Annotated in this window: 55 protein-coding genes and 1 tRNA gene (1 of these 56 cut by a window edge); 36 read left to right on the top strand and 20 right to left on the bottom strand. The window is 68.1% G+C overall.

The window, feature by feature from the left end; all coding sequences use genetic code 11:
• Positions 1-61 precede the first annotated feature (61 nt).
• From RQG77_RS09145 to RQG77_RS09105, 9 genes are all read left to right on the top strand, one after another.
• Positions 62-895: a ParA family protein gene (locus RQG77_RS09145; RefSeq protein WP_056311554.1), complete on the top strand. Its 834-nt coding sequence runs from the start codon at positions 62-64 to the stop codon at positions 893-895.
• On the top strand, positions 879-1,766 hold the full coding sequence (locus RQG77_RS09140) for a ScpA family protein (protein WP_311244438.1): 888 nt from the start codon (positions 879-881) through the stop codon (positions 1,764-1,766). The genes RQG77_RS09145 and RQG77_RS09140 overlap by 17 nt, the downstream gene beginning before the upstream one ends.
• On the top strand, positions 1,756-2,358 hold the full coding sequence (gene scpB / locus RQG77_RS09135) for an SMC-Scp complex subunit ScpB (RefSeq protein ID WP_311244437.1): 603 nt from the start codon (positions 1,756-1,758) through the stop codon (positions 2,356-2,358). The genes RQG77_RS09140 and scpB overlap by 11 nt, the downstream gene beginning before the upstream one ends.
• A gap of 147 nt (positions 2,359-2,505) precedes the next feature.
• A complete protein-coding gene (locus RQG77_RS09130) occupies positions 2,506-3,294 on the top strand; it encodes a pseudouridine synthase (RefSeq protein WP_311244436.1) in 789 nt (262 codons plus the stop codon).
• A complete protein-coding gene (locus tag RQG77_RS09125; RefSeq protein ID WP_311244435.1) occupies positions 3,291-4,436 on the top strand; it encodes a prephenate dehydrogenase in 1,146 nt (381 codons plus the stop codon). The genes RQG77_RS09130 and RQG77_RS09125 overlap by 4 nt, the downstream gene beginning before the upstream one ends.
• The gene (cmk, locus tag RQG77_RS09120) at positions 4,429-5,103 is read left to right on the top strand and encodes a (d)CMP kinase (RefSeq protein WP_311244434.1); all 675 of its coding nucleotides are present in this window, start codon (positions 4,429-4,431) and stop codon (positions 5,101-5,103) included. The genes RQG77_RS09125 and cmk overlap by 8 nt, the downstream gene beginning before the upstream one ends.
• Positions 5,096-6,616 carry a ribosome biogenesis GTPase Der gene (der, locus tag RQG77_RS09115; RefSeq protein ID WP_056306901.1) on the top strand — a complete coding sequence of 507 codons (1,521 nt, stop codon included), beginning with the start codon at positions 5,096-5,098 and terminating at the stop codon, positions 6,614-6,616. Before cmk ends, der begins: the two co-directional genes overlap by 8 nt.
• A gap of 140 nt (positions 6,617-6,756) precedes the next feature.
• Positions 6,757-6,924, top strand: coding sequence for a hypothetical protein (locus RQG77_RS09110; RefSeq protein WP_311244433.1), 168 nt, complete (start codon positions 6,757-6,759; stop codon positions 6,922-6,924).
• A 12-nt stretch (positions 6,925-6,936) separates the two neighbouring features.
• Positions 6,937-7,875, top strand: coding sequence for an NUDIX hydrolase (locus RQG77_RS09105; protein ID WP_311244432.1), 939 nt, complete (start codon positions 6,937-6,939; stop codon positions 7,873-7,875).
• 258 nt (positions 7,876-8,133) lie between these two features.
• On the opposite strand, the gene RQG77_RS09100 is transcribed toward RQG77_RS09105, so the two are convergent.
• The 6 genes from RQG77_RS09100 to RQG77_RS09075 are packed head-to-tail and all read right to left on the bottom strand — an operon-like array spanning position 8,134 to position 11,970.
• A complete protein-coding gene (locus RQG77_RS09100) occupies positions 8,134-9,588 on the bottom strand; it encodes a DUF222 domain-containing protein (protein WP_311244431.1) in 1,455 nt (484 codons plus the stop codon).
• A gap of 38 nt (positions 9,589-9,626) precedes the next feature.
• On the bottom strand, positions 9,627-10,013 hold the full coding sequence (locus tag RQG77_RS09095; RefSeq protein ID WP_311244430.1) for an RNA-binding S4 domain-containing protein: 387 nt from the start codon (positions 10,011-10,013) through the stop codon (positions 9,627-9,629).
• Positions 10,013-10,678 carry a lysoplasmalogenase gene (locus RQG77_RS09090; RefSeq protein ID WP_311244429.1) on the bottom strand — a complete coding sequence of 222 codons (666 nt, stop codon included), beginning with the start codon at positions 10,676-10,678 and terminating at the stop codon, positions 10,013-10,015. Before RQG77_RS09090 ends, RQG77_RS09095 begins: the two co-directional genes overlap by 1 nt.
• A 37-nt stretch (positions 10,679-10,715) precedes the next feature.
• On the bottom strand, positions 10,716-11,171 hold the full coding sequence (locus tag RQG77_RS09085) for a hypothetical protein (protein WP_311244428.1): 456 nt from the start codon (positions 11,169-11,171) through the stop codon (positions 10,716-10,718).
• Between the two features lie 20 nt (positions 11,172-11,191).
• Positions 11,192-11,389: a hypothetical protein gene (locus tag RQG77_RS09080; RefSeq protein WP_311244427.1), complete on the bottom strand. Its 198-nt coding sequence runs from the start codon at positions 11,387-11,389 to the stop codon at positions 11,192-11,194.
• Positions 11,386-11,970 (bottom strand): GNAT family N-acetyltransferase, encoded by a 585-nt coding sequence (locus RQG77_RS09075; protein WP_311244426.1) that lies wholly within the window; start codon positions 11,968-11,970, stop codon positions 11,386-11,388. The genes RQG77_RS09080 and RQG77_RS09075 overlap by 4 nt, the downstream gene beginning before the upstream one ends.
• 118 nt (positions 11,971-12,088) lie before the next feature.
• Here RQG77_RS09075 and RQG77_RS09070 point away from each other — a divergent pair.
• Positions 12,089-12,165: transfer RNA gene (locus RQG77_RS09070), tRNA-Pro, on the top strand.
• Positions 12,166-12,328: 163 nt separating this feature from the next.
• Positions 12,329-12,496, top strand: coding sequence for a hypothetical protein (locus RQG77_RS09065; protein WP_311244425.1), 168 nt, complete (start codon positions 12,329-12,331; stop codon positions 12,494-12,496).
• An 83-nt stretch (positions 12,497-12,579) separates the two neighbouring features.
• On the opposite strand, the gene RQG77_RS09060 is transcribed toward RQG77_RS09065, so the two are convergent.
• A complete protein-coding gene (locus RQG77_RS09060) occupies positions 12,580-12,855 on the bottom strand; it encodes a hypothetical protein (RefSeq protein ID WP_311244424.1) in 276 nt (91 codons plus the stop codon).
• Between the two features lie 65 nt (positions 12,856-12,920).
• Positions 12,921-13,406, bottom strand: coding sequence for a MarR family transcriptional regulator (locus RQG77_RS09055; protein WP_311244423.1), 486 nt, complete (start codon positions 13,404-13,406; stop codon positions 12,921-12,923).
• Between the two features lie 74 nt (positions 13,407-13,480).
• Here RQG77_RS09055 and RQG77_RS09050 point away from each other — a divergent pair, with 74 nt between their 5' ends.
• Positions 13,481-14,380: a VOC family protein gene (locus tag RQG77_RS09050; RefSeq protein ID WP_311244422.1), complete on the top strand. Its 900-nt coding sequence runs from the start codon at positions 13,481-13,483 to the stop codon at positions 14,378-14,380.
• Positions 14,381-14,440: 60 nt separating this feature from the next.
• On the opposite strand, the gene RQG77_RS09045 is transcribed toward RQG77_RS09050, so the two are convergent.
• Together RQG77_RS09045 and RQG77_RS09040 are read right to left on the bottom strand one after the other, a co-directional pair.
• Positions 14,441-16,030, bottom strand: coding sequence for an amidohydrolase family protein (locus RQG77_RS09045; protein WP_311244421.1), 1,590 nt, complete (start codon positions 16,028-16,030; stop codon positions 14,441-14,443).
• Positions 16,030-17,268, bottom strand: coding sequence for an MFS transporter (locus RQG77_RS09040; protein ID WP_311244420.1), 1,239 nt, complete (start codon positions 17,266-17,268; stop codon positions 16,030-16,032). The genes RQG77_RS09045 and RQG77_RS09040 overlap by 1 nt, the downstream gene beginning before the upstream one ends.
• 184 nt (positions 17,269-17,452) lie before the next feature.
• Here RQG77_RS09040 and RQG77_RS09035 point away from each other — a divergent pair, with 184 nt between their 5' ends.
• Positions 17,453-18,055, top strand: coding sequence for a TetR/AcrR family transcriptional regulator C-terminal domain-containing protein (locus tag RQG77_RS09035; RefSeq protein ID WP_311244419.1), 603 nt, complete (start codon positions 17,453-17,455; stop codon positions 18,053-18,055).
• A gap of 332 nt (positions 18,056-18,387) precedes the next feature.
• Positions 18,388-18,780, top strand: coding sequence for a hypothetical protein (locus RQG77_RS09030; RefSeq protein WP_311244418.1), 393 nt, complete (start codon positions 18,388-18,390; stop codon positions 18,778-18,780).
• A 55-nt stretch (positions 18,781-18,835) separates the two neighbouring features.
• Here RQG77_RS09030 and RQG77_RS09025 read toward each other — a convergent pair whose 3' ends face one another.
• Genes RQG77_RS09025 through RQG77_RS09015 form a run of 3 tightly spaced genes read right to left on the bottom strand, consistent with a single transcriptional unit; the run spans position 18,836 to position 24,641 of the window.
• Positions 18,836-22,309, bottom strand: coding sequence for an error-prone DNA polymerase (locus tag RQG77_RS09025; protein ID WP_311244417.1), 3,474 nt, complete (start codon positions 22,307-22,309; stop codon positions 18,836-18,838).
• On the bottom strand, positions 22,309-23,847 hold the full coding sequence (locus RQG77_RS09020; protein WP_311244416.1) for a DNA polymerase Y family protein: 1,539 nt from the start codon (positions 23,845-23,847) through the stop codon (positions 22,309-22,311). Before RQG77_RS09020 ends, RQG77_RS09025 begins: the two co-directional genes overlap by 1 nt.
• A complete protein-coding gene (locus RQG77_RS09015) occupies positions 23,844-24,641 on the bottom strand; it encodes a hypothetical protein (RefSeq protein WP_311244415.1) in 798 nt (265 codons plus the stop codon). Before RQG77_RS09015 ends, RQG77_RS09020 begins: the two co-directional genes overlap by 4 nt.
• A gap of 132 nt (positions 24,642-24,773) precedes the next feature.
• Between RQG77_RS09015 and RQG77_RS09010 the strand changes: the two genes are divergently transcribed.
• The 5 genes from RQG77_RS09010 to RQG77_RS08990 are packed head-to-tail and all read left to right on the top strand — an operon-like array spanning position 24,774 to position 28,054.
• The gene (locus RQG77_RS09010) at positions 24,774-25,244 is read left to right on the top strand and encodes an A24 family peptidase (RefSeq protein WP_311244414.1); all 471 of its coding nucleotides are present in this window, start codon (positions 24,774-24,776) and stop codon (positions 25,242-25,244) included.
• Positions 25,245-25,279: 35 nt separating this feature from the next.
• Positions 25,280-25,492, top strand: coding sequence for a response regulator (locus RQG77_RS09005; RefSeq protein ID WP_311244413.1), 213 nt, complete (start codon positions 25,280-25,282; stop codon positions 25,490-25,492).
• Complete coding sequence (locus RQG77_RS09000; RefSeq protein ID WP_311244412.1) at positions 25,485-26,129, top strand: CYTH domain-containing protein; 645 nt, start codon at positions 25,485-25,487, stop codon at positions 26,127-26,129. The genes RQG77_RS09005 and RQG77_RS09000 overlap by 8 nt, the downstream gene beginning before the upstream one ends.
• 54 nt (positions 26,130-26,183) lie before the next feature.
• Entirely contained in the window at positions 26,184-27,338 is a 1,155-nt protein-coding gene (locus tag RQG77_RS08995; protein WP_311244411.1) for a type III polyketide synthase, read from the top strand.
• On the top strand, positions 27,335-28,054 hold the full coding sequence (locus tag RQG77_RS08990; protein ID WP_311244410.1) for a methyltransferase domain-containing protein: 720 nt from the start codon (positions 27,335-27,337) through the stop codon (positions 28,052-28,054). Before RQG77_RS08995 ends, RQG77_RS08990 begins: the two co-directional genes overlap by 4 nt.
• A gap of 57 nt (positions 28,055-28,111) precedes the next feature.
• On the opposite strand, the gene lpdA is transcribed toward RQG77_RS08990, so the two are convergent.
• The gene (gene lpdA / locus RQG77_RS08985) at positions 28,112-29,509 is read right to left on the bottom strand and encodes a dihydrolipoyl dehydrogenase (RefSeq protein WP_042538477.1); all 1,398 of its coding nucleotides are present in this window, start codon (positions 29,507-29,509) and stop codon (positions 28,112-28,114) included.
• Between the two features lie 9 nt (positions 29,510-29,518).
• Positions 29,519-30,169, bottom strand: a complete 651-nt coding sequence (locus RQG77_RS08980; RefSeq protein ID WP_311244409.1) for a copper resistance protein CopC — start codon at positions 30,167-30,169, stop codon at positions 29,519-29,521.
• Positions 30,170-30,268: 99 nt separating this feature from the next.
• Between RQG77_RS08980 and RQG77_RS08975 the strand changes: the two genes are divergently transcribed.
• The 3 genes from RQG77_RS08975 (at position 30,269) to RQG77_RS08965 (ending at position 32,085) form a co-directional block, all read left to right on the top strand.
• Positions 30,269-30,754, top strand: coding sequence for an FHA domain-containing protein (locus RQG77_RS08975; RefSeq protein WP_311244408.1), 486 nt, complete (start codon positions 30,269-30,271; stop codon positions 30,752-30,754).
• On the top strand, positions 30,754-31,440 hold the full coding sequence (locus RQG77_RS08970; RefSeq protein ID WP_311244407.1) for a MerR family transcriptional regulator: 687 nt from the start codon (positions 30,754-30,756) through the stop codon (positions 31,438-31,440). Before RQG77_RS08975 ends, RQG77_RS08970 begins: the two co-directional genes overlap by 1 nt.
• A 99-nt stretch (positions 31,441-31,539) precedes the next feature.
• Complete coding sequence (locus RQG77_RS08965) at positions 31,540-32,085, top strand: MerR family transcriptional regulator (protein ID WP_056306955.1); 546 nt, start codon at positions 31,540-31,542, stop codon at positions 32,083-32,085.
• Between the two features lie 80 nt (positions 32,086-32,165).
• Here the strand turns inward: RQG77_RS08965 and RQG77_RS08960 are convergent, their stop codons facing one another.
• The gene (locus RQG77_RS08960; protein ID WP_311244406.1) at positions 32,166-32,978 is read right to left on the bottom strand and encodes a ParA family protein; all 813 of its coding nucleotides are present in this window, start codon (positions 32,976-32,978) and stop codon (positions 32,166-32,168) included.
• A 93-nt stretch (positions 32,979-33,071) separates the two neighbouring features.
• Here RQG77_RS08960 and RQG77_RS08955 point away from each other — a divergent pair, with 93 nt between their 5' ends.
• The 3 genes from RQG77_RS08955 to def all read left to right on the top strand — a co-directional run bounded on the left by RQG77_RS08955 (position 33,072) and on the right by def (position 39,220).
• Positions 33,072-36,479, top strand: coding sequence for a pyruvate carboxylase (locus RQG77_RS08955; RefSeq protein ID WP_311244405.1), 3,408 nt, complete (start codon positions 33,072-33,074; stop codon positions 36,477-36,479).
• 66 nt (positions 36,480-36,545) lie between these two features.
• Entirely contained in the window at positions 36,546-38,729 is a 2,184-nt protein-coding gene (locus tag RQG77_RS08950; RefSeq protein WP_311244404.1) for an AAA family ATPase, read from the top strand.
• Positions 38,729-39,220 (top strand): peptide deformylase, encoded by a 492-nt coding sequence (def, locus tag RQG77_RS08945; RefSeq protein WP_311244403.1) that lies wholly within the window; start codon positions 38,729-38,731, stop codon positions 39,218-39,220. The genes RQG77_RS08950 and def overlap by 1 nt, the downstream gene beginning before the upstream one ends.
• A gap of 62 nt (positions 39,221-39,282) precedes the next feature.
• On the opposite strand, the gene RQG77_RS08940 is transcribed toward def, so the two are convergent.
• Positions 39,283-41,115, bottom strand: coding sequence for a long-chain fatty acid--CoA ligase (locus tag RQG77_RS08940; protein ID WP_311244402.1), 1,833 nt, complete (start codon positions 41,113-41,115; stop codon positions 39,283-39,285).
• A 151-nt stretch (positions 41,116-41,266) separates the two neighbouring features.
• Here RQG77_RS08940 and RQG77_RS08935 point away from each other — a divergent pair, with 151 nt between their 5' ends.
• Positions 41,267-41,965: a lysophospholipid acyltransferase family protein gene (locus RQG77_RS08935; RefSeq protein WP_311244401.1), complete on the top strand. Its 699-nt coding sequence runs from the start codon at positions 41,267-41,269 to the stop codon at positions 41,963-41,965.
• Positions 41,966-42,002: 37 nt separating this feature from the next.
• Positions 42,003-43,343: a class II 3-deoxy-7-phosphoheptulonate synthase gene (locus RQG77_RS08930; RefSeq protein ID WP_311244400.1), complete on the top strand. Its 1,341-nt coding sequence runs from the start codon at positions 42,003-42,005 to the stop codon at positions 43,341-43,343.
• A gap of 85 nt (positions 43,344-43,428) precedes the next feature.
• Here RQG77_RS08930 and pknB read toward each other — a convergent pair whose 3' ends face one another.
• Both pknB and RQG77_RS08920 read right to left on the bottom strand, forming a co-directional pair.
• On the bottom strand, positions 43,429-45,375 hold the full coding sequence (pknB, locus tag RQG77_RS08925) for a Stk1 family PASTA domain-containing Ser/Thr kinase (protein ID WP_311244399.1): 1,947 nt from the start codon (positions 45,373-45,375) through the stop codon (positions 43,429-43,431).
• Between the two features lie 79 nt (positions 45,376-45,454).
• Positions 45,455-46,648 carry a LysM peptidoglycan-binding domain-containing protein gene (locus tag RQG77_RS08920; protein ID WP_311244398.1) on the bottom strand — a complete coding sequence of 398 codons (1,194 nt, stop codon included), beginning with the start codon at positions 46,646-46,648 and terminating at the stop codon, positions 45,455-45,457.
• 221 nt (positions 46,649-46,869) lie between these two features.
• Here RQG77_RS08920 and RQG77_RS08915 point away from each other — a divergent pair, with 221 nt between their 5' ends.
• Entirely contained in the window at positions 46,870-47,214 is a 345-nt protein-coding gene (locus RQG77_RS08915) for an Rv2175c family DNA-binding protein (protein WP_396653405.1), read from the top strand.
• A 45-nt stretch (positions 47,215-47,259) separates the two neighbouring features.
• On the opposite strand, the gene RQG77_RS08910 is transcribed toward RQG77_RS08915, so the two are convergent.
• Complete coding sequence (locus RQG77_RS08910) at positions 47,260-48,360, bottom strand: polyprenyl synthetase family protein (RefSeq protein WP_396653401.1); 1,101 nt, start codon at positions 48,358-48,360, stop codon at positions 47,260-47,262.
• An 85-nt stretch (positions 48,361-48,445) separates the two neighbouring features.
• Between RQG77_RS08910 and RQG77_RS08905 the strand changes: the two genes are divergently transcribed.
• The 8 genes from RQG77_RS08905 to murD form a co-directional block, all read left to right on the top strand.
• Positions 48,446-48,817 (top strand): DUF3040 domain-containing protein, encoded by a 372-nt coding sequence (locus RQG77_RS08905; protein ID WP_056306969.1) that lies wholly within the window; start codon positions 48,446-48,448, stop codon positions 48,815-48,817.
• Between the two features lie 297 nt (positions 48,818-49,114).
• Entirely contained in the window at positions 49,115-49,546 is a 432-nt protein-coding gene (gene mraZ / locus RQG77_RS08900) for a division/cell wall cluster transcriptional repressor MraZ (protein WP_056306971.1), read from the top strand.
• A 117-nt stretch (positions 49,547-49,663) separates the two neighbouring features.
• On the top strand, positions 49,664-50,602 hold the full coding sequence (rsmH, locus tag RQG77_RS08895) for a 16S rRNA (cytosine(1402)-N(4))-methyltransferase RsmH (RefSeq protein WP_311244396.1): 939 nt from the start codon (positions 49,664-49,666) through the stop codon (positions 50,600-50,602).
• Positions 50,599-51,186 (top strand): hypothetical protein, encoded by a 588-nt coding sequence (locus RQG77_RS08890; protein WP_311244395.1) that lies wholly within the window; start codon positions 50,599-50,601, stop codon positions 51,184-51,186. The genes rsmH and RQG77_RS08890 overlap by 4 nt, the downstream gene beginning before the upstream one ends.
• Before the next feature lie 39 nt (positions 51,187-51,225).
• Positions 51,226-53,007: a penicillin-binding protein 2 gene (locus RQG77_RS08885; RefSeq protein ID WP_311244394.1), complete on the top strand. Its 1,782-nt coding sequence runs from the start codon at positions 51,226-51,228 to the stop codon at positions 53,005-53,007.
• 28 nt (positions 53,008-53,035) lie between these two features.
• Complete coding sequence (gene murF / locus RQG77_RS08880) at positions 53,036-54,448, top strand: UDP-N-acetylmuramoyl-tripeptide--D-alanyl-D-alanine ligase (RefSeq protein WP_311244393.1); 1,413 nt, start codon at positions 53,036-53,038, stop codon at positions 54,446-54,448.
• The gene (gene mraY, locus RQG77_RS08875; RefSeq protein ID WP_056516474.1) at positions 54,445-55,557 is read left to right on the top strand and encodes a phospho-N-acetylmuramoyl-pentapeptide-transferase; all 1,113 of its coding nucleotides are present in this window, start codon (positions 54,445-54,447) and stop codon (positions 55,555-55,557) included. Before murF ends, mraY begins: the two co-directional genes overlap by 4 nt.
• A protein-coding gene (gene murD / locus RQG77_RS08870; RefSeq protein ID WP_311244392.1) for a UDP-N-acetylmuramoyl-L-alanine--D-glutamate ligase crosses the window boundary here: on the top strand, positions 55,547-55,799 show its 5' end (the start). The gene runs 1,286 nt beyond the window's last position; the window shows 253 of its 1,539 coding nt (coding positions 1-253); the start codon lies at positions 55,547-55,549; its stop codon lies beyond the right edge, outside the window. Before mraY ends, murD begins: the two co-directional genes overlap by 11 nt.

Here is a 55,799-nt window from a genome sequence, read left to right as displayed (position 1 = left end):
ATCGGTGGCTGAGAACGCGGCGAAGTCCAGGGCGAAGACGTCGAAGACCGACGACACACCCATGGGACCCACCGGGCGTCCCTATCACGGCTTCGCGACCCCGGAACCGCTCGCCTCGCACGGTCCCGCTCGCATCATCGCCCTGTGCAACCAGAAGGGCGGCGTCGGCAAGACGACGACGTCGATCAACCTCGCCGCGGCACTCGCCGAATACGGTCGCAAGGTGCTCGCCGTCGACTTCGACCCCCAGGGCGCGCTGTCGGCCGGCCTCGGCATCCAGACGCACGACGTGCCGACCATCTACGATCTGCTGCTCGACACGAAGCGCGATGCGCACGACGCGATCGTGCAGTCGGGCGTCGAGGGGCTCGACGTGATGCCCGCCAACATCGACCTGTCCGCCGCCGAGGTGCACCTCGTCAACGAGGTCGCGCGTGAGACGATCCTCGCCCGCGTGCTGCGTCAGGTGGCGGGGGAGTACGACGTCATCCTCATCGACTGCCAGCCGTCGCTGGGTCTGCTGACCGTCAACGCGCTGACTGCCGCGCACGGCGTGATCATCCCGCTCGAGTGCGAGTTCTTCGCGTTGCGCGGTGTGGCGCTGCTGATCGAGACCATCGACAAGGTGCGCGACCGGCTGAACCCGTCGATCACGATGGACGGCCTCCTCGCCACGATGTACGACCCGCGCACGCTGCATTCGCGCGAGGTGCTCGAGCGCGTGGTCGAGGCGTTCGGAGACGACGTGCTCGAGACCGTGATCGGGCGCACGGTGAAGTTCCCCGACGCATCGGTCTCCGGTGTGCCCATCACCGAGTTCGCACCGGAGCACGCCGCCGCCCAGGCGTACCTGCGGCTGGCGCGGGAGCTGGTCGCCCGTGGCGCTGTCGCCTGAGGTCGAGCCGTCCGACACCGCGGCTGAGGCCGCAGCCACGGCTGCCGAGGGACCGGCACCTGCCGATCTCAGCGAGCCACCTGTCGCCGATCCCGGATTCCGGGTGTCGCTGGCGAACTTCGACGGACCGTTCGACCTGCTGCTCACTCTCATCTCGAAGCATGAGATGGACATCACCGAGGTGTCGCTGAGCGCCGTCACGAACGAGTTCATCGCGTACCTCAAGGAGCTCGACGACGACGAGGAGCTCGACCAGGCCTCCGAGTTCCTGGTGGTCGCGGCGACCCTGCTCGACATGAAGGTCGCCGGTCTCCTGCCGCAGGGCGAACTGGTGGATGCCGAGGCCGTGGCGCTGCTCGAAGCCCGCGATCTGCTCTTCGCACGCCTCCTGCAGTACCGTGCGTTCAAAGAGGTCGCGACGTGGTTCGCCCGCTGCCTGCAACGCGAGGATCGCCGCCATGTGCGGGCCGTGCGTCTGGACGAGAAGCATCGCAAGAAGACACCCGAGCTCGTCTGGTCGCTCAGCGCCGACGACTTCGCCGCGCTGGCTCTGCTGGCGTTCGCGCCGAAGGAGATCCCTCACGTCGGGCTCGATCACCTGCACGCCCCGCTCGTGAGCATCCGGGAGCAGGCCGCGATCGTCGTGACCCTGTTGCGCGCCACCGAATCCGTGAGCTTCCGCGAGCTGGTCGCGGGGGTGACCGAGCCCGGGATCGTCGTCGCGCGTTTCATCTCCGTTCTGGAGCTGTACCGTCACGCCGCGCTGTCCTTCGAACAACTGGAACCGCTCGGCGAGCTGACGCTGCGCTGGGCCGCCGACTCCTGGTCGGACGAGACTCTGGCATCTCTGGGAGCCGACTATGACCGATGACGTGACAGAAGCCCCGACCGACCAGGTCGTCCGCGAATCGCCTCTCTCCGAACGGATCGAGGCGATCCTGCTGATCATCGACGAGCCGATCGGTCTCGTCGCTCTCGCGGCCGCGGTGGGCTCGCCCGTCGCTGCGGTGCGGCAGACGATCGAGACGCTCGTCGACGACTACGACGGCAAGGGGCAGGGACCACGGCGAGGGTTCGAGCTGCGCGAGGTCGGCGGCGGGTGGCGTCTCTACGTCCGCGAGGATCACGACGACGTGGTCGCCGAGTTCGTCGGTGGGCAGGCGCCCGCGCGTCTGTCGCAGGCCGCGCTCGAGACTCTCGCGGTGATCGCCTACAAGCAGCCGGTCACACGCAGCCAGGTCGCGTCGATTCGTGCGGTGAACGTCGATTCCGTGGTGCGCACGTTGCTCGCGCGCGGCCTCATCACGGAGCTGTTCGCGGACTCCGAGACCGGCGCGATCAACTACGGCACCAGCGACGCACTCCTGCAGCACCTGGGCATCAACTCGCTCGACGAGCTGCCCCCCATCTCTCCTCTGCTCGATGACGGCGCAGACGGCTTCGACGAAGGGACCATCCGATGACTTCATCCGATCCGATCGGATCGAACGCGGTCGGTACGTCACAGCGTCGCGGGTTCGACGAAGGGACCATCCGATGATCGGGGTTCCGACGACGGCCGTTCGCGTGGTCTCGACGCAGAGTTTCCGTTTCAACGAAGGGACCATCCGATGAGCGGCTTCGAGACACCCGAGGGCGTGCGCCTGCAGAAGGTTCTGTCAGCGGCGGGCGTGGCCTCGCGGCGCGTGATCGAGCAGTACATCGTCGAAGGACGCATCCGTGTGAACGGCGTGACCGTGACCGAGCTCGGCCGGCGCGTCGACCCCGAGAACGATCTCATCGACGTCGACGGCACCGCTGTGCAGCTCGATGTGTCGAAGCGCTATGTGATGCTCAACAAGCCCACCGGCGTCGTGAGCAGCCTGCGTGACGAGAACGGCCGCCCCGACCTCCGCCGGTTCACCGACGACTATGAGGAGCGCCTCTACAACGTCGGACGTCTGGATGCCGAGACCAGCGGCCTGCTGGTCCTGACGAACGACGGCGACCTCGCACACGTGCTCGCGCACCCGTCGTTCGGCGTCACCAAGGTCTACATCGCCAAGGTCGAGGGCGAGGTAACGGCGCAGACGATCTCGAAGCTCACCAAGGGGCTCGAGCTCGAGGACGGGCCGATCGCCGCAGACAAGGCCCGCCTGCTCGACACCTCCCGTGGATCGAGCCTCGTGGAGCTGACCCTGCACTCCGGGCGCAACCGGATCGTGCGCAGGATGCTGGCCGCGGTCGGCCACCCCGTCACCGAGCTCGTGCGTCGGCAGTTCGGCCCGCTGCACCTGGGAACCCTCCCGGTTGGGAAGACGCGCGAACTGACTAAAATCGAACTGGGCGCGCTCTTGACTCTGTCGCGCCGTGATTCCGGTGTCGCCGCGGCGCCAGGCGAGCAGCAGGAGAACGAGTGACCGATACGACGAGTGCGCCCACGGGGGCCCGGAGTTCTGTCGCGCCGCGAATCGCGGCCAGGCTCTCCGGAACCGTGCGGGTCGTCGGCGCCGGTCTGCTCGGTGCGAGCATCGGCCACGCGCTCCGCGCCAAGGGCATCGACGTCGTCCTCGCTGACACCTCACCCGCACAGCTGCGCCTCGCGATCGACTACGGCGCAGGTCGTGCCGTCGCAGACGACGACGCACCGGCGCTCATCGTCGTCGCCGTGCCGCCTGATGTCACGGCCGACGTGATCGAGGCGGAGCTCGCCCGATTCCCCGATGCGGTCGTCACCGACGTCGCGAGCGTGAAGCTCGAACCCTTCCGCAGCCTGCGCGACCGCGGCGTCGACATCACCCGCTACATCGGCTCTCACCCGCTCGCCGGACGCGAGCGCGGCGGAGCGATCTCCGCGCGCGCCGACCTCTTCATCGGTCGCCCCTGGGTCGTCTGCCGCGATGCCGACACCAGGGCGGCAGACCTCGCTCTCGTCGAGGCCCTCGCGCTCGATGTCGGCGCGATGCCGCTCGAGATGACCCCGGAGGAGCACGACCGCTCCGTCGCGCTCACGTCGCACGTCCCGCAGGTCGTCGCCAGCCTCCTCGCCGGACGACTCGCGGTGGCCGATGAGGGTGCGCTGCGCCTGTCAGGCCAGGGAGTGCGTGACACGACGCGCATCGCGGCATCCGCTCCCGAGCTCTGGGTGCAGATCCTCGGTGCGAATGCCGAGCCCGTCGTGGAGATCCTCGACGCTTTGGCAGCCGATCTCCGTGAGGTGTCGGATGCGCTGCGCGCGCCCGAGGCACCCGGTGCCCGGCGCGTGGTCGCCGAGACGATCCGGCAGGGCAACGACGGCGTCGAGCGTCTGCCGGGCAAGCACGGTCAGAACCAGAGGTTCGAGTCCCTCGTCGTCATGATCGACGACACCGCAGGTCAGCTCGGTCGACTGTTCGGAGAGCTCGGCGAGCTCGGCGTGAACGTCGAGGACCTCCGCCTCGAGCACTCGCCGGGCGCTCAGTTCGGTCTCGCCGAGATCAGCGTCGAGCCCGCTGCACTGCACGGGGCGATCACCGGACTCCAGGAACGCGGCTGGCGGATTGCAGGTACCACCAATGACTGACTTCATCGCCATCGACGGACCCGCCGGCTCCGGCAAATCCAGCGTCTCCAAGGCCGTCGCCCGCAAGCTCGGATTCGGCTACCTCGACACCGGCTCCGCCTACCGTGCACTCGCCTGGCATGTTCTCGACCGGGGTGCGGACACGGCGGATGCCGAAGCGGTCCTCGCCGCCGTCGCCGAGTTCCCGGTGCGACTGGGCCTCGATCCTGACGACCGCACAGTGCAGGTAGGAGACGCGGATGTCACCGACGCGATCCGTGAGCCGTCGGTCTCCGGAGCCGTGAGCGGTGTGGCGCGCGTGCCCGAGGTGCGCGAGCAGGTCAATCGTCTGTTCCGTTCTCTCGTCGCCGATGCGCCGTACCCTGCCGTCGTCGTCGAGGGGCGGGACATCACGACCGTCGTCGCCCCGGATGCGCCCGTGCGCATCCTTCTCACGGCCGCTCCCGAGGTGCGCGCCGCACGACGTGTCGGCGAGCTCGCCGGCGAGAACGCCGAGGCCGTCGCCGCCGCATTGCACAAGCGCGACGCATCCGACAGCGCCGTCGTCGACTTCCTGAACGCCGCAGAGGGCGTCGAGGTCGTCGATTCGACGGAGCTCGATTTCCCACAGACCATCGACGCCGTCCTCACGGTGATCGAACGAATCCGAGGAGTACAGCATGGCTGACGACGAATACGAAGGCGGCCCCGACCAGCTCGCCGAGAAGATGGAGCAGCTCGACGAGCAGCTCGCCGAGGCGCGCGCCGAGACGCTGCGCGCCGGTCTCGCCGACTATGACCTGGACGACGAGGATGCTGCGCTCCTCGCCGGGATCACGATGGGCGAGGACGGGATCCAGTTCTTCCCCGCACTGCCGGTCGTGGCGATCGTCGGTCGACCGAACGTCGGCAAGTCCGCTCTCGTGAACCGCATCCTCGGCCGCCGTGAGGCCGTCGTCGAGGACACCCCCGGTGTGACCCGCGACCGCGTGACGTACAAGGCCGAATGGGCCGACCGTCGCTTCTCGCTCGTCGACACCGGCGGCTGGGAGCCCGACGCTCGCGGTATCGACCGCTCCGTCGCCGCTCAGGCCGAGGTCGCGATCGATCTCGCCGACGTCGTGCTGTTCGTCGTCGACGCGATGGTCGGCGCCACGTCGACCGACGAGCACGTCGTGAAGCTGCTCCGCAAGAGCGGCAAGCCCGTCTTCCTCGTCGCGAACAAGATCGACGATGCCCGCCAGGAGCCCGAGGCGGCGGCTCTCTGGAACCTCGGACTCGGCGAACCGCACCCGGTCTCGGCCATCCACGGTCGTGGAGTCGCCGACCTGCTCGACGCTCTGCTGAAGACGCTTCCGGATGTCTCCGCGGTCGCGAAGGCGGAGATCGGCGGACCTCGTCGCGTCGCGATCCTCGGTCGCCCGAACGTCGGCAAGTCCTCGCTGCTCAACAAGGCAGCAGGCGAGGAGCGCGTGGTCGTCAACGACCTCGCGGGTACGACCCGCGACCCGGTCGACGAGATCGTCGAGCTCGGCGGCAAGCTGTGGCGCCTCGTCGACACCGCCGGCATCCGTCGTCGCGTGCACATGGCGCAGGGCGCTGACTTCTACGCCTCGCTGCGCACCTCGGCCGCTCTCGAGAAGGCCGAGGTTGCAGTCGTCGTCCTCGACGTCTCCGAGACGATCAGCGAGCAGGATGTGCGGATCATCGATCTCGTGCTCGAGTCCGGTCGCTCGCTCGTGCTCGCGTTCAACAAGTGGGACCGTCTGAACGACGACGACCTCGAGAACGCCGACCGCCGCCGTTATCTCGAGCGTGAGATCGAGCAGGACCTGGCGCACGTCGCCTGGGCTCCGCGCGTGAACATCTCGGCCAAGACGGGTCGTCACCTCGACAAGCTGGTGCCTGCGCTCGAGACGGCGCTCGAGAACTGGGACCGTCGCATCCCGACGGGCAAGTTCAACGCCTTCCTCGCCGAGCTCGTCGCCGAGCACCCGCACCCGCTGCGTGGAGGAAAGCAGCCGCGCATCCTGTTCGGCACCCAGGCGTCGACGCGTCCGCCGACGTTCGTGCTGTTCACCACCGGCTTCCTCGACCCGGGATACCGCCGATTCATCCAGCGTCGCCTCCGCGAGCTGTACGAGTTCGATGGAACCCCGATCGTCATCAACATGCGTGTCCGCGAGAAGCGGCAGCGCTGAGTCGCAGCCGAGTCGTCAGTTGTGCCCGCGCGTACTCGCGCGGGCACAGTTGTTTCTGCGGATGTCTACGCGAAGGTCCAGGACGTGCAATGCATTCTGGGGGTGACTGCTCGGTGAGGCTCCATTCCAGCCATCAGGGCATGCACTCTGCGGGCGCGGCTGCGGGCGTCGACGCGAGCGCCCAGTACATGCACTCTGCGGGCGCAGCCGTTCTGCGGGCATCGACGCCTGCGCCCAGGACGTGCAGCCTGTGCGCAGAGCTGTTCCCGCATATGACCCGCGCGGATGCCGATATCCGGATGCTGTGACAGGCTGAAGGGGTGACTGTCGTACCTCCCGCTGCCGGTGAACCTCGTCGCCCGGACGGGCCGCGGAACCCTGGTGATGCCTGGGTGATCGCGCCGTCAGGGGAGAAGTACTGGGGGCGCTTCGGCGCAGCCGGTCTGCTGGCGGTCGATCCGGACCGCGGGATCCTGCTGCAGCATCGGGTCTCCTGGAGTCACTTCGGCGGCACCTGGGGTCTGCCCGGTGGTGCTCTGCACGCGGGCGAGAGCGCGATCGTGGGTGCCGTGCGCGAGGCGCAGGAGGAAGCGGGTGTTCCTGACGGCTCCGTGCGACCCCGTTTCACGAGCGTCCTCGATCTGGATGTCTGGTCGTACACGACCGTGATCGCCGACGTGGTGCGGCCGTTCGAGCCGGTGATCAGCGACCCGGAGAGCGTGGCTCTCGAATGGGTGCCGGTGGACGAGGTCGACTCGCGTCCGCTGCATCCGGGGTTCGGCAGCGCCTGGCCCGTTCTGCGGGAACTGCTCGGCGTACGCCCGGCGCTGGTCGTCGACAGCGCGAACGTCGTCGGTTCCGTGCCGGACGGATGGTGGAAGGATCGGGCCGGTGCGGCAACGCGTCTCGCCTCGCGCCTGGACGGACTTCCCGTACCGGCGTCTGATCTCGGCCTCGGCGGAACGACCTGGTTCCCGCAGATCGCTCTCGTGGTCGAAGGGCAGGCGCGAGGGATAGCGACTCCCTCATCCGATGCTGCTGCGGAGGCACCCGAGCTGCTCCCTGCGGGCGGCGTCTCGATCGTGCGCGCTGAGGCGGCAGGAGACGATGCGATCGTCGCCGAGGTCGAGCACCGAGTGCACGCGGGACAGCATGTCGTCGCCGTCACGAGCGACCGTGAACTGCGGGTTCGCGTCGAGGCGGCAGGCGTCGCGCAGATCCACTCGGCCGGCTGGCTGCTGGATGTGCTGCCGCAGTAGTCGGCGCCGGGGCAGCACGCAGACAGATGGCGCGTGCAGACGGATGGCGCGCGCGGACTGATGGCGCGTGGAGCCGGATGGCGCGTGGAGCCGGATGGCGCGTGGAGACGGATGGCGCGTGGAGACGGATGCGGCGTGGAGTCCGGCTGTCTTTGTGGACGCGGGCACGGGCGCGGGTACTGCGCGGTGGCAGAGCGTGGGATGCTGCTTCTGCGCGCGAGGCAGTGCATGCGCGGGCACGAGCACGAGGCACAGTTCTCAGACGAACATGACCCGTCGACGCGGTGGGTCGGCGTAGCTCCGGCCCAGCGGACTCGTCCAGGTCACCGTCCCATCAGGAGTCTGCCGGGCGGTCCATCGATAGCGTTCATCAATGTCGGGGTGTTTGAGCGAGTGGTGTGTGGTGCAGAAATGGCTGAGGTTGTCGATGCGTGTCCGCCCACCGCGCGCATGGTCGTGGTTGTGGTCGATCTCGCATCGGTGCACCGGCATCCTGCACCCGGGGAACCTGCAGTGCTCATCCCGCGCTCGAAGGAACCGCTTCATCTGTTCTGTGGGGGAGTAGGCGTCGGTTTCGGTGACCAGCCCTGTCGCGTCGAGGAACAGGCGCGCCCATCCCGCGCAACGCCCTGCGAGCGCGCGGGCGACGTCGGGATCCAGCGGTCCGTGGCCGTCGAGTTCGGCCGGTCGGTCGTCGTCTCCGGCGAGAGTGCTCGCGGCGACGGTGACCTGGATGCGGGCCGAGATGTTCTCGAGCCCGGTGCCGTTCGCTTCGCTCGGGTCGGCGGTGAGCAGCAGGTCGGCGAGCACATCGGCGCGGATCTGGTCGAACGTGCGGATGTCGCCCGAGAGATGCTCGATATCAGGGCTGGTCGGATCGGTCATCGGGTCGATCAGCCCAGCGAGCGGGTCGATGACGAAGGTGCCGTCGGCGGCGACGACTCCGGCTTCGAAGTAGGCGTCGTATCGCGGGTCATCGGGGGAGAGGTCGGAGAGGCGGAGCGGATTCTCGCTGTCGTCGAGCGGCTCGAGGATCGGCTCGCGCTCGTCGCGAGTGCGAGCGATGTGTCGCGCCATCTGCGTGAGCCGATCGGAGATCGCCACGGCGACCCATTCGGGCAGAATCGCCGTGAGCGCCGCCAGACCGTCGCCGACGGACCTGACGCTGACGCAGCGTTCGGTCGCTGCGCGCCGCTGAGTCTCGACGACGGTCTCGCCCACGAGGCCCGCCGCGACCTTGCGCGCGTGCGGCTTCGTGCGCGAAGCAGTGTCGCGTTCGGCGACCACGAGCACTGCGGCCTCGTAGAGCCCCATCGTCGCGGCTTCCACACGACCGTCTCGGATCGCGTCGTCGACGATCTCACTGGCGCGCACGATCTCACGGACATGGTGCGCGCTGATCGAGCCCGCGGCGAACGAAGCCTGCACGGCAGGCAGCGCTCGCGACACGGTGCGCGCGTCGGTGAAGGCGTATTCGATCGACCCCTTAGGGATGTGCCCGGCCGCGGAGTACTCCGCGATCATCGAGCGGTAGATCGCATCGCGGTGGTGAGGGCTCTCAGAGACGTCGCTGTCGTGCACGCCGATGCGCTCGACGAGGAGCGCATAGGACTCAGCCTCGAGGGCAGCGATCCGACGTCGCTTGTCGACCCACTCATCGAGCAGGCGGCAGCGCTCCTCGAGATCGAGGTCGAGGTCGGTGCGCTCAGCCATGCCTCCAGTTTAGAAGATATGTTCGAACTATCCCAGCGTCAGTCGTGGAATATGCCGTCATCCTCCGCGCTGCGCCCCCGCAGCCGGTCGATGTCCCGGCGTTCGCGTTTCGTGGGCCTGCCGGCCCCTCGATCGCGCAGTCCTAGCGCCGCCTGCGGCTCGCGCTCCGGAGTGCGGTCCTCATATGCCAGCGCGGCGAGCGGAGCACCGACGCGCTTGACGAGCAGCTGGCGGACGAACAGGATCCGGTCGAAACCCGCGATTCGCACGCGCAGTTCATCGCCGATGCGGATGTGCTGCGCGGCCTTGACCCTGTCGCCGTTGACGCGTACATGCCCTGCACGGCATGCAGTCGTCGCGGCGGAACGCGTCTTGTAGACGCGGATCGCCCAAAGCCAGCTGTCGACCCGTGCGGCATCAGCCATCAGGCATCTCGCTTTCTCAGTGCGATCAGCGCGCCTGCGATGATCAGTCCTTGCCCGATCGTATAGGTCGCCATGACCGCGGGGTTGCTCCAGGCGGGGAGCGATTCGGGAAGGAAGAGGCGGAGCGCCAGCAGCGTATCGCTGGCGAGGAAGAACGCGCCGCCGACGGCGACGAGCGGGTGGCACCGGGTCGAGAACGCGGCGGTCGCGCCCAGGACGAGCCCGTAGACGGCGACGGCGACCAACAGTCCTCCCGTCTGCGGGCCGAGGAAGAACAGCATCGCGATCCACCAGACGGCGTAGATGAGTGCCCACCAGGGCATCCGTCGCACGCGAAGATGGCGGATGAAGAGGGCGATGTATGCCAGATGCGCGATGCCGAAGAAGAGGAGCATGAGCGGCACCTCGGGAGCGTCGGGGAAGAGCGCGCCCACGCTGTCGCCGAGCCAGGAGAAAACGATCGCCGCGAAGAGCAGCGCCAAGGCGGCACGTGAGCGGATCGCGCGCATCGACACGAGCACAGGGATCGCGACCAGCGGCATCAGCAGGAGCTTGCTCGGGCCTGCAGCAGGGCTCTCGAGAGCGAGCAGCACCACATGGATCGCCGACACCATGATGTAGGGGATGAAGGCCCACAGAGGCGGGGCGGGCGAGCGGCGTTGCATCCACCCATCGTATGGCGGGTGGCGCAGACGCCTGCTGTCAGGACTCGACGGTCACCTGGGTGATCTGGCCGTCGGCGCCGAGATGAACTGCAGGCCAGTACCCCTCGGGGAAGTGCTCGCCGCAGGAGTCGATGAAGTGGAGAACGACCGTTCCATCGGCGGATGCCTCGAGTGTCTCGAGGGTGAGATCGGATGCGGCATCGTCGAGCTCGTGCTGCTCCGGCGTTCCCGTGCTGAACGCCGTGACGATGGCGTCGGATGCGAGGCGTCGGAGAACCGCGAGAGCGGCGATGGTCTCGTGGACGTGGGGGAGCAGGGCGCTCGCCTCATCTGCGTTCGTGCCTTCGACCATGAGATCGAGGGGTGCGCCCTGGGTGACCGTTCCGCCGGCGTACCAGTCGTGGGTGAGGACCGTGCCGTCGGTGAGCTCGGTCGTCGCGCGGGTGAGGGTGCCGAGCTCGGGGTCGTCGATGGTCGGATGCTCTTCGCTCATGCCCCCACGCTAGCGGTCGGTCAGCGGGCGAGCGAGCGGCTCTGGAGCTCGAGATGTTCGCGAAGGATGCGGATCGCCTTCGGCCCGACGCCGTGAATGGCAAGGAGCTGCCGCTCGGAGGCGTCGTCGAACTGGTCGAGGCGCGTGAAGCCGTGCAGAGCCAGCTCACGTCGCGCGACCTTGCCCATCGAAGCGGGCAGGTCGGAGCCGTCGCTCATGAGGTCAGCTCCAGCGCGACGAGCGTTCGACCGGGCTTCATCTCGGTCTGCTCCGCGAATCCCGCGGCCAGGAACGTGCCCAGCGTGCCGTGGAACAGATCGTTGGTGCGCTTCTTCTCGCCGCGGGTGTCGACCGGATAGCCCTCGATGAGCCGCGCTCCGGATGCTCGCGCGAAACCGACCGCAGCACGCAGCAGCTCGTGGTTGAGCCCCGACCCTCGATGCTCGCGGCGGACGACGAAGCACGTCACCGCCCAGACCGAATCGTCGTCGAACGACTCGTCGGTGGCAGCTGCGATCGTGCGGGTGCGCGGAATCCGCGCCTGCAACGAGCGCGGGCCGATGCGGATCCACCCTGCGGCCTCGCCATCGACGTAGGCGATCAGGCCCGGAGGGGGACCCTCGGCGATCTCGTCGCGGAGCATCTCCGTTCGCTGCGGAGCGGTCGTCTCGTTCCAGTCCTTATTGCTGAGCATCGGCCAGATGCACTGACAGCTGGCGCCGTCGCCGCCACCGGTGAGCGCATGCTGAACGTCATCCCACCGGGCGGTCGTCGCCACCTCTGTCGTGATCATCACCATGCATGCGACCGTACGCCGGGCCTCCGACACCCCGCAACGCCCGGCGGGCGCTCGGTTCGCGGAGCGCCCGCGAGTGGGGCTAAGATAGGGGAGTTGCCTGCGCGAGAGTGCAGAACAACGGGCTGTGGCGCAGCTTGGTAGCGCACTTGACTGGGGGTCAAGGGGTCGCAGGTTCAAATCCTGTCAGCCCGACCACGAAGCCCCGGAGAACCGCAAGAATCAGGCGGATCTCCGGGGCTTTTTCCATACCCGAGACGCGCCGATCTCCAGCGCATTCGGATTCCGCCGCCCGTCAACCCCCTCCGCCGATCGGACGCCCACGCGTAGCGTCGGATCTTCACCGAACAGAGGAGATGCGATGAGCGATCTGCAGAACACGCACGGAACGCCCGGTGGCGACGAAGAGGCTGACACCGCCTCCGGAGGCGCTCCTGAAGAGTCGTCGTCGAAGAGCACCGACGAGATCCTCGAGGACGAGACCACAGACGACGACGGCAAGCCGGTCGAGAATCCGTCCGGCGGCTGAGTCGATCCCGGACTCAGACGAAGACCCCTATCCAGCCTCCGGGCCGGGTGGGGGTCTCGTGTGTACGGGAAGAGCCCGTCGAGCTACGCCGTCCGCACCGTCAGCATCCGCCAGCCCTCGGGGACCTTCGCCCTGAGAGACACCATGTCGTCGGCCTCGATCTGTTCGATGCCGTCGACCCGTTTGAACGTGCCGGTGGCCTCCATCTTCGCCTCGCCCTTGAGCATCCGCACCGGCGCCGACGTCAGGTCGAACCCGGGCTTGCGGTGCTGCTCGAGCTCCACGAGCACCTCTGCGAGAGTCGTCCCGATCACGTCGGCGGTGCTGGACTCGACGGGGCGGATCAGAGCGATGAGCATCGTCCCAGCCTATGGCGCGATCTCACCGCAGGCGGATGCCGCACCGAAGCCCTGCAGTCGAGTGGTCACCGAGGCGCAGGGGAGCGATGCTCTCCATCCGTGAGGCGTTCGGTGATCGCGCCCGTGATCTCGGCGAGCGATTCCAGCTGCGCGGGCGTCAGCGCATCGATCACGAGCCGCCGGGCCGTCTCGATGTGCCCGGGCATCGCATGGATCAGCTCTCGTCGCCCCTGAGCGGTGAGTCGGACGTTCGTCGCGCGCCTGTCCTCGGGGCACGGGAAGCGGTCGACGATGCCGCGAGTCGCGAGCCGGGTGCACACGTGCGAGAGCCGGGGGAGCGTCGCGTTCGTCGATGCGGCGAGCTCGGTCATCCGCAGAGTGTTCTCAGGCGTGAAGCGCAGGGCGGTCAGCACCGTGAACTCGAAATGCGTCAGGTGCGCGTCCCTCTGCAGCTGTGAGTCCAGCGCGGCGGGAAGCAGCTGCGATACGGCGATCAGCCCGAGCCAGGCTTCGGACTCGCGCTCGTCCATTCGAGGAACCCGGAATACCATGGGCTCATCGTACGTTACTTGTAGCGACAATTAATTGCGACCAGGGCCCGATCTCGGGTGGAACGGAGCCGATCATGGCAGGAACGTTCGACGCCTGGCGTGCCCCGGCCGTAGCCACGGCAGGTTCCGCGCCCGACGGCGCACGCATGAACGCGGTCGAGCTGCTGGTCGGAGACCTCGACGCGATGACGGCCTACTACCAGCAGGCCGTGACCCTCGACGTCCTCGACCAGTCCGGGGCGACCACGACACTCGGCCGTGCCGGCGAACCGATCATGCGGCTGCGCCAGGAGAAGGACCTTCCGGCGGCCGATCCCCGCGCCGCCGGGCTCTATCACACGGCGATCCTGTTCCAGGATGAGTCACAGCTGGCAGCCGCCCTCCTGTCGGTGGCGCAGCGCGCCCCGCAGACCTTCACGGGGTCGGCCGATCACCTCGTCAGCGAGGCGTTCTACTTCACCGACCCCGAGGGGAACGGGCTCGAGCTCTATCACGACCGTCCGCGCGAGCAGTGGCAGGTCGCGCCAGACGGCTCGGTCCATATGGACTCGCTCGCACTCGACCCGAATCAGTTCCTCAGGCAGTGGCTGACGCCGGACGCCGCGAACGAAGGCCAGACAGCAACGATCGGCCACGTGCACCTGCAGGTCGGCGACATCCCGACGGCCCGCCGGTTCTACTCCGACATCCTCGGATTCGACGTCACGGCTGCTCTCGGGAACTCGGCGCTGTTCGTGTCCGCGGGCGGATATCACCATCACATCGGCATGAACACCTGGCAGAGCGCCGGAGCAGGACCACGTGCGGCCTCCCTCGGACTCGGCGACGTACGCGTGACCGTGCCCACCCGCTCCGACATCGACGAACTCACCGACCGACTCTCGTTCCACGGCATCCCGTCGGAGGACGACGGGCGTACGCTGCGGCTGAGCGACCCGTGGGGAACGCGGCTGGCTCTCACGCCGGACGGCTGATCCGAGCTGATCGCCGACGGGCGGAGAGGCCCCAGCCGGACAGTCCGCGGCTCCTCCGCCTCAGGCCTCGTACTCTGTGCGTCCGGCGATCACCGTCCGCACGACCCGTGCGATGAGCAGTGACCCGTTGCCTTCCGCGAACGGATCGGTGTCGAGCACCGCGAAGTCCGCTGCCTGACCGACCGCTATGCGGCCCCGCCAGGCTCCGTCGCCGATCGACGCCGCAGCATCCCGTGTGGCATGAGCGATCGCGCGATCGAGCGGCAGTGCGAACTGCGGATGCACGGCCGGCGAGTCAGGATCCAGGGCCGATGCCCGCGTCGCGGCGACATACATGTTCGCGAGAGCCTCGTGCGGGGCGGTCGGCGCATCGGTCGAGAACGCGAGCAGTGCTCCGGCATCCTCGTACTCCGGCCAGGCGAACGCACGATCGGCGCGGTCGTCGCCGAGCTGTGCGGCCCAGTTCGCGAAGATCGCCGGGTCGGCATGCACCGGTTGCATGGATGCCGTCACGCCGAGGCGCGCCATCCGCTCGGCCGTCCCGGGCGCCGCGTACTCGAGGTGCTCGATCCGGTGGCGGCGCGGGAGGTCGCCGTTGACGGCGATCGCATGCTCGATGGCGTCCAGCGCGAGGGCGCTCGCCTCGTCGCCGATCGCATGCATCGCCACCTGCAACCCGGCGGCATCCGCGGCGGCGACCACCGGCAGCAGGCGCTCGGCGGGCCAGATCGGAGCCGCGTTCGTCCCGTCGGCGTACGGTGCTCGCATCGCGGCGGTGCACGCGTCGATCGTGCCGTCGAGGACGAGCTTGATGCCGATCACGTCGACACCGTTCGTGTCGGTGCCGGCGAGCTCAGCCGCTTCGGCGACCTGAGCCAGGTTGGCCTCGTCGTCGCCGGTGTTCGCGACGAACCAATGCGCGGCGATCCGCAGCGGCATCCCGCCCCGGTCCGCCGCGCGTCTGAGTGCCTGCAGGGCGAGACCGTCGAACGCCATGTCCACGGCGCCGGTGACCCCCGACACGAGGTAGGCCTCGACGACCCGCTCGACGGCGGCATCCCGCTGCGCGTCCGTGGTCACTGCGTCGCGGTGGGCCCAGGCGTGCTGCTGCGCCGCGGTCTCGTAGAGCATCCCGGTCGCCTCGCCGTCGGCATCCCTTTCGATCCTTCCGCCGATCGGATCCGGTGTCTCGCGGGTGATGCCGAGAGCGGTCAGTGCCGCCGAGTTGACCCAGCAGGAGTGATAGTCGTTCGCGTCGAGGTAGACCGGGATGTCCGAGACGACGGCGTCGATCATCGCCGCCGTCGGTGCGCCACCGGGTATCGCGTCGAAGAGCCATCCGCGTCCGCGCAGTTCTCCGTCGGCGCTCTGTCGCGCCCGGCTCAGTCTGCTCTGGATCTCCTCGAGCGAGTCCGCGTCGGTGAGTCCCACCTGTCCGAGCGCCTCGCCCATCATGAGCAGGTGCGTGTGCGCATCGGTGAAGCCGGGGAGCACGGTGCGGCCACCGAGGTCGACGGTCTCGTCGGCGGGGGGCGCGTCGGCTGCTGCGCCGACGAAGGCGAACGACTCGCCGTCGACGACCACAGCATCGGCCCAGGCGGCGTCATCGGCGGTGAAGAAGCGGGCGTTGCGGAAAAGGGTGCGAGCCATCAGAGGGTCTCCCGAGCGGTGTTGGCGGCACGCTCGAGGCGTGTGGAGAGGAGGGCGATCGCGCTTGCGGGCACGGCGAGGACGAAGCTCGCGATGCCGAGAGTGACAGCGAAGCCCTGGAACCCGAGACCGCTCACGATCGCGGCGCCGATCACAGGCGTGAGTGCCGAACCCACCAGGTAGACGGCGAGGAGCGGTCCCGACCAGCGGCCGTCGGCGTCGAGCGCCGCTGAGGTCGATACGAAGTACATGAAGGCGATCGCGTACACGGTGTTCCAGGCGATGAAGACGACGATGAACGCGGTGGGGTCGGTCATGAACCCCTCGACGATCTTGAGCACGCCTCCGGCGACCAGCAGCACTGCCAGCGGCAGCGCGCGTCCGAGTCGGGAACCCGCGATCATGAGCAGCAGGGATCCGATCAGGCCGCCCGCGGTGGCTCCGCTGAGGGCGATGCCGAGACCCTCGGGAGTCAGCCCCGTCTGTTCTGCGCCCATCACGCCGGCCATCGCCCAGAGAGAATCCTCACTCGCCGCCCACAGCGCGAACACGACGAGCAGACCGAAGCCGGCGATCGTGACCGTGCGCGAACGCGCGGGGGAGAGCCGGACCGTGCCGGTCGGCGGCACCTCGATCGGCATCGCTTCGGCCACAGCGGCAGCTGCCTGAGGATCCACGACCGGGGCGGCAGGCAGCCATGCAGAGACGACGAGTCCGATGACGCTGAACAGTGCCAGCGCGCCGAAGACGTCGATCGGAGCCAGACCGACGAGGGGGATGACAGCGAGGACGACCGTGATCACGCCGCGGTTCGCGAGGCCGTTGAACCCGGCGACACGGTCGGGGTTGCGGAAGGCGGCGAGGGCGGCGCCGGAGGCCGCTACGGCACCGCCCGCGCCTGCACCGCCGAGGAAGAGCGCCGGAAGCATGAGTGAGGGGACGAGTGCGGCCGTGGCGAAGCCGACCGCGGCGATCGCGAGCCCCGCCCGCGCGACGGTGCGTCGGTGCGCGCCGGCGCAGAGCGGCGCGATGGCGAGGCCGGTCACCGCGGTGAGCAGCAGAGTCGCGGTGACGAGCCAGCTCGCGGCGAGCACGTCGATGCCGAGACCGGTCTGCGCGGCCGTGATCATGTAGGGCGACAGGTTGACGCCGAGGTAGCCGGCGATGCCGATCGCGAAGGTGGCGGTGGCGGTGGGCAGCCGAAGGGGGACTCGGGTGCTGAGGTCGATGGCGGTCATGAATCTCCCACGTAGAGGGGGCACGTCGATGTGCGTGGATGTGATGCCGGAGTGCGTCGGGTGGGGCACGATCTCGTAAACGAATGGTGTTCGTCAACGAATGGTGTTCACTATTATGCACAGGAGGGATGCCGCGGGGAAGACCTTTCTCGCCACCCCCACCGGATCAGAGAGCGAGCGTGCGATGCCCAGGCCGTCGAGTCCCCTTCTGTCGCCCGAGATCATCGGCGCGGCCGGCCTCGAGCTGTCGAGGGCAGGAGAACCCTTCGGAGTGAACGCGATCGCCCGCAGGCTGGGCGTGCGCCCCTCGTCTCTGTACAACCACGTCGACGGCATGGACGGCATCATCGAGCTCATGCGCGGCAGGCTCATCGAGGACTACCGCGTCGAACCGCACGACGAACCCTGGGATCGGTTCCTCATCGAACTGCTCCGGCGGCAGCGGCACATGTACGCCGATCACCCTGCGCTCGTGCCTCTCCTGATCGGCAAGACCATCACCCACCCCGCTGTGATCGCGGCCTACGACGACCTCGCGACCGTGCTCGTCGAGGGTGGCTTCCCTGAAGACGAGGTGCTCACCGTGATAGCGGTCATCGACGCCTTCGCGATCGGCTTCGGTCTCGACCTGGCCTCGCCGGACGAGGTCTGGGAGCCCAGGGAAGGCACGCGCACACTCGGCCGGGTGCTCGATGGGGCGGAGCGAGGCACCGCGAGGGCTGACCGCACGTTCGAGCTCGGAGTCGGGCTGCTTCTCGACTCGCTGCGTGCGCGCCTCGTTCGCTGAGCCCGAATCGGAACGGCAGTGGGCGGGATCCGGGGGATCTCCTGCGTGTGCGACCCGAGTTGTGTGGGACTGGTTGCCCTCTCGAGTCATCCAAACCCCATTTTGGATCGCTCGAGAGGGCTCACCGTCCTTCCCGGACGGTAGGGGAGGCGGCGAAAGACTTTCGCTGCTCTCTCGACTGATATCCCCAGATGTTCAGCCGGTAGCCCCCGCTACTTCTTGCAGAATATCGCTTAATCGTCTTGTCCGCCATTTGGGGGACAAATAAATCTACGAATGTTTCTTCCGAGACTGGGGCTTGCCGCGAGAACGTCCACTCATAGAGTGGGTTCATGGACAGAAAGCTCGTGGTCAACGCGCCCCTCGCCATCGCGCACGGACACCGCGTCGAGGTGTCGGAGCGCGTCGACGAGCTGACCGGGGAGTCCGTGATCCTCTCTGTCATCGACCTCGACACCCGCATCCGGTATCGCCGGCCTGAAGAGCCTCGCGGGCAGGTCAGCCGGTGGCTGGGCCGCGTCGTCGACTGCACCGTGACGGTCGGAGTCGGCCACGGATCGCACACCGCGCTCACGGTCGAGATCGACGGCGACGGACGAGGTGCGACGAGCGCACGGACGGCTCTGCACGGGGCGGATGCCGCGGTGGACGCGGCGAAGGCCGAGGCCGATCGGTGGGGTGGTGGGGACCGCGTGCCCGAACCGGAGCCTGAGCGATTCTGGTGAGCGCTCTGCTGACCCTCTGAGCAGCATGCTCTGGCGCCATGCTCTGGCGCCATGCTCATCGGAAGTCCCGCGAACGATGGGTGACTCCGGTGCGCAAGTCCTCGAAGGCATCCGCGAGGACGTTCACGACGCCCTCGGCCGAGCGCTCGAGGATGCCGCGGATGATGAGAGCGGGCGAATCGCGTGCCACCCGGTGGTAGCGGCTCCACACCCCCGTCGAGCAGATGACGTTGACCAGGCCGCTCTCGTCCTCGAGGTTGAGGAACGTGACGCCCGCTGCGGTGGCCGGGCGCTGCCGATGCGTCACGAGGCCCGCGACCTCGATGCGTCTCCCCGTCTCGTGGCTCTGGAGGTCGAGGGAGGTGAGCACGCCCCGCTCTCGGAGGAGCGTGCGGAAGTGCGCCATCGGGTGGTCGTCGGTCGAGACGCCGGTCGCCCAGAGGTCGGCGGAGAGACGCTCATAGCTGGACTGATCCGTGAACAGCGGCGGCTGCACGGCGACGGTCGTTCCCGGGAGGAAGCGCGAACGGTCTTCCGCTGCCGCCCCGGACAGCCAGATCGCCTCCCGGCGCTGGAGCCCGAGACACTCGAACGCCCCGGCGGTCGCGAGGGCCTCCAGTTGCGCAGCCGTGGCATCCGTCCGCCTCACCAGGTCGTTCAGATCTCGGAAGAGGCCGCCGGACTCGCGCTCGGCGACGATCCGCTCCGCCAACGGCAGACCTATACCGCGGACGCCGCCGAGTCCCATGCGCACGGCATATCCGCCGTCCCTGCGGTGCGCCGCCGATTCGTCGGGCAACGATCGGTCGAAGCGCGGCACGCGTGGTTGCAGCGGTTCGGCACAGGAGTCCAGACCGGTCGGGATCCGGAGAGGCGCCCCCTCGAGCGGCTCCAGGGTCTCGGTCGCCCCCGAGGCATGCAGATCGGGGCGTCGGACCTCGACTCCGTGTCGACGGGCGTCTGCGGTGAGCGTCGATGCGGAGTAGAAGCCCATCGGCTGCGACCGCAGCAGCCCAGCGAGGAACGCCGCCGGGTAGTGCAGTTTGAGCCAGGAGCTGGCGTAGACGAGCAGGGCGAAGGACAGCGAGTGCGATTCGGCGAAACCGAAGTTCGAGAATGCCTGGATCTGCGCGTAGATGCGATCCGACTGCTCGGCGGAGAGCCCGCGCCGGGTCATCCCCGCATACAGCTTGTCTCGGACCTTCTCGATCTTCTCGAGTCCGCGCTTTGACCCCATGGCGCGGCGGAGCAGGTCGGCCTCGTCTGCCGTGCAGTCGCCGATGGCCGTCGCCATCTGGATCAGCTGCTCCTGGAAGATCGGGATGCCCAGCGTGCGCTCGAGGATCGGCTTGAGATCGTCGTGCGGATAGGGGATCTCGAGCACCACCGGCTCCTCGCCCCTGGCAGCCCTGGCGCGGTTCTCCTCGTCGAGTGCATCCTTCGCCATCTTCCGTCGGACGAAGGGGTGCACGGCGCCGCCCTGGATGGGCCCTGGACGGATGAGCGCGATCTGGATGGCGAGGTCGTAGAAGGCCCGCGGCTGCAGGCGGGGGAGCAGACCGATCTGTGCACGCGACTCGACCTGGAACACCCCGATCGAGTCCGCACGGCAGAGCATGTCGTAGACCGCCGGCTCTTCTTTGGGCAGCGTCTCGAGAGTCCACCGCTCACCCGTGGCGTCATGGATGAGATCGAAGCAGTGCTGGAGAGCCGCCAGCATCCCGAGGCCCAGCAGGTCGAACTTGACGAGCCCCATCCAGGCCGCATCGTCCTTGTCCCACTGGATGACGGTGCGGTTCTCCATGCGCGCATGCTCCACGGGCACGACCTCGCCCACGGGTCTCGCGGTCAGCACCATGCCGCCGGAGTGGATGCCGAGATGCCGAGGCGCCTTCAGCAGCTCGCCCGCGTAGTCGAGCACGTTCGCGGGGATGTCGTGCTCGTCGGCGACCTCGAGACCCGCGCTCCATCCGTCGACCTGCCGGGACCAGGCGTCCTGCTGACCGGGCGAATAGCCGAGAGCCCTCGCCATGTCGCGTACGGCGTTCTTCGGCCGGTACTGGATGACATTCGCCACCTGCGCCGCGCGCTCCCTCCCGTACTGGCGGTACACCCACTGGATGATCTCCTCGCGGCGGTCGGAGTCGAAGTCCACATCGATGTCCGGCTCCTCCTGACGTGTGGTCGCGAGGAAGCGCTCGAAGGGCAGGCGATAGAGGATCGGGTCGACGGCGGTGATCCCGAGCAGATAGCAGACGGCGCTCGCCGCAGCCGAGCCGCGGCCCTGACAGAGGATGCCGAGACGCTTCGCCTCGGTGACGATCCCGTGCACGATGAGGAAGTAGCCGGGGAAGTCCTTCTCCTCGATGACGTCGAGCTCGCGTCCGATCCTGCGGCGACCGTCGGCATCCAGACGGGGATATTTCGTCGGCACGGCCTCCCACACCAGGTGTCGCAGCCAGCTCATCGGAGTGTGGCCGTCCGGTACCTCCTGCTTCGGGAGCGCAGGGCGCGCTCGGCGGAGGGGGAAGGCGGATGCCGCGGCGAGCTCCAGCCCGTACGAGATCGCGCCGGGGTGACGCCGGAAGCGCGCCGCCATCTCCGCACCGCTGCGCAGATGCGCCCCTCCGTGTGCGGGGAGCCAGCCGTCGAGGTCGTCCATGCTGCGCACGGCCCGCACCGCGGCGACGGCTTCGGCGAGCGATGCCCGCTCGGGTGCGGCGTAGTGCACGTTGTTCGTCGCCACGACGGGCAGCCGCATCCGCCTGGCGAGGTCTGCGAGAGCATCGTTGCGGCGGGAGTCCTGCGGGTCGCCGTGGTCGAAGAGCTCGACGGCGACGTGGTCCTGCCCGAACAGATCGACCAGGCGGCGCAGCGGAGTGTGCGCGTCTCCGGCTTCGAGTCCGCGGCGGACGCCGCCCTTGCGGCATCCGGTGAGGATCGTCCAGTGCCCGTCTGCGGCGGCGGCCAGCTCGTCGAGGTCGTAGACGGGGCGGCCCTTCTCTCCACCTCGGAGATGGGCGGCCGTCATCGCGCCGGAGAGTCGGTGGTATCCCTCCAAGCCGTCGGCGAGCACGAGCAGATGGTCGCCGACCGGATCGGGGGTGCCCCGCTGCGGCGCGTCGAGTCCGAGCGAGAGCTCGGCTCCGTACACGGTCTGCACCTTCACATCCATCAGCTCTGCGACCTCGGCGAAGCGGGCCGCACCGTAGAAGCCGTCGTGGTCGGTGAGCGCCAGAGCGGTCAGGCCCAGGCGCTCGGCCTCGGCGAGGAGGTCTTCGGGGGAGGAGGCCCCGTCGAGGAAGGAGTACGACGAATGCGCATGCAGCTCGGCGTAGGGGACGGCGTCCGCCGGCCGCACGACCGAGGTCGGAGGAGTCCTCTTGCGTCGGGTACTGATGGGGCCGGGGTCCGGTCGCGTGCCCGGACGCGTGCTCGGCGGCGTCCCGCCGGTCGGGTAGGGCGACTCCTCACCGCTGAGGGTGCGTTCCAGCTCGCTCCATGACAGAGGCGGATTGTGCCAGCCCATCAGCGATACCTCCCCTCGGCCCACCAGCGATCGCCCGTGCAGAAGACGAGCCAGGCGCGGTCATGATCATCGATGATCTGCAGGCGGTGTCCTCGCTTGCCGCCAGTGGCATCCCATCGGCGCTCGTGGATGGGCCACGGGCCCGCCCATGCCTGCACATCGTCACCGTCGATGCGGGTCGGTGCCGCGGAGAGTGCCCCCCGCTCGTCGACGAGGACCGTCGCACCATCGGGAGCGAGCACTCCGATCGGCCGAGGCGGTCGGAACACCTCCGCAGGAAGAGGATCAGGAAGGCTCCCCGGCCAGGGGCGCCCGGGGTCACGGGGTGCGACCGCGCGTTCTCCCCAGGGGGTGAGCACCTGTCGGTCGGCGAGCCAGCGCCCGCCGGAGAGCGCTGCGGTGACGACGCCCTCGTGGCCGAGCATCGTCTGCACACGGGAGATGGCGTGGTGCAGACGCTCGTCGGTGCCTGAGCCGAAGAGGCCCGGCTGGTGGTGTGCGGCATCATCGACGGCCACGGGGACAATCCGCACCAGTTCGATGCCGCCGAAGGCCCGCGCCTCGTCGATCGGCTCTTTGGCGGACTCCGCCCCCAGGGCTTCGAGCTGCCAGCGCACCCTGTCAACGAGGTCGGCAGCATCGAAGCATGTCGGGTGCAGCCAGGGGCGGGAGAACACCGTGCCGTTGTCGTCGATCAGGTCGATGCGCACTTCGGTGCACACGACCGATGCGTCGCCGAGAGCGAGCATCACCGCATCTGCTGTCTGCCGGACCGCGAATGCCACCTGGTCGGTCCCGGCCAGAGCGGGCTCGAACTCGACGGAGCGCACGAGCTCGGGGTCGGGTGGCCGTGGCACCACGGCGCGGGAGTCCGCTCCGGCGGCGAGGGCATGCAGGCGGGCGCCGCGCTCGCCGAAGCGATCACGCACCTCGATCTCGTCGAGGCCGGCGAACTCGCCGAGCGTGCGCACCCCCAGCCGGATCAGAAGACCGGTGAGCTGTTCGTCGCGCAGCACACTCACGGGCAGCGGGTCGAGGAAGTCCTTCGCGTGCCCCGCGGGCACGACGGTGCAGGGTGTGCGCCCCCTGGCGGCGAGTTCTGCCGTGAAGGGGCCGTCGGCGATGCCGACTCGAACCTCGGGGAAGCCGGCGTCGGCGAGGACGTCGATCAGCGCCCGACCGGCTTCGGCCTCACCGTCGTGGTACCGGGAGATGCCCCGTGCGCGCACCGCCGCGAGCCCCGGACGCAGCAGAGCCACACCGGGGGCGTGCTTCTCGATGATCTGCAGCACCGGCAGGAAGGCCCGCTCATCTCGGGCGGCATCGTGGGGAAGCACGCGCAGCGACGAGATGTGCCCCTGTGCGACGCGGCGACGCTGACCTGCGCGTACGCCGTGCTCCCTGGCCGATGCGGTGCAGGCGATGACAGCGTTCGCCTGCACCAGGGCTGTCGGCGCATGCGGTGGGGGTCCGCCGAGAGCTGCCCGCAACGGCCAGTCGGGGAACCACAGGACCAGGACGCGGAGAGGCGAGGTCATCCGGCCACCGCCAGGCGTGGGTACTCGAGCGGGGTGCCGGCTCCGCCGCGCAGGCCGTGCAGCGTGGTCGGCTCGGTCGTGATCTCTCCGACGCTCTTCTCGGTCGGCAGCTCTTCGACCGCTCCGTGGGTTCCGGGAAGGCGCACACGGACGCTCGAGGACAGCGGGCTGTGCCGCGTCCTCGCGGTCACGGTCGCCGTCGATCCCTCGATCAGCCCCCACCCCTCGCCTATCCCGAGCCAGTGCTGGTCATGGAGCCGGATCGCGCCCTCGCTCTGCGGCCAGGCGCCTGTCGTCGTGGACTCGGTGACCAGGAGCGTGCTCCCACGGTCGCGGAGTCGGGCGCTCAGGCGGGACACGTCGGCATCGCGTGCCCTGCTGCCCGGCTGCACGGCGATCAGCGGGACGACCTCGGCGAGTGCGGAGGTCGCGGCGAGCCAGCGGTCTCCCGGCTCGGGGACGAGGATGAGCCGGGCGAGTTCGATGCCGAAGGCGGCTGCGGCCTCGACCCCCAGCGTGGGCATGCCGACCACGGCGCACCAGAGCCCCTTGCTCGACGCGGCGGCGAGCAGAGCGAGGACGAGGCTGGGCGAGGGGGAGACGGTGTACGCCGTGCCGGTCTGCAGCCCTTCTTCGGGAAGCAGAGAGGAGAAGGCCGGATCGAGGGGCAGCAGCGGATGCTCGCTGCGTCTGCGCTGCATGCGGCTGATCTCCCGGCGCAGCCGAAGCACCTCTCCGGCGCGGGAGTCGCCAGCCGGAGAGAGCGCGGTCACCGCATCGAGCCCGATCCCCATGAATCCATCCTCGAAGATATGTACTAATAAAGCAACTGGAGATGATCACGATAGTTCGAACCTCCGACATGGAGGCGGATGGTTATCCACACCCGGTCGAGGACGGCATCCGTCTTCTCCTACCCTTCCGGGATGGATCTCCGCAGCGTGCTCGTCGTGACCGTCCACCTGGTGCTGTTCGCGGTCGGCTGCCGGCTCGTCGTGGTCGACATCCGTACCCATCGGCTGCCGGACCGGATCGTCCTGCCGACCCTCGCGGCCCTCCTCGCGCTCACGGCGGCCGATGCCCTCGTGCTCGGCGACAGTGGAGCGCTGACCAGAGCCGCACTCGGGATGCTGATCCTCGGCGGCTTCTACGCGATGCTCCGTCTGCTCGGTCGAGAGGGGATGGGCGGGGGAGACGTGAAGCTCGCCGCGGTGATCGGTCTGGTGCTCGGATGGCACAGCTGGCAGGCGCTCGCCGTGGGCGCGGCATCGGCCTTCGTCCTCGGAGCGCTGTACGCGCTGGCGCTGATGGCATCGCACGCGGCCGACCGATCCACGCGCATCGCCTTCGGGCCGTGGATGATCCTCGGCGCGCTCCTGGGCATACTCGGGGGATGACCCCTCATCCGCGACGACGGGGATAGGGTGAGCACATGGCACTCGCACGACTTCACGGCGGCCCGCTCGACGGGCAGATCATTCCTCTCGGCGACGCGGACGACAAGCTGATCGTCCCCTACAGCGAGACCCAGGTGGTGTACAACCGACGCGGCGAGGAGCAGAACACCGGCGACGCCGACGGCCCCACCGAGATCGACTACTGGTTCGACGAGTCCCTCGAGGACCTCAACCCTTCGGATGACTGAGAGCGGCTCTCCTTCGCAGTCCGGCTCCGAGCCGACCATGGTCGTCGAGGTCGAGCGCAAGTACGACGTCGACGAGGCCACGCCTCTTCCCGAGTGGGACGGGCTGCCCGGTGTCGACGCGGTGTCCGAGGGCGAGGTGCGCGAGCTCGACGCCCGCTATCTCGACACCGATGACGCCGAGCTCTCGCGTGCCGGAGTGGCGCTTCGTCGCCGCACCGGCGGCCCGGATGCCGGATGGCACATCAAAGGGCCCCGCGAAGGCGACGGGCGTCTCGAGATCGGCTGGCCGCTGGGCGACGACGACAGCATCCCGGATGCGGTGACCGACACCCTCTCCCGATGGACGACGGGACGGCTGACGCCGCTCGCGCGCATCGAGAACAGCCGCACCGCCTATCTGCTCTCGGGTGCAGACGGCGTGATCGCCGAGTTCGTCGACGATCGGGTCCGCGCGACGGACCTGCGGCAGGACGCCCGGCGCGAATGGCGTGAGTGGGAGTTCGAACTCGGCCCTGCCGCTCCGGCGGATGCAGCGGGGCGTGCGGCACTGTTCGATGCCGTCGAGAAGGCGATCTTCGCCGTCGGCGGTCGTGAGGCGGCATCCGGCTCGAAGCTCGCCCGTGCTCTCGGTTTCTGACACACGGCGCAAGCCCCTTCCGTCTCGACGCGCGATGGTGCTTGAGTGACTGACATGAGCCGTTCCGCCGTCCTCCGCTCGCTGCAGACGATCGTCCCCGACACCGTCCTCGAGCAGAACGAGGTGCGCGACATCTTCGCCTCGCAGCCGGATGTCGGAAGGCTCGCGCAGCGGATCATCGGCGCCTCGTTCAACGGCTCGGGTATAGACACACGGCACACGGTCATCGACGAGTTCTCGCGGCATCCCCAGTCGGATGAGCCGATGTTCTTCGAGCGGGATAAGAACCTTCTCCGCTCACCCGGCACCAAGGCGCGCAACGACCTCTACGTGCGGGAGGCGTCGCGTCTCTTCGTCGAGGTCGCGCGTCGCGCGCTGGATGCCGATCCCGACGTGTCCGCCGCCGATGTCACGCACGTCATCACGGCATCGTGCACGGGGTTCCACGCCCCCGGCCCGGAGTACGAGATCGTGCGAGGGCTCGGGCTCCCGGACAGCGTGCAGCGCTATCACCTGGGCTTCATGGGCTGCTACGCCTCGATGCCGGCGCTCCGCGCCGCGAGCCAGTTCTGCGCGGCCGACCCCGACGCAGTGGTCCTGGTCGTCAGCGTAGAGCTGTGCACGGTGCACCTGAGATCGACGGAGGACCCTGACCTCATCGTGGCCAACTCCCTCTTCGCCGACGGAGCGGCCGCGGGCATCGTCACGGCTCGTGATCTTCCCACGCCTGCTCCGGGGGTCCGCCTCGACGGCTTCCACACGGCGATCGCCGCAGAGGGCGAGCAGGACATGGCCTGGACGATCGGCGACAACGGCTTCGAGATGATCCTGTCGACCAGGGTGCCGCAGATCATCGGCGAGACCATCGTCGGGGCGATCCGCCCGCTCTACGCCCGCGAAGGAGAACTCGCCGAGGCCTTCGACGAGGGGCGCGTCGGGGATCGCGTCGAGCACTGGGCCATCCACCCCGGTGGCCGGAGCATTCTCGATCGGGTGCAGGAGCGACTGAATCTCTCGGACACTCAGCTGCACCCAGCGCGCGAGACGCTGCGGGTGAACGGCAACATGTCGAGCGCGACGATCCTGTTCGTCATCAAGCGCATCCTGGACGACGGGGCAGCCGAGGGGTCGCGCGTCGCGGCGATGGCTTTCGGGCCGGGGCTGACGGCCGAGAGCGCCCTGATGACGGTCGCCGCCGGCATCGCATGAGTCACGACCTCTCGACCCGCGCATCCGATGCGCGAGAGCTCATGGACGACCCCGACGCGGACATCGCCATGCTCGAGCGCACCTACGAGCGCTTCCGCGTCGTGAACGCCCTGGTGTCGGGCCCGGGGGAGTTCTATCGCCGAGACATCCGTCCCCGTGCCCGGCGCGGTCCTATCCGCATCCTCGACATCGGGGCCGGCGGCGGCGACGTCTGCCGGATGATCGCGGCGAAACTGCAGCGCGACAGGCTGACCGCCGAGATCACCGCGCTGGACGCGGATGAGCGCGCGATCCGGTGGGCCGCCGGTCACGACGGGGGATCCGGCGTGCGGTACCGCTGCGCTCTGTCGGAGGAACTCGTCGCGGAGGGGCAGCAGTACGACATCGTCTTCTCGAACCACCTGCTCCATCACCTCACGGAACAGGAGCTGCAGAGCCTGCTGCTCGACTCGCGACGGCTCGTCGGCGAGGACGGGATCGTGGTGCATCGCGACATCGCCCGAAGCAGGGCCGCGTACGCGCTCTACAGTGCGGTGACCTGGCTCTTGTCGGGAACGCTCTTCCGAGGATCGTTCATCCGCGAGGACGGCCTCATCAGCATCCGCCGCTCTTACACGTCGAAAGAGCTGGCGTCGATCGCGCCGTCCGGGTGGACCGTGCGGTTCGCTCTTCCGTCGCGACTCGAGCTGAGGCGCGACGCCGGCACCGGACGGTGACGCAGGAAGGCCCGGTCACGCGTGAGCGTGCCGGGCCTTCGTGCTGATCGGGTGGGATCAGAAGTTGATCATGTGACCCGCGAGGCCGTGGAAGCCCTCCTGCAGCGCCTCCGACAGAGTCGGGTGGGTGTGCACGTTGCGGGCCAGCTCGAGAGCGGTGAGGTCCCACTTCTGCGCCAGTGTCAGCTCGGGCAGGAGCTCGGAGACGTCGGGGCCGATCATGTGGGCGCCGATGAGCTCGAGGTGCTCGGCGTCGGCGATCAGCTTGACGAAGCCGACGGGCTCGCCGAGTCCGTGCGCCTTGCCGTTCGCCATGAAGGGGAACGTCGCGACCTTGATCTCGCGCCCCTCGTCCTTGGCCTGCTGCTCGGTGAGGCCGAACGAGGCGACCTGCGGCGAGCAGAACGTCGCGCGGGGCATCATGCGGTAGTCGCCGAGCGTCTGGGTCTCTGCGCCGCCGATGGTCTCTGCCGCGACGACACCCTGAGCCTCTGCCACGTGCGCGAGCTGCAGCTTGGCGGTGACGTCGCCGATCGCGTAGATGCCCTCGACGTTGGTGCGCATGTGGTCGTCGATGTCGATCGCACCGCGCTCGGTGAGCTTCACGCCGGTGGCCTCGAGTCCGAAGCCCTCGATGTTCGGGGCGAAGCCGACGGACATGAGCACCTTGTCGGCCTCGATCGACGACTGCTGCCCGTCCTTGCCGGTGTACGAGACGGTGACGGACGAGCCGTTGTCGACGACGGACTCGACCTTGGTGGAGGTCAGGATGTCGACGCCGTAGTTCTTGTACTGCTTCGCGATCTCCTTCGACACGTCCGCATCCTCGTTGGGGAGAGCGCGGTCGAGGAACTCGATGATCGTGACCTTGACGCCGTAGTTGGTCATCACGTAAGCGAATTCCATGCCGATGGCGCCGGCGCCGACGATGACGATCGACTTCGGCAGCTCGCGCGAGAGGATCTGCTCCTCGTACGTCACGACGTTGTCGCTGAGCTGGACGCCCGGGAGCAGTCGCACCTTCGATCCGGTCGCGATGATCGCGTTGTCGAAGGTGACCTCTTCGGTCGAACCGTCGGCCTTGGCGACAGAGATCGCCTTCGGGCCGGTGAAGGTGCCGCGACCGTCGTACTCGGTCACCTTGTTCTTCTTCATCAGGAAGTGGATGCCCTTGACGCGACCGTCTGCGACGACACGGCTGCGGTCGAACGCCTTGCCGTAGTCGATCGTGAACTCACCCGAGATGCCGAAGAAGTCGGCCTTGTGGTTGAGCGTGTGTGCGAGCTCCGCGTTCTTCAGAAGAGCCTTGGAGGGGATGCAGCCGACGTTGAGGCACACACCACCCCAGTACTTCTCTTCGATGATGGCGGTGGACAGACCGAGCTGCGCGCTGCGAACCGCAGCGACGTATCCGCCAGGACCTGCACCGAGGATGACGACATCGTAGTGTGGCATGCCTTAAGCCTATCGCTCCGTGGGGACGTCGGAATCGGTCGATCCGGGGCTGCGGCGACCGCGGATCACGAGCCAGACGACGATGCCGACGATCACGAGCCCACCGGCGATCCCGAGCACCCAGATCATGGTCGTCGCGGGGGACGAGTCGCTCTCCTCCGGTGCGGACGTGACGTCCGTTCCGGGGCCGGCGGTCGCGGCGGGAGTCGGCTCCGCGGCCGTGGGCGATGCCGTCGGCTCCGCGGTGGGGGTGTTCTCCGTACCGGTCGTGACGGTGAAGTCGAACTCGCCGGAGGTGGGGTGGCCGTCGCTCGAGACGACCTTCCAGATCACGTGATAGGGGCCGGCCGGCGCTTCGGACGCGAGCGGCTGGGTGACGATCGCACCGTTCAGGGTCGGTGCGCCATCGGTGACGGAAGTGCCGGCGGGATCCGTCACCACGATCTCGGTCGCGCCGTCGCCGTCGATGAGCTTCGCGCTGAACGTGAGGGTGAGTTCGGCCGGAAGGGTGTCGACAGTGCTGTCCGCCTCGGGGGACGACGCGATGAGGCTGTCGTGCGCTGACGCGGAGAGCGGTACGAACAGCACCAGGAACGCTGTCAGAAGGGCTGCTGCGAGAGCGATCGGGGCTGCGGGGAGGCGGCGAGCTGTGGTTTTCACATGCCCAGCCTATGAAGCATCGGTATGGGATGGCTGAGTGTGAAGGGAGCTCCCGCACGGGGTCGCTGATCAGTTAGTCTGGAGGACTAGGAGGGCAAAGTGACAGACAGCGAAACCCGATCGGGCGGAGACGCCGCGATCCATCGTGCCGGCGAGCAGAGGCACGACGTGACGCAGACGTTCGGGCATGACTCGGACCTTTCCTTCGTGCCCTTCGGCGCGGAGCTGACGGATGTGGAGCAGACCGCCATCTCGGCCCTTCCCTCCGGTTCCGCACTGCTGCTGGTGCGCTCCGGAGCACTGGCGGGTGCGCGTTACCTGCTCGACACGGACGTGACGACCGTGGGTCGCCACCCCGAGGCGGACATCTTCTTCGACGATGTGACGGTCTCGCGTCGTCACGCCGAGGTCACCCGCACCGGCTCGACCTTCGAGATCATCGATCAGCGCTCCCTCAACGGCACGTACGTGAACGGTGAGCGCGTCGACCGCAGTGCTCTGGTCGACGGCACCGAGCTTCGCGTCGGCAAGTTCCGGCTGAACTTCTTCGCCTCTCCCGTCGATCGCGTCGCGGCGATCGACTGATGGCGGCTTCCCCCGCCCGCGAACGCTCGGCGTCCGCGGGTCTTCTGAGCATCGGTCAGGTCCTGGCGCGACTCACGCCAGAGTTCCCCGAGCTCACCTCGAGCAAGCTCCGCTTCCTCGAGGTCCAGGGGATCGTCACGCCGTCGCGCACCGAGTCGGGCTACCGCAAGTTCTCGCAGGCAGACATCGAGCGACTGCGCCTCGGTCTCACGCTGCAGCGGGACCACTACCTTCCTCTCAGCGTCATCCGCGATCAGCTCGACGAGGCCGAGGCGAACGGCGAATCCGCGGCTCTCGTGCCGCCGCCCTCGATCACCCCGACGCCGCGTCGCTACCGTCGAAGCGAACTCCTGTCGGCGGCAGGCGCGGGCCCGCAGCTGCTCAACGACGCGATCAGCACCGGCGTGATCGTGGCGCAGGAGAACTACCCGGAATCCACGGTCACGCTGCTGCGCGGCCTGGTCGCTCTCGACCGTCACGGCATCGAGCCTCGGCACCTCCGCTCGCTGCGACAGGGCGCCGAACGTGAGGTCGCGTTGATCGAATCGGCCATGTCTTCTCTGCTGCGCCGCACCGACGCCGCGTCGCGCGCCAAGGCGAGCGACATGGCCCCTAATCTGGCCGCCAAGATCGACGAAGTCCGTTCGCTCTTCGTCAAAGACGCGATCGCACGGTTGCTTTCGTAACGAACTGATTGCGACACACCTTCGGTGTCGCACGGATGTCATTGCCGGTGCCGGAGGGCTGCTCTAGCGTGGAGGTAACGGCTCCAGGGAGGAATTCAGATGAATGCGGATGAGCGTGCAGGCGACCCGCGGTTCGTACCCGAACTCCTCTTCACCGACGGTCTGCCGGCGATGGATGACGAGGTCGGCTACCGCGGTGCTGTAGCTGCTCGTGCAGCGGGCATCACCTACCGTCAGCTGGACTACTGGGCACGCACCGAGTTGGTGGAGCCCACCGTTCGTGGCGCGAGCGGCTCCGGCTCGCAGCGCCTCTACGGCTTCCGCGACATCCTCGTGCTCAAGCTCGTGAAGAGCCTGCTCGACACGGGCATCTCGCTGCAGCAGATCCGCACCGCGGTCGACGAGCTCCGCCGCGCGGGCATCCGCGATCTCGCGGGAACGACCCTGATGAGCGACGGCGCCTCCGTCTACCTCTGCACCTCGAACGACGAGGTCATCGACCTGGTCAGCCGCGGTCAGGGCGTCTTCGGCATCGCTGTCGGAAAGGTCCTCCGCGAGGTGGAGTCCACTCTGGTCGCGTTCGATGCGACCTCGCCGGACCCGGTCGACGAGCTGTCGGCGCGCCGCACCAAGCGCTCCGCCTGAGCATCCGCGGCTTCACGCCGCACACAGACGAAGAAACGGCCACCCTCGCGAGAGGATGGCCGTTCTGCTGTCTGAAGTCGTCAGGCCTGTGCGCCCGATTCCGCGACCTGGATGCGGCCAGTGCGGATGATCCGGTCGAGCAGCTGATCGAAGTCGGAGGCGAGTTCCTGAGCCGAGTCGCCCGGCCAGATGTGGAGCGGCTTGGCCGCACCCTGTGCCTGCTGCAGCGACGTGCGCTCGGGCAGCTGAGGGGAGAGGACGAGCGGACCGAACATGTCGCGCAGCTCCTTGATGCGGAACTGGTGCTCGATCGACTGAGGGCGCACGCGGTTGACCACGATGCCGAGCGGCTGCAGGCGTGGGGAGAGACCTCGACGGATCTCCTCGATCGCGCGGAGAGCACGGTCGGCCGCGGCGACGGAGAAGAGGCCGGGTTCGGTGACGACCATCACGCGGTCACTCGCGGCCCAGGCTGTGCGGGTGAGGGCATTCAGCGAGGGCGCGCAGTCGATGAGGACCAGGTCGTAGTCCGCCTCGACGGCAGCCAGCGCCTCTTCGAGCTTCCAGACGTCGCGCACGCTCGGGTGCGGTCCGTCGAAGTTGATCGCAGAGGGGCTTCCGATCAGCACATCGATCGTTCCGGGGTGCACCTTCGCCCAACCGCTGGAGGTGATCGCCTGACGGACGACTTTCTCCTTCGGGTTCGCCAGGACATCGGCGATGTTGAGCCGACCTGCCACCTGGATGTCCATTCCGGTGGACACATCGGACTGCGGGTCGAGGTCGACGACGAGCGTTCGGACACCACGGGCGAAGGCCGCTGAGGCCAAGCCGAGGGTCACGGTCGTCTTGCCGACGCCTCCCTTGAGAGAGCTGACGCTGAGTACGTGCACGAACACCACGTTACCTTCCCCTAGGCTGGGTGCACACTCAGCCCCGCCCCATGCGCGACGATTCAGGCGTGCATCGAGCCCCCAGAGGTGTGCATGTTCCAGAAGATCCTTGTGGCGAACCGCGGCGAGATCGCGATCCGTGCCTTCCGTGCGGCATTCGAGGTCGGTGCCAGGACGGTCGCCGTCTTCCCTCATGAGGACCGCGGGTCGGTTCATCGGCTCAAGGCCGACGAGGCGTACGAGATCGGCGAGCGTGGCCATCCTGTGCGCGCCTACCTCGACGTCGATGAGATCATCCGCGTCGCGAAGGATGCCGGGGCGGATGCGATCTACCCCGGTTACGGCTTCCTCTCCGAGAACCCGGAGCTTGCCGAGAAAGCCGCAGCGAACGGCATCACCTTCATCGGCCCGCCGGCGAAGGTCCTCGAGATGGCAGGCAACAAGGTCGAGGCCAAACGCCACGCGATCGAGGCCGGCGTCCCCGTGCTCCGGTCGACCGAGGCATCCGACGACGTCGATGCACTCGTCGCGCAGGCTGCCGAGATCGGGTTCCCGCTCTTCGCCAAGGCCGTAGCAGGCGGTGGCGGACGGGGTATGCGTCGGGTCGAGACGTCCGCTGAGCTCGCCCCCGCACTCGCCGAGGCGATGCGCGAGGCCGAGAGCGCCTTCGGGGACCCGCGGATGTTCCTCGAGCAGGCCGTGCTCCGGCCGCGCCACATCGAGGTCCAGATCCTCGCCGACAAGTCCGGGGAGACCGTCCACCTCTTCGAGCGCGACTGCTCGGTGCAGCGTCGCCACCAGAAGGTGGTCGAGATCGCACCGGCCCCGAACCTCGATGACAGCATCCGCTCCGCCCTCCACGGCTACGCGGTCGCGTTCGCCCGCTCGATCGGGTACGAGAATGCCGGGACTGTGGAGTTCCTCCTGGAGACCGCGGGGGAGCGCACCGGCGAGGTCGTCTTCATCGAGATGAATCCGCGCATCCAGGTCGAGCACACCGTCACAGAAGAGGTCACCGACGTCGACCTCGTGCAGAGCCAGATGCGCATCGCGGCCGGTCAGACGCTCGCCGAGCTGGGACTCGAGCAGAAGAATCTGCACGTGCGGGGCGCAGCTCTGCAGTGCCGCATCACGACCGAGGACCCGACGCAGGGGTTCCGCCCAGACACCGGCAAGATCACGACCTACCGCTCGCCCGGCGGCGCCGGCATCCGCCTCGACGGCGGCACCGTCCACCAGGGCGCGCAGATCAGCCCGCACTTCGACTCGATGCTGGCGAAGCTGACCTGCCGTGGTCGCGACTTCCCGGCGGCCGTCGCCCGCGCACGGCGTGCGCTGGCGGAGTTCCGCATCCGCGGCGTCTCGACGAACATCCCCTTCCTGCAGGCGCTGCTGGACGATGACGCGTTCATCGCCGGAGACGTGAGCACCTCGTTCATCGACGAGCGCCCCGACCTGCTGCGGGGCCGCGAGTCGAAGGACCGCGGCACGAGGATCCTCAATTGGCTCGTCGACGTCACGGTCAACAAGCCGCATGGCACGCACCCGGGGTCGCTCGACCCGCGGACCAAGCTGCCGGCGATCGACCTCTCCGTCGAACCCGCCGCGGGGTCGCGCCAGCGGCTCCTCGAGCTCGGCCCCGAGGGATTCGCCAGAAGCCTGCGCGAGCAGAGTGCTCTCGCCATCACCGATACGACGTTCCGCGATGCGCACCAGTCGCTGCTCGCCACCCGGGTGCGCACACGGGACCTCGTCGCCGTCGCCCCGCACATCGCCAGGATGACGCCCGGACTGCTCTCGGTCGAGGCCTGGGGCGGAGCGACCTACGACGTCGCACTGCGGTTCCTCGGGGAGGACCCGTGGGAGCGCCTCGACAAGCTCCGGGCCGCTCTGCCGAACGTCGCGATCCAAATGCTGCTCCGCGGACGCAACACGGTGGGGTACACGCCGTACCCGACGGCCGTGACCGAGGCGTTCGTGCAGGAGGCGGCGGCCAGCGGCGTCGACATCTTCCGGATCTTCGACGCGCTGAACGACGTCGAGCAGATGCGCCCGGCGATCGAGGCCGTCCGGAACACCGGTACAGCGGTCGCCGAGGTGGCGCTCTGCTACACCGGAGATCTTCTCAACCCCGCCGAGGACCTCTACACGCTCGACTACTACCTGAAACTCGCGGATCAGATCGTCGCGGCCGGCGCCCACATCATCGCCATCAAGGACATGGCGGGACTGCTGCGCCCCGCCGCAGCGGCGAAGCTCGTCGCAGCACTGCGAGAGCGCTTCGAGCTTCCCGTCCACCTCCACACGCACGACACCCCCGGGGGACAGCTCGCGACCCTTCTGGCCGCCAGCGCTGCAGGCGTGGATGCGGTGGATGCGGCGTCCGCACCGCTCTCCGGCACGACGAGTCAGCCGTCGCTCTCGTCGCTCGTCGCGGCGCTCGCGCACACCGACCGCGACAGCGGCATCGACCTCGGCAGCGTCTCGGACCTCGAACCGTACTGGGAGGCCGTCCGTCGGGTCTACGCGCCGTTCGAGTCCGGGCTGCCCGGGCCCACGGGGCGCGTCTACCGTCACGAGATCCCGGGTGGCCAGCTGTCCAACCTCCGACAGCAGGCGAAGGCGCTGGGCCTCGCAGACGACTTCGAGCTCATCGAGGACATGTATGCCGCCGCCGATCGCATCCTCGGACGTGTTCCCAAGGTCACTCCGTCGTCGAAGGTCGTCGGCGACCTGGCGCTGCACCTCGCGGCGGTCAAGGCCGATCCCGCAGACTTCGAGGCGAACCCCGAGAAGTACGACGTGCCGGATTCCGTCGTCGGATTCATGGCGGGCGAGCTCGGAGACCTCCCCGGCGGCTGGCCTGAGCCCTTCCGCACGAAGGTACTGGCCGGTCGGTCGGTGCGCACCGGACTCACCGAGATCTCGGCGGATGACGAAGCCGCGCTCGCGGCTGACAGCGCCACACGTCGGGCTCGCCTGAACACCCTTCTGTTCCCGGCTCCGATGCGCGAGTTCACTCAGATGAGGGAGCAGTTCGGCGATCTCTCGGTGCTCGACACGAGCGACTATCTCTACGGACTCGTGCAGGGGCAGGAGCATCTGGTCGAGATCGACCGAGGAGTGCAGCTGTTCGTCGGTCTCGAGGCCATCGGCGACGCGGACGACAAGGGCATGCGCACGGTGATGACCACCCTCAACGGTCAGCTTCGACCGGTGTTCGTGAGAGACAGGGCGGTGGCCGTCGACACCCATGAGGTCGAGAAGGCCGACACGTCGGTCGCAGGTCACGTGGCCGCCCCGTTCTCCGGTGTGGTCACGCTCAAGGTCGAGGTCGGCACCGCGGTGCGGGCAGGGGAACCGGTCGCATCCATCGAAGCCATGAAGATGGAGGCGGCCATCACCGCCTCCGTCGACGGGGTGATCGAACGCCTCGCCATCGGGCCGACGCAGCAGGTCGAAGCAGGAGATCTTTTGGTCGTCATCAGCCCGGCGCACTAATCTTGTGCGGGCGAGGCCGCGCTCGACGCAGCGCACCCGAGGCCCGCACAAGCTTGGAGCGACAACGTGACCCCGAAGAACGTGGCAGAAACGCCGGACGAGGAGTCCAGAGGGGTGCTCGACGACGCCGCATCCCTGGACACCTCGGGCATCGGCATCCTCGGCAACACCGCTCAGGTGAGTGTCATCCTCCCGAAGGACGACGATGACGACCTCGAAGACGACAGCGTCGTCGACGGCGAGGTCGTCGCTGATCTGGTCATCGACGAGCCCGTGGCCGCTGCCAAGGCGGCCGCCGAGACCGCTGCGGCGGCGGAGATCTCGCAGCCCGTGCTGGGGTCTGCCCCGATGATCATCGAGCTGCCCGCAGAACCTGCGGATACGGCTGCGGAGTCCGGTGCTGAGCCGGAGCCGGAGCCGGAGCTGGAGCCGGAGCCGGAGCCGGAACCTGAAGTCGAGGATGACATCGAGGCCGAGGCTGAGGCTGAGGCTGAGGCTGAGGCTGAGAACGACGAGGTCCTGGGCGAGGACGAGCCTGCTGCGGCTGCTCTACCCGACCGCTCGACCGAGCCCGACGCAGTGGCCGTGCCGAACGCCGAAGTCGAGGATGACATCGAGCCCGAGCCCGAGCCCGAGCCCGAGCCGGAGCGTGATCCCGAGCTCGAGCCGGAGGCCGAGGCCGAGGCGGAGCCCGATCCCGAGCTCGCTGCCGACGTCGCGATCGCCACGTCGTCTGAGGTCGCACCCGAGGCGCACCTCGAGGCTGAGCCGGCTCAGGATGTCTCCGAGACTGAGCCTGCCGGTGATTCCGAGCCCGATTCCGGGCCCGCTCTCGCAGAGGAGCCGGATTCGGAGACCGAGCCCGAGCCCGTCTCTGAGGCCAAACCTGAGCTCGAAGCGGTGTCTGAACCCGAGTTGCAGACCGTCTCGGAGCCGGAGCCGGAGCCGGAGCCACAGCCGAAGCCCGAGCCCGAGCCGGAGCCCCGGATCACTCGTGAGCGAGAGATCGAGCGCGACTCTCTTGCATCTACGCCGGTCGCGTCGACCGCCACGGCGGACTCCACGGGCGCCGACGTGGTGGCCCAGGAGGCCGCGGCTGCCGCGGCATTCATCGCGAGGGCGCGTGCCGACCTCGACGCCGGGCGCGGCTCGCGCCGATCGGCGGCCGCGGCATCACTCGCCAAGAAGGAGAGCCAGCCAGTGGAACAACCCAAGAAGGCGTCGGCCCCCGCACAGGCCACCCGTGCCGGCCGCGCCGAGGTGCAGCTCGCGTCGAAGCGCCTGGACGACCTCGGAGACTCGTCGCGCGAGAGCGCAGACCTCCTCACCGCGGATCGGCTGCTCGATCCGCACCGGCTCACCAAGCCGGAACCGGAAGGCGCGTGGAGTCACTTCCTCTATACGATCTCCGGCCGTCGGATCAACATCGGCGACGGCAAGCGCGCGCGTCAGCGCAAGGCGCTGAGCGCCAGGATCGCCGCTCCGATCATCGGGGGCGCTCGATTCATCCCGGTGCTGTCGCGCAAGGGCGGCGTCGGAAAGACGACGATCACCGCGCTGCTCGGCATGGCACTCGCGGATGCGCGTGACGATCGAGTGATCGCCGTCGACGCGAATCCCGATCGCGGCACGCTCGCCGAGCGCGTCGTGCGCCCTCATCACAACAAGACGGTGCGTGATCTCGTGCGCATCCACGACGAGGTGCGGGGCTATCACGACATCTCCGCGATCGTCGCTCGCGATGCGACCCGACTCGACGTTCTCGCCTCCGATTCCGACCCCCGCATCGCGGAGGCGTTCAGCGACAGTGACTACCGGGATGTCGCCGGGGTCGCTGCCCACTACTACTCGCTGGTCCTGACCGACACGGGAACGGGCATCGTCCATTCGGTGATGTCGGCCACACTCGACCTTGCCGATCAGCTCGTGATCGTGTCGGGGCTCAGCGTCGACGAGGCTCGCCTCGCATCCGAGACACTCACGTGGCTCGAGAGCAACGGATATGCCGAGCAGGCGCGCGATGCGGTCGTGGTGCTGAACCAATCGACGCCCGGGGCGCCGCTCGTGCGTCTCAACGAACTCGAGGCGCACTTCCGTACGCGCGCGAAGAACGTGGTGCGGATGCCCTACGACGCGCAGATCGCCGGAGGCGGAACAATCGTGTTCGCGAACCTCCAGCCCGAGACACGCGTGGCGGCGCGAGAGCTCGCTGCGCTGCTCGTCGAGGGCATTCGGGCGAAGGGCGCCTGATGTCGGTTCGCGAGATCCGGGTCTTCGGAGACCCCGTGCTTCGTACCGTGTGCAGCCCGATCGACGACATCGACGACGGCGTGCGCGCCCTGGTGACCGATCTGATCGACACCGTGGAGGTTCCGGGGCGTGCGGGCGTGGCGGCTCCCCAGATCGGAGTCGCCGTTCGCGCCTTCAGCTACAACATCGACGGCGATATCGGCTATGTGCTCAATCCGGTGCTGACCGAGGTGCGCGGCGAGCCTGTGCCGACGGGGGAGGGATGCCTCTCCGTGCCCGGGCTCTGGCACGATGCGATGCGCCACCCCTGGGCGCGAGTCGAAGGCATCGACCTCGACGGCGAGCCGGTCGTGCTCGAAGGCGATGGGCTTCTGGCCCAAGCGCTGCAGCACGAGACCGATCACCTCGACGGCAAGCTCTATCTCACGCGACTGGATGCCGAGACGCGCAAGCGCGCGATGCGCGAGGTGCGCGAGAGCGACTGGTTCTGAGCAACCGCACATATGAGAAGGACCCCGCTCCGGCGGGGCCCTTCTCATATGTGCGGGTCGTCTCAGCCTCCGATGGCGACGTTCGTCGTCGAGACGGGCTCGTCGTAGATGGCGGCGATCTCGTCGGCGAAATCGTTCATGATCACATTCCGCTTGATCGAGAGCTTGGGCGTCAGGTGTCCGGATGCCTCGGTCCATTCGCTGTCGAGGATCGTGAACTTGCGGATCGACTCGGCGCGGGAGACGCGGGCGTTCGCGGCGTCCACGGCCTTCTGGATCTCGGCGCGAACAGACTCGTTCTTCGCGGCGACCGCGAGCGACATGTCCTTGTCGAGCCCGGCGTTCGCGAGCCACGTCGGCAGCATCTCGGAGTCGAGTGTGACGAGCGCCGAGATGAACGGGCGCTGGTCGCCGACGACGACGACCTGGCCGATGATCGGGTTCGCGCGGATGGGGTCCTCGAGAGCGGCTGGTGCGACGTTCTTGCCGCCTGCCGTGACGATGATCTCCTTCTTACGGCCGGTGATCGTGAGGAAGCCCTCGGAGTCGAAGCTGCCGATGTCACCGGTGTGGAACCAGCCGCCCTCGCTGAAGGCCTCCGCAGTGGCCTCGGGATTGTTCCAGTACTCCTTGAACACGTTGATGCCGCGCACCTCGATCTCGCCGTCGTCGGCGAGCCGCACACCCACGCCGGGCAGAGCGGGACCGACTGTGCCGATCTTCGACTTGTCGGCGAGGTTCACGGTCGCCGGGGCCGTCGTCTCGGTAAGGCCGTAGCCCTCGAGGATCACGACGCCGAGGCTGTGGAAGAAGTGGCCGAGTCGCGCGCCGAGCGGAGCGGAGCCCGAGACGGCGTAGACGATCCTGCCGCCCATCGCTTCGCGCAGCTTGCTGTAGACGAGCTTGTTGAACAGTGCGAACTTGAGCCGGGTTCCGAACGGGACGCTCTTTCCCTCTTCGACCAGCTTGGAGTGCTGGATCGCGACGTCGGCCGCCGCACGGAAGATCTTGCCCTTGCCGCCGGCCTCTGCCTTCTGCTCGGCCGAGTTGTAGACCTTCTCGAACACGCGCGGCACGGCGAGGAGGAAGGTCGGCTTGAAGGAGCCGAGCGCCGGGAGCAGCTGACGGGTGTCGGGCTGATGCCCGGTGCGGACGCCCGCGTGGATGTTCAGGATCGAGATGAAGCGCGCGAAGACGTGCGCGGTCGTGATGAACAGCAGCGTCGAGGAACCGGGAGTCTGCACTACCGCATCCAGTGCTTTGGCGGAGTTGCGGCAGAGCTCGACGAAGTTGCTGTGGGTGAGCACGCACCCCTTGGGCCGACCTGTGGACCCGGAGGTGTAGATGAGGGTGGCGATGTCGGAGCCGACGGCGATGTTGCGCAAGCGTTCGATCTCGGTGTCAGGAACGGATGCTCCCTGCGCCGTGAGTGCGTCGATGGCGCCGAGGTGAAGCTGCCAGACTTCGCGGAGCAGCGGGAGGTCGCCGCGGACCTCGTCGACCCGCGCGAAGTGCTCGGGGGACTCGACCACGAGTGCGATCGCACCGGAGTCCTCGAGGATCCACTGGATCTGCGACGGCGAGCTGGTCTCGTAGATCGGGACCATCACGGCACCGGCGTAGAAGAGTGCGAAGTCGACGAGCGTCCAGTCGTAGGTGGTGCGGGCGAGGAAGCCCACTTTCTCGCCGGGTTGGATGCCGGCGGCGACGAATCCCTTGGCCAGCGCGATGACGGCGGTCTCGAAATCCGCTGCGGTGATATCGCGCCATCCGGCGCCGTCGGGAACAGAGAAGAGAGGGCGATCAGGAGTGGCCTGGACGCGCTTCGCCAGGAGGTCGGCGATGTTCGCTTCGGGATCGGCGGGGACGACGGCGGGGACTTCAAACTGGACCACGGCAGCTCCTTCGGTACCGGTCGGGCACTGGGTTGCACACGAGTCTAGGGCATGGCACCGGGTCGCACTCAGCATGAGACTCAGTCGCCTTTCCCGGTCGGCTGGAAGCAGGCACTGGTGGATCGCCATCCCGGCGCTAGACTTCACCTCGATGTTCTACTGGCTCATGAAGTACGTCGCGATCGGACCCGTCGTCAAAGCCGTCTTCCGACCGTGGGTGGTCGGGCGTGCGAACATCCCGGCGAACGGCGCGGCGATCCTCGCCAGCAACCACCTCTCGTTCGCGGACTCGATCTTCCTGCCGCTCATGATCGATCGCCCCATGTCGTTCCTCGCGAAGAGCGACTACTTCACCGGCCGGGGGATCAAAGGATGGGCCACGAAGTTCTTCATGAAGGCCACCGGCCAGATCCCGATCGACCGGTCGGGAGGCAAGGCGTCCGAGGCGTCGCTGAACACCGGGCTCCAGGTGCTCGGCAGAGGTGACCTGCTCGGCATCTACCCCGAAGGCACCCGCAGCCCGGACGGAAGGCTCTATCGAGGCCGCACCGGCATCGCCCGGATGGCAATGGAGGCGAAAGTTCCCGTCATCCCGGTCATCATGGTCGACACCGACACCGCGATGCCTATCGGTCAGCGACTGCCACGCGTGGTCCGTGTCGGGATCGTCATCGGGGAGCCCCTGGACTTCTCGCGCTACGCGGGGATGGAGAACGACCGGTACATCCTCCGATCCGTCACGGACGAGATCATGGTCGCGCTTCAGCGACTGGGAGAGCAGCAGTACGACGACGTCTACGCGTCGACTGTGAAGGACCGCCTCCCCACCCGTGTCACACAGGCCTCCTGAGGCATCCCGGGTTCGCGTCGAGCACTAGGCTGGACTCATGCTCCAGCACCACATCGACGCGCTTGATGCGTGGCGTTCGCTCCCGATCAAGCAGCAGCCTCAGTGGCATGACGCCGCGCGCGTCTCCGAGGTCTCCGCGCAGATCTCGACGCTTCCGCCTCTGGTGTTCGCCGGCGAGGTCGACAACCTGCGTGACCGTCTCGCACGCGCCGCATCCGGGCAGGCCTTCCTGCTCCAGGGTGGCGACTGCGCCGAGACCTTCGCCGGGGCGACCGCCGATCAGATCCGCAACAGGATCAAGACCGTCCTGCAGATGGCGGTCGTGCTGACGTATGGCGCATCGATGCCCGTCGTCAAGATGGGTCGTATGGCGGGCCAGTTCGCCAAGCCGCGATCGAGCGACACCGAGACCCGCGGCGACGTCACGCTGCCCGCGTACCGCGGCGATATCGTGAACGGCTACGACTTCACCGAAGGCTCCCGTCGGCCCGACCCGGATCGTCTGCTGCAGGGGTACCACACCGCGGCATCGACGCTGAACCTCATCCGCGCCTTCACGCAGGGTGGCTTCGCCGACCTCCGCGAGGTGCACTCGTGGAACAAGGGCTTCGCCCAGAACCCGGCGAACCAGCGCTACGAGCGCATGGCCGCCGAGATCGATCGGGCCATCAAGTTCATGGAGGCGGCCGGTGCCGACTTCGACGAGCTGACACGGGTCGAGTTCTTCACGGGTCACGAGGGCCTGCTGATGGACTACGAGCGTCCGATGACGCGTATCGACTCCCGCACGGACACGCCGTTCAACACCTCGGCGCACTTCCTCTGGATCGGTGAGCGCACGCGCGAGCTCGACGGCGCGCACGTCGATTACTTCTCGAAGATCCGCAACCCCATCGGCGTCAAGCTCGGCCCGACCACGACGCCCGAGACGGCTCTCGCGCTGATCGACAAGCTCGACCCGAACCGCGAGCCCGGACGCCTGACGTTCATCACGCGCATGGGCGCAGGCAAGATCCGCGACTCTCTTCCGCCGCTGCTCGAGGCCGTGCGCGACTCGGGAGCCCAGCCGCTGTGGGTCACCGACCCGATGCACGGCAACGGGATCACCACTCCCACCGGGTACAAGACGCGTCGTTTCGACGACGTCGTCGACGAGGTCCGTGGGTTCTTCGAAGCGCACCGCGCCGTGGGCACGTTCCCCGGTGGCATCCACGTCGAGCTCACGGGCGACGACGTCACGGAATGCCTCGGTGGATCCGAGCACATCGACGAGGCGGCCCTGGCGACGCGCTACGAGAGCCTCTGCGACCCGCGCCTCAACCACATGCAGTCACTGGAGCTGGCCTTCCTCGTCGCTGAGGAGCTCGAGAAGCGCTGACCTGCATCCTTGAAACGACGAACCGCCCTTCCCGAGAACGGGGAGGGCGGTTCGTCGTTCTGGAGTCGCTCGCGCGAGCCGGCGATCAGCCGCTGAGCTGGATCGAGAGCTTGACGTTGCCGCCGCGGGGGAGCTGTTTGTCGGCTCCTGGGTCCTGGGCGGTCACGCGTGCCAGATCGGCGAACCCGGGCAGGTCGCCCCAGGCGGCGTAGCTGGAGGTGAAGCCGGCGTTCTCGAGAATGCCCTTGGCCTCGACGAGGGTCTTGCCAGAGACGTCCGGAACCGGGAACAGCTCAGGACCCTTCGAGACGATGAGCTGCACAGTGTCGCCAGGGCGCCAGTTTCCTTCTTCGGCGCGATCGGCGACTCCGACCACGAGGTCCTTCGCGACCGACTCGCTGAAGACGGACTGGACGTCGCCTGCGACCAGGAGCTGCTTCTCGGTGAGAGTGTTCGTCGCCTGGTCCACCGACATGCCGGACACATCGGGGAAGGCTCCGGCCGAGACGTACAGCTCGACCGTGTCGTCCTCGAGCAGCTCGCAGCCCTCGGCGCAGGCATAGACCTCGCCGCCGTCACGCGGGGTGACGAAGGCGTTGATCACGCGCCCGGCATCGGCATCGGAGAACAGCACCAGAGACGTCTCGGTCGTGTTGACCTTGATGCCCGACAGATAGTCGCGGGCCTCCTGCTCGGTCTTGCCGTTGAGTGCGTCCGCTGTGTGCGAGGCGGGTCCGGTGGAGATGTACACCATCACCTCGGTGCCTTTGTCGAGTCGCTCGCCTTCATCGGGATCGGTGCGGATCGCCTGATCCCTGGCGACATCTATGGAGTTCTCCTCGCCGCGGACGGGAACGAATCCCTCTGCGGTCAGGGCGTCGGCTGCGGCCTCGTACGAGAGGCCTGCGACCCCCGGCACGGCGACGAGCGAGCCGGGCCCTGAGCCGAACCACCAGCCGACGCCGCCGGCGACGGTCGCGAGGAGCAGTACGAGGGTCAGCAGGAACGCTCCGCGTGCGCGACGTCTCGACGATCGACGACGCAGGAGGGTGGCGTTGTCGACGGCTTCCGGCGCCGGGGCCGTCGGGTCGGCGATCACCATCGTGCTCGGCATGACCTTCGTCAGGTCGGCCGAATCGGCCTGGGAGCGCTGCGACGTGGTCGCGGCAGCGACGGCGGGGGCGATGCCGAGGCCTCGCTCGATCTCGCGCAGACGCTCGAGCATCTGCCCGGCGTCGTCCGGACGCTCGTCGGGGGACTTCTCGGTCGCCCACAGCACGAGCTCATCGAGCTGCTCGGGAACCCCGGGGTTGCGCACACTCGGGCGCGGCACGGATTCGGTCGCGTGCTGGAAAGCGATCTGCATGGGCTGCTCGCCCTTGTAAGGCTGCTCGCCGACGAGCATCTCATAGAGCATGATGCCGAGTGCGTAGATATCGCTGCGGGCATCTGCGGTGCCTCGGGTCACGAGTTCCGGGGCGAGGTAGGCGATCGTCCCGAGAAGCTGCTGCCCGGTGGCGGTGTTCGCGGTCGTCGCGCGCGCGAGCCCGAAGTCGCCGATCTTGATGCGACCGTCCTCGGCGAGCAGCACGTTCTCCGGCTTGACGTCGCGGTGGACGATTCCGGCGCGGTGCGCGGCCGAGAGGCCGGCGAGCACTGCATCCATGATCGTGATGGTCTGGGGGATCGTGAGCCGTCTCTGCTCGCGCAGGAGCTCGCGCAGCGTGATGCCGGGGAGGTACTCCATCACCAGGTAGGCGAGTTCGCCATCCTGTCCCTGGTCGAACACATTCACGACGTGCGGGTCAGCCAATCGAGCGGCCGCACGTGCCTCTTGGATGAAGCGGCTCTGGAAGGCCGAGTCATCGCTCAGGTGCGCGTGCATGACCTTCAGGGCGATGCGTCGCTCGAGCCTGAGGTCGGTTGCCACGTATACGGTGGCCATGCCGCCGCGGGCGATCCGGGCGCGTACCCGATACCGACCGTCGACAAGCCGCCCGATGAGGGGGTCGGCCTGCTGATTGGTCGTCACGTCAAGATTCTATGGAGAACTGCCTGAAAGCTTGGGGAGCGGCTCGCCCCTGGAGCCTGCGGGTTTGCCCGGAAGAGGGTCACCCGTGAAGGCCGAGCCACTGGTAGGCCTGGGTCTCCCACTGGCCGTAGCGCTCGGGGTAGGCCGAGATCTGCACCGCCTGCGCGGCATCGGTGAATCGCATGCCCTCCCAGCCGGTGATGTCGAGAAGACCCCGGGAACCCTGCCCATTGGGGTCTGACGCGCCTCCGAAGAACACGCGGGTGCTCCGGTCGGCGTCGATCGCCTGCTCCGGTGTTCCCCAGCCCATGCTCGGTCGCTGCTGGAACAGTCCCAGTGAATCGCGGTCTCCCCACGAGAGGTTCCGCAGGCTGGATTCGACCATCGCGGTCGCGAGGGCGATGGCGATCCCGCGATCGGAGACTCCGAGATTCCGCCCGACGCCGATGATCAAGTGGGCGTTTGTGGCCTGCTCCGCATCGAGGTTCGCGAACAGCTGGCCGGGTGGCGCGGTCGCAGCGGCGGGCGCGGGCGCCGGTGCGGTGACCGCGGCGGCACCGGCGACGACGATGCTCTGCCCGGGATAGATGATCGAGCCCGAGCTCAGTCCGTTCATCGCGTAGAGCTGCGCCACAGATGTGCCGTATCTCTGAGCGATACCGAACAGCGTGTCGCCCGCGACGACGGCATGCGTCTGTCCGCCCGTGATCACGGGCGCAGGGGGTGCGGGGGCGACGGCCGCCGGTGCAGGCGCAGGCGTTCCCGAGAGCGCGAGCTGCTGGCCGGGGTAGATGACGGATGCTCGAGTGAGGCCGTTCGCCGCCAGCACGGCATCGACGCTCGTGCCGTACCGCTGCGCGATGCCGAACACCGTGTCGCCCGCGGCGACCACGTGGGTCGCCGTCGTCGGGGCCTGAGCCGGGGGAGCGGCGGGAGCCACGGGCGCGGACGCTCCGGTGAGCGACAGCGTCTGCCCCGGGTAGATGACGGATCGCCAGGTGAGGGCGTTCCAGGTGAGCACATCGACCGTGCGAAGGCCGAAGCGGTTCGCGATCGACGAGATCGTGTCGCCGGGCTGCACTGTGTACGCGGCCGGGGGCGCCTCGGCCGTCTTGATCTGCGTGGGACTCGATTGGAGCCGCTCGATGGGCGGTGTGACAGCGTCGGCGGATGCGGGCACGGTGGCGATCGCGCCCGACAGGGTGCCCAGCACCGCGGCGGGCACTCCGAGCTGGAGATAGCGCGTTCGGCGCGCGACAGCAAGCGTTCTCAAGGTGGTCTCCCTTGTTCGGCGTCTGCCCACGCTGACACGTATGTATACGGAAGTCAACAGAAGTGACGGGAGTGGCCATTGTGATGAATGGGACGAAAGTGACTTGGCGGGGTGGCAGAAATGCGGAGGCCGCGAAGAGATGAGATAGTTGCACCGTGTCTGTTCCGTCTGAAAGCAAGCCGTCTGAAACCTCGCAGTCCGAGACCGCGTCCGAGAACAGCGTGACCGCTCCCGGCGTCACCGCCACCGAGTGGCTGACGATGCCCGATCTCGTCGACGTCCTCGACGAGGCGCTGGGCCGTGTGCGACGACTCATCGACGAGCACTACCTCATCGGGTCGCGTCGCTCCGGTGTCTTCGCGGTCCCCTCGGTGTTCATCGTCGACGGTCAGCCGCTGTCCTCGCTGCGCGGGACGATCATCGTGCTGCAGGATGCCGGGTTCAGCGACGACGAGGTCATCGACTGGCTGCTCGCTCCCGAGGAGGAACTGGGTCGGTCGCCGATCGACGCACTCCTCGCAGGCCACAAGAGCGCGGTCCGCCGCGTCGCCCGCACGCTCGCCTGAGCCGGCGAACCTGATCGGAGTCGCGAGCCTGCACCGCAGCCGCGTTCAGGCTGACCGGACGGTCGCCGCACGCGCGAGATCGCGCAGATCGCCCACAGCCGCATTGTCGAGGCGCGCGCCGGAGAGCGCGCGGTCGGCATCCTTCGAATAGGCGTCGATCATGCGCTCGACACGATCGAGCGCACCGGAACCCGAGATGGTCGCCTGGAGGAACGCGACCTGCTCGGCTGTGAGGTCCGGGTCGCCGAGCATCTCGTCGAACAGATTGCGCGCCGACGTATCGAGGGTCTCCCTGGTGAGAGCGACCAGGACCGTGCGCTTCCCCTCGCGCAGGTCGTCGCCCGCCGGCTTCCCCGTCACGGCGGCATCCCCGTAGACCCCCAGGACGTCGTCGCGCAGCTGGAACGCCATGCCCACCGGGTGGCCGAACCGGCGCAGGGCGTCGAGCTGATCATCGGCACCGCCGGCGATCGCCGCGCCGAGGACCAGGGGCTGCTCGATGCTGTAGCGCGCGGACTTCAGTGAGACGACGCGCAGGGCGCGCTCGACATGGGAGTCGGTCGCGTGCACGCTCCATGCGGACTCCTCGGCGATGTCGAGGAACTGACCGACCGTCACGTCTCGGCGCATGCGACCGTATTCGCGGCGCACTGCCGCGGCATGGGGCAGCGGATCGATCGCGTCCTCGAGCAGGTCGTCGCTCCAGGCCACGAGCAGGTCGCCGAGGAGGATCGCAGACGAGCGACCGAACGCGGCCGCGTCACCGACCCACCCGGCCTCACGATGCGTCGATTCGAGCGCTCGGTGCGCGGCGGGGCGACCGCGGCGCGTATCGGAGTTGTCGATGAGGTCGTCGTGCACGAGGGCAGCCGACTGGAAGATCTCCAGAGCCGCGCAGACGTCCCAGAGGGCGGTCGATTCATCGGCGCCCCGATCCGTGAATCGGGCGACGGCCTGCCAGCCTGCATGGCAGAAGCGTGCGCGCAGGCGCTTGCCCCCGACGAGGGTGTCGGCGGCCGAATCGAGCAGGCCCATCGCGTCCGGCCCGTAGTCGATCGACTCCCTCCTCATCCGGTCGAGGAAGAGCTGCAGGCGAGCGGCGACGGCGTCGGAGACGAGTGTGGGGGACGGCACGACTCCCAGCATACGTAAAGCCAAACGGGGGCCTTGTGGCTAGCCCCCACCGACATACCGCGCGTAGAATGGACGGACGATACCCGAGGGGGACGAAATGCCACTCTCCGAACAGGAGCAGCGTCTGCTCGACGAGATGGAACGCCATCTCCTCCACAACGACGCCGACGTCGTGAGTGCGCCGTCAGGTGACCGCGCACTCAGCTACCGCAATCTCGTGTACGGAGCGTTGCTGCTCCTCGCGGGTGTCGGCGGATTGATCGTCGGTGTCGTGCTCGGCGATGTGTGGGGTGTCGTGGTCGGCGTCATCGGATTCGCAGCGATGCTCGGCGGCGTGATGCTCGCCGTCACCCCGGTTCGCAGGCCTCTCTCCGCCGTCCCCCGGGAGAGGGCGCCCAAGCAGAAGAGTTCAGCGTCCTTCATGGACCGCATGAACGACCGATGGGATCGCCGCCAAGACGGTCAGTGACCCACACCTCCACTTCCTCGAAGGCCCGGATGCTCTGAGCATCCGGGCCTTCGTCGTTTCTCGGCCCGCGGGTGGGTTGGGGCCGGCCTGGGCTCCCGAGAGAGCGCCTTCCGCGATTGACGCTCCACCATCCTCCACCCGTCCTCCACCTCTCTCCACCGCGTGATCACGCGGATCTTCGGCGTCCCTGCATCCGCTTACGCCCTCACCCCACGGATTGACCGTAGGTTTGTGGAGGAAAGTGGAGTAAAGTGGGGTGCACCTCGAGTTGGCCGGACGCAGAGGGGGTGATGGCTGATGTTGCTGGGAACGCATTCTCCGAAGTTGGACGACAAGGGACGGGTCATCCTTCCCGCGAAGTTCCGCGAAGACCTCGGTGGCGGCATCGTCGTCACACGAGGCCAGGAACGCTGCCTCTATGTCTTCAGCACGGCCGAGTTCGAGGCGATGCACGAGCGGATCCGTCAGGCGCCGCTCGCGAACAAGCAGGCGCGTGACTTCATGCGCCTGTTCCTCTCCGGTGCGAGTGCGGAGATGCCAGACAGCCAGAACCGCATCACCATCCCCGTGCACCTTCGTCAGTACGCGGGCCTGCAGAAGGAACTCATCGTCACCGGTGTCGGCGCCCACGCCGAGATCTGGGATGCCGAGAGCTGGAACACCTACCTCGCAGCCGGCGAGGAGACATATGCCGATCTCGAGCAGGAGGTGATCCCGGGACTGTTCTGACCACGGCTGTGATGCCCCGCCGCTCCTGCCCCGACACACTTCCCCGGTGCCGGGTCGAGAAGCGGAGGGGGATCAGGGCCCTGGTCTCCGACTTACAGAGGTCACCCGAGAAAGATCATGAACCTCCGCGACATCCACACCCCCGTACTGCTCGACCGCTGCGTCGAGCTGCTCGCTCCCGCCCTGCAGGCCGACGGAGCGGTGCTCGTCGATGCCACTCTCGGCATGGGAGGTCACTCGGAGGCTCTGCTCGAGCGCTTCCCGAACATCCGCCTGGTCGGTCTCGATCGTGACACCGACGCCCTGCGCATAGCGGGGGAGCGGCTCGCTCGCTTCACAGACCGGGTCACGCTCGTGCACACCGTGTACGACGAGATCGGGCTGCACGCCCAGGGCGCGGCCGGCATCCTCTTCGACCTCGGCGTCTCGTCCCTGCAGCTCGACGAAGCCGACCGCGGCTTCGCCTACTCGAAAGACGCCCCGCTGGACATGCGGATGGATCAGACGAAGGGCGTCACTGCTGCGGAGGTCATCGCGACCTACAGCGAAGGCAACCTCCGTCGCATCTTCGAACGCTACGGCGAGGAGAAGCTGGCCGGTCGTTATGCGCGATTCATCATCGCCGCGCGCGAGAAGCAGGCGATCACCCGTTCGGGAGAACTCGTCGAGATCCTGCAGGCCGCCACCCCTGCTGCGGCTCAGCGCGCAGGGCACCCCGCGAAGCGCGTGTTCCAGGCTCTGCGCATCGAGGTCAACGCCGAGCTGAACGTGCTGGCCGATGCGATCCCCTCGGCCATGGACGCACTGGCAGTCGGCGGACGGATCGTCGTGATGTCGTACCAGTCGCTCGAGGACCGGCTCGTGAAGCAGGCCTTCGCCGCAGGTGCGGCGTCGACCGCTCCGCGGGGGCTGCCCGTCGAACTGCCGGAGCATGCGCCCCGCTTCCGGATCATCACCAAGGGTGCCGAGCTCGCGGGTGACGACGAGCGCGCCAGGAACCCCCGAGCGATCCCGGTTCGACTGCGCGCTGCAGAGAAGCTGCGGGAGACCTCATGAGCCTGAACGCGCTGGCACCCCGGCCCCGCTCTCTGCCTGATGCGCCGTCACGCGCGCCGCGTCGTCGCCTCGAGCCCGTCACGGGAACACCGGTCCGCCGCAAGCCGAAGCTCGCATATGCGCTCATCGCCGTCGCGGGTGCGCTGGCGATCGGAGCCGTGCAGATCGGCCTGTCGCTCGCGATCACCCAGGACTCGTTCACGCTGGCGAGCCTCTCGTCCGAGCAGCACGAGCTGGACCTCCGCACGAACGCGCTGCAGGAGGACCTGACCGGTCTCAGCTCGCCGCAGTCCCTCGCGACGGGAGCCGCTGCGCTCGGCATGGTGGTCGCCGGCTCGCCGGCCTATCTGCGACTCAGCGACGGTGCCGTGTTCGGGCAGGGGACAGGCGCGGTCGGAGCATCCACCATCGATCCGAACGGCGCAGGCGCGGTGAGCAACGCGCTGTTGAACGACGTTCCGGTGAACGCTTCCACCGAAGACGACGCCACGCCGGACGGCACGCCCGGCGGCGCTGCGGAGCAATCCGCCGAGGAGCTGCCGCCGGCCATCACCGACGGGCTCCCGAGCCCCAGCACCCGCTAGCCGGAACCACCGACCATCACGACCTGACGGAGAGAGTCCATGACGACACGAGCCACCCGGACGCCCCGGCGACGCACGGTCGTCGCGCTGGCGGTGATCCTGTCGATCCTCGCCGCGTTCGTCGTGCGCCTGGTGGATATCCAGGTGGTCAAGGCCGACGAGCATGTCGCCCAGTCGCTGGAGTTCATCTCCAAGGGCACCGCCATCCCCGGACAGCGCGGATCCATCACCGATGCGGACGGAGCGGTGCTCGCCGAGAGCGTCAACGTCTACGACGCGCAGCTGAGCCCCCAGGTGATCCGACTCCTCGAAGAGGACGAGAAGAACCCACCAGAGCTGCCGTGGGCCGAAGCATCCACCCGCATCGCCGAGATCATGGGGCTGGATGCCGAGAAGCTCCGCGCCGACGTCGCGGCCGCGCTGGCCGCGAACCCGGACTCCCAGTACCTTCCGCTCGTGAAGGGACTCAGCACCGAGAAGTACATCGAGCTGCGGGATCTCAAGATCTCGTCGTACCTCACGATGAAGCCGCGCGAGGTCCGGGTCTACCCGAACGGCGCGGTCGCCGGAAACCTCCTCGGATTCCTCGACGGAGCGGGCACTGCGCAGGCCGGCATCGAGAAGATGGACGAGAAATGCCTCGCGCCGACCGACGGCGAGGAGTCGTACCGTACCGGCAAGAACGGCGTGGTCATCCCCGGCAGCGAGAGCAGGGTCGACGCCGTCGACGGCGGTGCGGTGCAGCTCACGATCAACAGCGACCTGCAGTGGTACATGCAGCAGATGATCGCCGAAGAGGCGCAGACCCAGGGCGCGAAGGGTGGCACGGTGACGGTCGTCGAGGTCGCCACCGGCAAGATCCGGGCGGCCGCGGAGTGGCCGACCATGGACCCCAACGACCTGGACGCATCGTCGTCCGACACATGGGGCAGCAAGCTCTTCACCTACCCGTTCGAGCCCGGCTCGACGTTCAAGGCGGTCACCGCCGCGGCGATCATGGAGAACGCCGGCGTGACCATGACGAGCCCCACGGTGTCGGCATCGTCGAAGGAGAAGTTCGACAACGGCGCCGTGATCAACGACGCGTTCGTGCACCCGACCTTCCAATACACCCTGGCGGGCGCGCTCATCGACTCCTCGAACGTGGCTCTGTCGAAGTTCGGCACCATGGTGAGCCCCGATGTGCGTTACGACTACCTGCAGCGCTTCGGAGTCGGCACCAGGACCGTGGACTTCCCCGACGAGGCCGGAGGTCTGCTTCACCCCACGAGCGAGTGGGACAACCAGTCGCTGTACACGACCACGTTCGGTCAGTACTTCACCGTCACCGCCCCGCAGCTCGCCGGCGCCTACCAGGCCATCGCGAACGGCGGAGAGAAGATCGGCCTGTCGCTGATCGAGTCCTGCACGACGCCCGACGGCGCGGTCGTCGCTCCCGAGGCGCCGGCGCACGATCAGATCATCAAGCCCGAGACCGCAGCCGACCTGACACGGATGCTCGAGAACGTCGCCGTTCAGGGCGGAAACGCCGAGCGCATCCAGGTTCCCGGCTATCGCGTGACCAGCAAGACCGGTACCGCGCAGATCCCGGACGGCAACGGCGGATACAAGGCGGGCGTGTACTACACGAGCATGGTGGGCTTCGCTCCCGTAGATGACCCGCAGTACGTCGTCGTGGTGACTCTCGACGAGCCGACTAGAGTTACATCGTCTGCTGCTACCGCGTCGGCCTTCCAGAAGGCGATGACCCAGACCATGAAGACCTACCGCGTGATGCCGTCCTCGACTCCGATGGACGCACTGCTTCCCAAGTTCGAATAGACGGCGCCCCGCCGCGCCTGGAGACGTCATGATCGCCCTGTCGCTTGCTGAGATCGCCGCCGTCCTCGGGGGTGATCTCCGACTCGCCGGTACCGCGACGGCCGAGACCGTCGTCGACGGCGTGGTCGACACCGATTCGCGCACCACGGTGCCCGGATCCGTCTTCGTCGCGAAGCCTGGCGCCGAGACCGACGGCCACCGCTTCGTCGGCTCGGCGCTGGCCGCCGGCGCCGCTCTCGCCATCGTCGAGCATCCGGTGGACGACGAGATCACGCAGATCATCGTCCCGAGCGCCGTCGGCGCCCTCGCCGATCTCGCGCGCGAGGTCGTGGCACGCGTGCGTGCCGAGGGAAACCTCAAGATCGTCGGCATCACGGGCTCGAACGGCAAGACGACGACCAAGAACTTCCTGGCCCGCATCCTCTCCGGCGAAGGGGAGACGGTCGCGCCCGTCAACTCGTTCAACAACGAGGTCGGCGCTCCGGTGACCATGCTGCGGATCACGCACGACACGCGGTTCCTCGTGAGCGAGTTCGGTGCGGATGCGCCGGGCAGCATCGCTCGCCTCGCAGGCCTCGTGGAGCCGGACATCGCCGTGGTGCTGATGGTCGGCTTGGCGCACGCCGGAGGCTTCGGCGGCATCGAGGCGACGGCGAAGGCCAAGTCCGAGCTCGTCTCGGCCGCCATCCCCTCGGGGACCGCCGTGCTCAACGTCGACGACGCCCGTGTTGCGGCGATGCGCGAGCTCGCGGTCTCGCGCGGCATGCAGGTCGTCGGCTTCGGTCAGAGCGCTGCGGCGGATGTGCAGGCCCACGACCTCGAAGTCACCGCATCGGGAACCTCCTGCGTGATCGAGGCCGCGGGGCAGCGGCTGCCGCTCCGGCTGCAGGTCCTCGGAGCGCACCATGTCGGCAACGCCCTGGCCGCCATCGCGGCTGCGCGTGTGCTGGGTGTCTCGACCGCAGACGCGATCGCTCGTCTCGAGACGGTCGAGATCGCCGAGCGCTGGCGCATGCAGCCGATGGGCAACGAACGGGTGCGCATCATCAACGACGCGTACAACGCGAGCCCCGACTCGATGGCCGCGGCGCTGCGCACCCTCGCGCAGATCACCGGCCCCGACGAGCGGACGGTCGCCGTGCTCGGCGCCATGAGCGAGCTCGGCGAGACCGCGGGGGAGGAGCACGACAGGATCGGTCTGCTCGCCGTGCGGTTGAACATCCAGCGGATCGTGGTCATCGGCCCCGAGGCCCGGCGGCTCTTCATCTCCGCGATCGGCGAGGGCTCGTGGGACAGCGAGGCCGTGTTCTTCCCTGACCAGGATTCCGCGTTCGAGTACCTGCGCGGCGAGCTGCGCGACGGCGATCGTGTGCTCGTGAAGTCATCCAATTCCGTGGGGCTCCGGCACCTCGGCGATCGTCTGGGAGAATTGTTCTCGTGAGATCTCTCATCATGGCGGCCGCCATATCCCTCGCCTTCACACTCTTCCTGACTCCCGTCTTCCTCCGGCTCTTCCGGAAGTGGGGCTGGGGACAGGTCATCCGCACGCCCGAGGCGATCGAGAACCCGAGCCACGAGGCGAAGCGGGGGACCCCGACGATGGGCGGCGTGATCTTCATCGTCGGCACCATGGTGGGCTATTTCACCGGAACATACGTCGGTGGGGGCACGCCCTCGACATCGGCGCTGCTCGTCATCTGGCTGATGGTCGGCTTCGGCGCCGTCGGCTTCATCGACGACTACATGAAGGTGCGCAGTCAGCGCAGCCTCGGACTCTCGGGCTGGCGCAAGATCATCGGCCAGCTGCTGGTGATCATCCCGTTCGGCATCATCGCCCTGAACTTCCCGAACTCGTACGACCAGACGCCGGCATCCGGCTCGATCTCGCTCTTCCGCGACATCCCCTGGCTGAACCTCTTCGCGTTCACCGCGATCCTCGGCTGGGCGCTGTACCTGCTGTGGATCTCGGTCATCGGCGTGGCGACGTCCAACAGCGTGAACCTCACGGACGGCCTCGACGGCCTCGCTGCGGGAGCCGGAGTCATCGTCGTCGGCGCCTACAGCCTGATCGCCTTCTGGCAGTTCAAGCAGTCCTGTGTCGGCGAAGGTGTCGAATCGGCGGCCATCGGCGGATGCTACGAGGTGCGCGATCCGTTCAGCCTGGCGATCATCGCCGCGTCGTTCGCCGCCAGCCTGATCGGATTCCTCTGGTGGAACGCCCCCAAGGCCAAGGTCTTCATGGGTGACGTCGGCTCGATGGCGATCGGCGGTGTGATCACCGCCATGGCGATCCTCACCCGCACCGAGCTGCTGCTCTTCGTGATCGCCGGAGTCTTCGTCCTCGCGTCGGGCTCGGTCATCCTGCAGCGTGCCTACTTCAAGGTCACACGTGGCAAGCGACTGTTCCTGATGAGTCCCTTCCACCACCATCTCGAGATGCGCGGGTGGTCAGAGGTGACGATCGTCGTCCGGATGTGGATCATCGCAGGACTCCTCGCCGTCTCCGCCGTCGGACTCTTCTACGTCGAATGGCTGACGCGTGTCAGCTGAGTCCAGGCTCGCGACGCTGACCAGCTGGCGCTCCGACTGGTCGGGTCTGCGGGTCGCCGTGCTCGGGCTCTCGATGACCGGCTTCTCGGTCGCCGACACGCTCACGGAGCTCGGTGCCGATGTGCTCGTGGTCAGCGAGTCGGCCGAGCAGGAGTACGCCGACCTTCTGCCCGTGATCGGAGCGCGCTTCGAACTGGGTTCGCTCGCCGAGGTGCCCGAGTCGCTCAGCGACTTCGCACCGG

This window comes from Microbacterium sp. WCS2018Hpa-23 (assembly GCF_031843845.1).
Taxonomy (GTDB): domain Bacteria; phylum Actinomycetota; class Actinomycetes; order Actinomycetales; family Microbacteriaceae; genus Microbacterium.
This window is presented reverse-complemented; position numbering and strand designations above follow the sequence as displayed.

Excerpts from the sequence above, each read along its gene's own strand:
- RQG77_RS09055 (WP_311244423.1), bottom strand. The coding sequence starts at position 13,406 with ATGGTATTCCGGGTTCCTCGAATGGACGAGCGCGAGTCCGAAGCCTGG.
- murF (WP_311244393.1), top strand. The coding sequence starts at position 53,036 with ATGATCGCCCTGTCGCTTGCTGAGATCGCCGCCGTCCTCGGGGGTGAT.
- rsmH (WP_311244396.1), top strand. The coding sequence starts at position 49,664 with ATGAACCTCCGCGACATCCACACCCCCGTACTGCTCGACCGCTGCGTC.
- RQG77_RS08990 (WP_311244410.1), top strand. The coding sequence starts at position 27,335 with ATGAGTCACGACCTCTCGACCCGCGCATCCGATGCGCGAGAGCTCATG.
- RQG77_RS08885 (WP_311244394.1), top strand. The coding sequence starts at position 51,226 with ATGACGACACGAGCCACCCGGACGCCCCGGCGACGCACGGTCGTCGCG.
- def (WP_311244403.1), top strand. The coding sequence starts at position 38,729 with ATGTCGGTTCGCGAGATCCGGGTCTTCGGAGACCCCGTGCTTCGTACC.
- mraZ (WP_056306971.1), top strand. The coding sequence starts at position 49,115 with ATGTTGCTGGGAACGCATTCTCCGAAGTTGGACGACAAGGGACGGGTC.
- RQG77_RS09000 (WP_311244412.1), top strand. The coding sequence starts at position 25,485 with ATGACTGAGAGCGGCTCTCCTTCGCAGTCCGGCTCCGAGCCGACCATG.
- RQG77_RS09045 (WP_311244421.1), bottom strand. The coding sequence starts at position 16,030 with ATGGCTCGCACCCTTTTCCGCAACGCCCGCTTCTTCACCGCCGATGAC.
- RQG77_RS08910 (WP_396653401.1), bottom strand. The coding sequence starts at position 48,360 with ATGCTGGGAGTCGTGCCGTCCCCCACACTCGTCTCCGACGCCGTCGCC.
- RQG77_RS08995 (WP_311244411.1), top strand. The coding sequence starts at position 26,184 with ATGAGCCGTTCCGCCGTCCTCCGCTCGCTGCAGACGATCGTCCCCGAC.
- RQG77_RS08935 (WP_311244401.1), top strand. The coding sequence starts at position 41,267 with ATGTTCTACTGGCTCATGAAGTACGTCGCGATCGGACCCGTCGTCAAA.
- RQG77_RS09080 (WP_311244427.1), bottom strand. The coding sequence starts at position 11,389 with ATGAGCGACGGCTCCGACCTGCCCGCTTCGATGGGCAAGGTCGCGCGA.
- RQG77_RS09030 (WP_311244418.1), top strand. The coding sequence starts at position 18,388 with ATGGACAGAAAGCTCGTGGTCAACGCGCCCCTCGCCATCGCGCACGGA.
- RQG77_RS09065 (WP_311244425.1), top strand. The coding sequence starts at position 12,329 with ATGAGCGATCTGCAGAACACGCACGGAACGCCCGGTGGCGACGAAGAG.
- RQG77_RS08890 (WP_311244395.1), top strand. The coding sequence starts at position 50,599 with ATGAGCCTGAACGCGCTGGCACCCCGGCCCCGCTCTCTGCCTGATGCG.
- RQG77_RS08965 (WP_056306955.1), top strand. The coding sequence starts at position 31,540 with ATGAATGCGGATGAGCGTGCAGGCGACCCGCGGTTCGTACCCGAACTC.
- RQG77_RS09075 (WP_311244426.1), bottom strand. The coding sequence starts at position 11,970 with ATGGTGATGATCACGACAGAGGTGGCGACGACCGCCCGGTGGGATGAC.
- lpdA (WP_042538477.1), bottom strand. The coding sequence starts at position 29,509 with ATGCCACACTACGATGTCGTCATCCTCGGTGCAGGTCCTGGCGGATAC.
- RQG77_RS09025 (WP_311244417.1), bottom strand. The coding sequence starts at position 22,309 with ATGGGCTGGCACAATCCGCCTCTGTCATGGAGCGAGCTGGAACGCACC.
- RQG77_RS08930 (WP_311244400.1), top strand. The coding sequence starts at position 42,003 with ATGCTCCAGCACCACATCGACGCGCTTGATGCGTGGCGTTCGCTCCCG.
- RQG77_RS08970 (WP_311244407.1), top strand. The coding sequence starts at position 30,754 with ATGGCGGCTTCCCCCGCCCGCGAACGCTCGGCGTCCGCGGGTCTTCTG.
- RQG77_RS09100 (WP_311244431.1), bottom strand. The coding sequence starts at position 9,588 with ATGGCTGAGCGCACCGACCTCGACCTCGATCTCGAGGAGCGCTGCCGC.
- RQG77_RS09090 (WP_311244429.1), bottom strand. The coding sequence starts at position 10,678 with ATGCAACGCCGCTCGCCCGCCCCGCCTCTGTGGGCCTTCATCCCCTAC.
- RQG77_RS09040 (WP_311244420.1), bottom strand. The coding sequence starts at position 17,268 with ATGACCGCCATCGACCTCAGCACCCGAGTCCCCCTTCGGCTGCCCACC.
- RQG77_RS09015 (WP_311244415.1), bottom strand. The coding sequence starts at position 24,641 with ATGGGGATCGGGCTCGATGCGGTGACCGCGCTCTCTCCGGCTGGCGAC.
- RQG77_RS09130 (WP_311244436.1), top strand. The coding sequence starts at position 2,506 with ATGAGCGGCTTCGAGACACCCGAGGGCGTGCGCCTGCAGAAGGTTCTG.
- RQG77_RS08905 (WP_056306969.1), top strand. The coding sequence starts at position 48,446 with ATGCCACTCTCCGAACAGGAGCAGCGTCTGCTCGACGAGATGGAACGC.
- RQG77_RS08955 (WP_311244405.1), top strand. The coding sequence starts at position 33,072 with ATGTTCCAGAAGATCCTTGTGGCGAACCGCGGCGAGATCGCGATCCGT.
- RQG77_RS09005 (WP_311244413.1), top strand. The coding sequence starts at position 25,280 with ATGGCACTCGCACGACTTCACGGCGGCCCGCTCGACGGGCAGATCATT.
- RQG77_RS09050 (WP_311244422.1), top strand. The coding sequence starts at position 13,481 with ATGGCAGGAACGTTCGACGCCTGGCGTGCCCCGGCCGTAGCCACGGCA.
- cmk (WP_311244434.1), top strand. The coding sequence starts at position 4,429 with ATGACTGACTTCATCGCCATCGACGGACCCGCCGGCTCCGGCAAATCC.
- RQG77_RS09060 (WP_311244424.1), bottom strand. The coding sequence starts at position 12,855 with ATGCTCATCGCTCTGATCCGCCCCGTCGAGTCCAGCACCGCCGACGTG.
- RQG77_RS09095 (WP_311244430.1), bottom strand. The coding sequence starts at position 10,013 with ATGGCTGATGCCGCACGGGTCGACAGCTGGCTTTGGGCGATCCGCGTC.
- RQG77_RS09010 (WP_311244414.1), top strand. The coding sequence starts at position 24,774 with ATGGATCTCCGCAGCGTGCTCGTCGTGACCGTCCACCTGGTGCTGTTC.
- RQG77_RS09035 (WP_311244419.1), top strand. The coding sequence starts at position 17,453 with ATGCCCAGGCCGTCGAGTCCCCTTCTGTCGCCCGAGATCATCGGCGCG.
- RQG77_RS09110 (WP_311244433.1), top strand. The coding sequence starts at position 6,757 with ATGCACTCTGCGGGCGCGGCTGCGGGCGTCGACGCGAGCGCCCAGTAC.
- RQG77_RS09145 (WP_056311554.1), top strand. The coding sequence starts at position 62 with ATGGGACCCACCGGGCGTCCCTATCACGGCTTCGCGACCCCGGAACCG.
- der (WP_056306901.1), top strand. The coding sequence starts at position 5,096 with ATGGCTGACGACGAATACGAAGGCGGCCCCGACCAGCTCGCCGAGAAG.
- RQG77_RS09085 (WP_311244428.1), bottom strand. The coding sequence starts at position 11,171 with ATGAGCGAAGAGCATCCGACCATCGACGACCCCGAGCTCGGCACCCTC.
- RQG77_RS09020 (WP_311244416.1), bottom strand. The coding sequence starts at position 23,847 with ATGACCTCGCCTCTCCGCGTCCTGGTCCTGTGGTTCCCCGACTGGCCG.
- scpB (WP_311244437.1), top strand. The coding sequence starts at position 1,756 with ATGACCGATGACGTGACAGAAGCCCCGACCGACCAGGTCGTCCGCGAA.